General features: G+C 65.8%; 55 protein-coding genes and 1 pseudogene (1 of these 56 cut by a window edge). 27 read left to right on the top strand and 29 right to left on the bottom strand.

The annotated features are described in order from the left end of the window. The 3 genes and pseudogenes from QMG72_RS13720 to QMG72_RS13730 form a co-directional block, all read right to left on the bottom strand. Positions 1–444, bottom strand: a pseudogene (locus tag QMG72_RS13720) (cytochrome b/b6 domain-containing protein); the annotation flags it as partial. Then, positions 441–1,424, bottom strand: a complete 984-nt coding sequence (locus QMG72_RS13725) for an electron transfer flavoprotein subunit alpha/FixB family protein (protein ID WP_226775380.1) — start codon at positions 1,422–1,424, stop codon at positions 441–443. The gene QMG72_RS13725 and the pseudogene QMG72_RS13720, both read right to left, overlap by 4 nt. Positions 1,425–1,435: 11 nt before the next feature. Continuing rightward, positions 1,436–2,212, bottom strand: coding sequence for an electron transfer flavoprotein subunit beta/FixA family protein (locus QMG72_RS13730; RefSeq protein ID WP_226775381.1), 777 nt, complete (start codon positions 2,210–2,212; stop codon positions 1,436–1,438). Between the two features lie 274 nt (positions 2,213–2,486). Here QMG72_RS13730 and QMG72_RS13735 point away from each other — a divergent pair, with 274 nt between their 5' ends. From QMG72_RS13735 to QMG72_RS13755, 5 genes are all read left to right on the top strand, one after another. Beyond that, positions 2,487–3,101, top strand: coding sequence for a helix-turn-helix domain-containing protein (locus QMG72_RS13735; protein WP_283480817.1), 615 nt, complete (start codon positions 2,487–2,489; stop codon positions 3,099–3,101). A gap of 184 nt (positions 3,102–3,285) precedes the next feature. Next, positions 3,286–4,530: an acetylornithine deacetylase gene (argE, locus tag QMG72_RS13740; protein ID WP_283480818.1), complete on the top strand. Its 1,245-nt coding sequence runs from the start codon at positions 3,286–3,288 to the stop codon at positions 4,528–4,530. After that, positions 4,527–5,849, top strand: a complete 1,323-nt coding sequence (locus QMG72_RS13745) for an MFS transporter (RefSeq protein WP_283480819.1) — start codon at positions 4,527–4,529, stop codon at positions 5,847–5,849. The genes argE and QMG72_RS13745 overlap by 4 nt, the downstream gene beginning before the upstream one ends. Before the next feature lie 117 nt (positions 5,850–5,966). Beyond that, complete coding sequence (locus tag QMG72_RS13750; protein ID WP_226775385.1) at positions 5,967–7,421, top strand: MFS transporter; 1,455 nt, start codon at positions 5,967–5,969, stop codon at positions 7,419–7,421. 52 nt (positions 7,422–7,473) lie between these two features. After that, positions 7,474–7,962, top strand: coding sequence for a GNAT family N-acetyltransferase (locus QMG72_RS13755; protein WP_349359535.1), 489 nt, complete (start codon positions 7,474–7,476; stop codon positions 7,960–7,962). Positions 7,963–7,980: 18 nt separating this feature from the next. Here the strand turns inward: QMG72_RS13755 and QMG72_RS13760 are convergent, their stop codons facing one another. The 10 genes from QMG72_RS13760 to pxpA form a co-directional block, all read right to left on the bottom strand. Then, on the bottom strand, positions 7,981–8,874 hold the full coding sequence (locus QMG72_RS13760) for an alpha/beta fold hydrolase (protein WP_283480820.1): 894 nt from the start codon (positions 8,872–8,874) through the stop codon (positions 7,981–7,983). 118 nt (positions 8,875–8,992) lie between these two features. Next, positions 8,993–10,189 (bottom strand): NAD(P)/FAD-dependent oxidoreductase, encoded by a 1,197-nt coding sequence (locus QMG72_RS13765; protein WP_283480821.1) that lies wholly within the window; start codon positions 10,187–10,189, stop codon positions 8,993–8,995. A gap of 173 nt (positions 10,190–10,362) precedes the next feature. After that, positions 10,363–10,707, bottom strand: a complete 345-nt coding sequence (locus tag QMG72_RS13770; RefSeq protein ID WP_283480823.1) for a cupin domain-containing protein — start codon at positions 10,705–10,707, stop codon at positions 10,363–10,365. A gap of 233 nt (positions 10,708–10,940) precedes the next feature. Beyond that, the gene (locus QMG72_RS13775) at positions 10,941–12,656 is read right to left on the bottom strand and encodes a phospholipase C (RefSeq protein ID WP_283480825.1); all 1,716 of its coding nucleotides are present in this window, start codon (positions 12,654–12,656) and stop codon (positions 10,941–10,943) included. A 35-nt stretch (positions 12,657–12,691) separates the two neighbouring features. Continuing rightward, positions 12,692–13,714, bottom strand: coding sequence for a DUF6454 family protein (locus QMG72_RS13780; protein ID WP_283480826.1), 1,023 nt, complete (start codon positions 13,712–13,714; stop codon positions 12,692–12,694). A 185-nt stretch (positions 13,715–13,899) separates the two neighbouring features. Further along, positions 13,900–14,886: a 5-oxoprolinase subunit C family protein gene (locus QMG72_RS13785; protein ID WP_283480828.1), complete on the bottom strand. Its 987-nt coding sequence runs from the start codon at positions 14,884–14,886 to the stop codon at positions 13,900–13,902. Beyond that, positions 14,876–15,781 (bottom strand): 5-oxoprolinase subunit B family protein, encoded by a 906-nt coding sequence (locus QMG72_RS13790; RefSeq protein ID WP_226775392.1) that lies wholly within the window; start codon positions 15,779–15,781, stop codon positions 14,876–14,878. The genes QMG72_RS13785 and QMG72_RS13790 overlap by 11 nt, the downstream gene beginning before the upstream one ends. After that, on the bottom strand, positions 15,778–17,130 hold the full coding sequence (locus QMG72_RS13795) for an acetyl-CoA carboxylase biotin carboxylase subunit (protein ID WP_226775393.1): 1,353 nt from the start codon (positions 17,128–17,130) through the stop codon (positions 15,778–15,780). Before QMG72_RS13795 ends, QMG72_RS13790 begins: the two co-directional genes overlap by 4 nt. A 2-nt stretch (positions 17,131–17,132) precedes the next feature. Beyond that, complete coding sequence (locus tag QMG72_RS13800; protein WP_226775394.1) at positions 17,133–17,372, bottom strand: acetyl-CoA carboxylase; 240 nt, start codon at positions 17,370–17,372, stop codon at positions 17,133–17,135. A 35-nt stretch (positions 17,373–17,407) separates the two neighbouring features. Continuing rightward, positions 17,408–18,163, bottom strand: coding sequence for a 5-oxoprolinase subunit PxpA (gene pxpA / locus QMG72_RS13805; protein ID WP_226775395.1), 756 nt, complete (start codon positions 18,161–18,163; stop codon positions 17,408–17,410). Between the two features lie 120 nt (positions 18,164–18,283). Here pxpA and QMG72_RS13810 point away from each other — a divergent pair, with 120 nt between their 5' ends. Continuing rightward, positions 18,284–19,747 (top strand): PucR family transcriptional regulator, encoded by a 1,464-nt coding sequence (locus QMG72_RS13810; protein WP_226775396.1) that lies wholly within the window; start codon positions 18,284–18,286, stop codon positions 19,745–19,747. Positions 19,748–19,807: 60 nt separating this feature from the next. Here QMG72_RS13810 and QMG72_RS13815 read toward each other — a convergent pair whose 3' ends face one another. Further along, complete coding sequence (locus QMG72_RS13815; protein WP_226775397.1) at positions 19,808–20,833, bottom strand: LacI family DNA-binding transcriptional regulator; 1,026 nt, start codon at positions 20,831–20,833, stop codon at positions 19,808–19,810. 289 nt (positions 20,834–21,122) lie between these two features. Here QMG72_RS13815 and QMG72_RS13820 point away from each other — a divergent pair, with 289 nt between their 5' ends. The 6 genes from QMG72_RS13820 (at position 21,123) to QMG72_RS13845 (ending at position 26,387) form a co-directional block, all read left to right on the top strand. After that, positions 21,123–22,139 carry an asparaginase gene (locus QMG72_RS13820; protein WP_226775398.1) on the top strand — a complete coding sequence of 339 codons (1,017 nt, stop codon included), beginning with the start codon at positions 21,123–21,125 and terminating at the stop codon, positions 22,137–22,139. A gap of 68 nt (positions 22,140–22,207) precedes the next feature. Continuing rightward, positions 22,208–23,095: a polysaccharide deacetylase family protein gene (locus QMG72_RS13825; RefSeq protein ID WP_226775399.1), complete on the top strand. Its 888-nt coding sequence runs from the start codon at positions 22,208–22,210 to the stop codon at positions 23,093–23,095. After that, positions 23,095–24,489: an MFS transporter gene (locus QMG72_RS13830; protein WP_226775400.1), complete on the top strand. Its 1,395-nt coding sequence runs from the start codon at positions 23,095–23,097 to the stop codon at positions 24,487–24,489. The genes QMG72_RS13825 and QMG72_RS13830 overlap by 1 nt, the downstream gene beginning before the upstream one ends. Then, the gene (locus tag QMG72_RS13835; RefSeq protein WP_283480832.1) at positions 24,486–25,250 is read left to right on the top strand and encodes an SDR family NAD(P)-dependent oxidoreductase; all 765 of its coding nucleotides are present in this window, start codon (positions 24,486–24,488) and stop codon (positions 25,248–25,250) included. Before QMG72_RS13830 ends, QMG72_RS13835 begins: the two co-directional genes overlap by 4 nt. Positions 25,251–25,269: 19 nt before the next feature. Further along, on the top strand, positions 25,270–25,992 hold the full coding sequence (locus QMG72_RS13840; RefSeq protein ID WP_226775402.1) for an SDR family NAD(P)-dependent oxidoreductase: 723 nt from the start codon (positions 25,270–25,272) through the stop codon (positions 25,990–25,992). Between the two features lie 14 nt (positions 25,993–26,006). Then, the gene (locus QMG72_RS13845; protein WP_282358786.1) at positions 26,007–26,387 is read left to right on the top strand and encodes a hypothetical protein; all 381 of its coding nucleotides are present in this window, start codon (positions 26,007–26,009) and stop codon (positions 26,385–26,387) included. Between the two features lie 328 nt (positions 26,388–26,715). Here QMG72_RS13845 and QMG72_RS13850 read toward each other — a convergent pair whose 3' ends face one another. From QMG72_RS13850 to QMG72_RS13870, 5 genes are all read right to left on the bottom strand, one after another. Then, positions 26,716–26,919, bottom strand: coding sequence for a hypothetical protein (locus QMG72_RS13850; RefSeq protein ID WP_226775403.1), 204 nt, complete (start codon positions 26,917–26,919; stop codon positions 26,716–26,718). Between the two features lie 436 nt (positions 26,920–27,355). Beyond that, positions 27,356–28,270, bottom strand: coding sequence for an alpha/beta fold hydrolase (locus QMG72_RS13855; RefSeq protein ID WP_226775404.1), 915 nt, complete (start codon positions 28,268–28,270; stop codon positions 27,356–27,358). A gap of 88 nt (positions 28,271–28,358) precedes the next feature. Beyond that, a complete protein-coding gene (locus QMG72_RS13860) occupies positions 28,359–28,931 on the bottom strand; it encodes an MOSC domain-containing protein (protein ID WP_282468034.1) in 573 nt (190 codons plus the stop codon). A 98-nt stretch (positions 28,932–29,029) separates the two neighbouring features. Next, the gene (locus QMG72_RS13865; protein WP_226775406.1) at positions 29,030–29,374 is read right to left on the bottom strand and encodes a DUF202 domain-containing protein; all 345 of its coding nucleotides are present in this window, start codon (positions 29,372–29,374) and stop codon (positions 29,030–29,032) included. 2 nt (positions 29,375–29,376) lie between these two features. Beyond that, positions 29,377–29,874 (bottom strand): YidH family protein, encoded by a 498-nt coding sequence (locus QMG72_RS13870; protein WP_309485695.1) that lies wholly within the window; start codon positions 29,872–29,874, stop codon positions 29,377–29,379. A gap of 128 nt (positions 29,875–30,002) precedes the next feature. Here QMG72_RS13870 and QMG72_RS13875 point away from each other — a divergent pair, with 128 nt between their 5' ends. After that, positions 30,003–31,691 carry a long-chain-fatty-acid--CoA ligase gene (locus QMG72_RS13875; RefSeq protein ID WP_226775407.1) on the top strand — a complete coding sequence of 563 codons (1,689 nt, stop codon included), beginning with the start codon at positions 30,003–30,005 and terminating at the stop codon, positions 31,689–31,691. A gap of 30 nt (positions 31,692–31,721) precedes the next feature. Here the strand turns inward: QMG72_RS13875 and QMG72_RS13880 are convergent, their stop codons facing one another. From QMG72_RS13880 to QMG72_RS13890, 3 genes are read right to left on the bottom strand one after another with little or no spacing between them, the layout of a single operon-like run. After that, positions 31,722–32,423: an NADPH-dependent F420 reductase gene (locus tag QMG72_RS13880; protein WP_283480838.1), complete on the bottom strand. Its 702-nt coding sequence runs from the start codon at positions 32,421–32,423 to the stop codon at positions 31,722–31,724. After that, positions 32,401–34,272, bottom strand: coding sequence for a Na+/H+ antiporter (locus QMG72_RS13885; protein WP_283480839.1), 1,872 nt, complete (start codon positions 34,270–34,272; stop codon positions 32,401–32,403). The genes QMG72_RS13880 and QMG72_RS13885 overlap by 23 nt, the downstream gene beginning before the upstream one ends. 34 nt (positions 34,273–34,306) lie before the next feature. Next, complete coding sequence (locus tag QMG72_RS13890; protein ID WP_283480840.1) at positions 34,307–34,624, bottom strand: DUF6221 family protein; 318 nt, start codon at positions 34,622–34,624, stop codon at positions 34,307–34,309. Between the two features lie 523 nt (positions 34,625–35,147). Here QMG72_RS13890 and QMG72_RS13895 point away from each other — a divergent pair. Beyond that, positions 35,148–35,864, top strand: coding sequence for a GAF and ANTAR domain-containing protein (locus QMG72_RS13895; protein ID WP_226775411.1), 717 nt, complete (start codon positions 35,148–35,150; stop codon positions 35,862–35,864). A gap of 62 nt (positions 35,865–35,926) precedes the next feature. Here the strand turns inward: QMG72_RS13895 and QMG72_RS13900 are convergent, their stop codons facing one another. Further along, complete coding sequence (locus QMG72_RS13900) at positions 35,927–36,178, bottom strand: DUF2630 family protein (RefSeq protein WP_226775412.1); 252 nt, start codon at positions 36,176–36,178, stop codon at positions 35,927–35,929. Between the two features lie 251 nt (positions 36,179–36,429). Between QMG72_RS13900 and QMG72_RS13905 the strand changes: the two genes are divergently transcribed. The 6 genes from QMG72_RS13905 (at position 36,430) to QMG72_RS13935 (ending at position 42,034) form a co-directional block, all read left to right on the top strand. Next, on the top strand, positions 36,430–36,996 hold the full coding sequence (locus tag QMG72_RS13905) for a type 1 glutamine amidotransferase domain-containing protein (protein ID WP_226775413.1): 567 nt from the start codon (positions 36,430–36,432) through the stop codon (positions 36,994–36,996). A gap of 173 nt (positions 36,997–37,169) precedes the next feature. Then, complete coding sequence (locus tag QMG72_RS13910) at positions 37,170–37,601, top strand: VOC family protein (protein WP_226775414.1); 432 nt, start codon at positions 37,170–37,172, stop codon at positions 37,599–37,601. Between the two features lie 57 nt (positions 37,602–37,658). Next, complete coding sequence (locus QMG72_RS13915; RefSeq protein WP_226775415.1) at positions 37,659–38,015, top strand: cupin domain-containing protein; 357 nt, start codon at positions 37,659–37,661, stop codon at positions 38,013–38,015. Between the two features lie 126 nt (positions 38,016–38,141). Continuing rightward, positions 38,142–38,351 carry a hypothetical protein gene (locus tag QMG72_RS13920; protein ID WP_226775416.1) on the top strand — a complete coding sequence of 70 codons (210 nt, stop codon included), beginning with the start codon at positions 38,142–38,144 and terminating at the stop codon, positions 38,349–38,351. A 69-nt stretch (positions 38,352–38,420) separates the two neighbouring features. Then, complete coding sequence (locus QMG72_RS13925) at positions 38,421–39,230, top strand: alpha/beta fold hydrolase (protein ID WP_226775417.1); 810 nt, start codon at positions 38,421–38,423, stop codon at positions 39,228–39,230. Beyond that, complete coding sequence (locus QMG72_RS13935) at positions 39,227–42,034, top strand: EAL domain-containing protein (protein WP_349359549.1); 2,808 nt, start codon at positions 39,227–39,229, stop codon at positions 42,032–42,034. Before QMG72_RS13925 ends, QMG72_RS13935 begins: the two co-directional genes overlap by 4 nt. On the opposite strand, the gene QMG72_RS13940 is transcribed toward QMG72_RS13935, so the two are convergent. Further along, complete coding sequence (locus QMG72_RS13940) at positions 42,031–42,780, bottom strand: GAF and ANTAR domain-containing protein (protein WP_282358764.1); 750 nt, start codon at positions 42,778–42,780, stop codon at positions 42,031–42,033. The two genes, QMG72_RS13935 and QMG72_RS13940, sit on opposite strands and share 4 nt — an antisense overlap. 245 nt (positions 42,781–43,025) lie before the next feature. Here QMG72_RS13940 and mgtA point away from each other — a divergent pair, with 245 nt between their 5' ends. The 3 genes from mgtA (at position 43,026) to QMG72_RS13955 (ending at position 47,620) form a co-directional block, all read left to right on the top strand. Further along, a complete protein-coding gene (gene mgtA / locus QMG72_RS13945; protein WP_283480843.1) occupies positions 43,026–45,749 on the top strand; it encodes a magnesium-translocating P-type ATPase in 2,724 nt (907 codons plus the stop codon). A 99-nt stretch (positions 45,750–45,848) separates the two neighbouring features. Further along, positions 45,849–47,210 (top strand): phosphoribosyltransferase family protein, encoded by a 1,362-nt coding sequence (locus tag QMG72_RS13950; RefSeq protein ID WP_282358760.1) that lies wholly within the window; start codon positions 45,849–45,851, stop codon positions 47,208–47,210. Further along, on the top strand, positions 47,207–47,620 hold the full coding sequence (locus tag QMG72_RS13955; RefSeq protein ID WP_282358759.1) for a DUF302 domain-containing protein: 414 nt from the start codon (positions 47,207–47,209) through the stop codon (positions 47,618–47,620). The genes QMG72_RS13950 and QMG72_RS13955 overlap by 4 nt, the downstream gene beginning before the upstream one ends. A 5-nt stretch (positions 47,621–47,625) precedes the next feature. Here QMG72_RS13955 and QMG72_RS13960 read toward each other — a convergent pair whose 3' ends face one another. The 4 genes from QMG72_RS13960 to QMG72_RS13975 form a co-directional block, all read right to left on the bottom strand. Continuing rightward, on the bottom strand, positions 47,626–48,351 hold the full coding sequence (locus QMG72_RS13960; protein WP_283480844.1) for a hypothetical protein: 726 nt from the start codon (positions 48,349–48,351) through the stop codon (positions 47,626–47,628). A gap of 91 nt (positions 48,352–48,442) precedes the next feature. After that, positions 48,443–49,153, bottom strand: a complete 711-nt coding sequence (locus tag QMG72_RS13965; RefSeq protein ID WP_282358757.1) for an SRPBCC family protein — start codon at positions 49,151–49,153, stop codon at positions 48,443–48,445. 115 nt (positions 49,154–49,268) lie between these two features. After that, on the bottom strand, positions 49,269–50,141 hold the full coding sequence (locus tag QMG72_RS13970; protein ID WP_282358755.1) for a hypothetical protein: 873 nt from the start codon (positions 50,139–50,141) through the stop codon (positions 49,269–49,271). Next, positions 50,138–50,602 (bottom strand): universal stress protein, encoded by a 465-nt coding sequence (locus QMG72_RS13975; RefSeq protein WP_226775427.1) that lies wholly within the window; start codon positions 50,600–50,602, stop codon positions 50,138–50,140. Before QMG72_RS13975 ends, QMG72_RS13970 begins: the two co-directional genes overlap by 4 nt. Before the next feature lie 190 nt (positions 50,603–50,792). Between QMG72_RS13975 and QMG72_RS13980 the strand changes: the two genes are divergently transcribed. Together QMG72_RS13980 and QMG72_RS13985 are read left to right on the top strand one after the other, a co-directional pair. Further along, positions 50,793–51,665: an NAD-dependent epimerase/dehydratase family protein gene (locus QMG72_RS13980; protein WP_226775428.1), complete on the top strand. Its 873-nt coding sequence runs from the start codon at positions 50,793–50,795 to the stop codon at positions 51,663–51,665. A 37-nt stretch (positions 51,666–51,702) separates the two neighbouring features. Next, positions 51,703–52,734, top strand: a complete 1,032-nt coding sequence (locus QMG72_RS13985; RefSeq protein WP_283480846.1) for an aldo/keto reductase — start codon at positions 51,703–51,705, stop codon at positions 52,732–52,734. Positions 52,735–52,761: 27 nt separating this feature from the next. Here QMG72_RS13985 and QMG72_RS13990 read toward each other — a convergent pair whose 3' ends face one another. Beyond that, entirely contained in the window at positions 52,762–53,565 is an 804-nt protein-coding gene (locus tag QMG72_RS13990; RefSeq protein ID WP_283480848.1) for a FadR/GntR family transcriptional regulator, read from the bottom strand. Positions 53,566–53,706: 141 nt separating this feature from the next. Here QMG72_RS13990 and QMG72_RS13995 point away from each other — a divergent pair, with 141 nt between their 5' ends. Together QMG72_RS13995 and QMG72_RS14000 are read left to right on the top strand one after the other, a co-directional pair. Then, a complete protein-coding gene (locus tag QMG72_RS13995) occupies positions 53,707–55,002 on the top strand; it encodes an ABC transporter substrate-binding protein (RefSeq protein ID WP_282358749.1) in 1,296 nt (431 codons plus the stop codon). A gap of 114 nt (positions 55,003–55,116) precedes the next feature. After that, positions 55,117–55,507, top strand: partial view of a carbohydrate ABC transporter permease gene (locus QMG72_RS14000; RefSeq protein ID WP_226775432.1) — the 5' end (the start) only. 563 nt of this gene lie beyond the right edge of the window; 391 of the gene's 954 nt are visible here — the first part of the coding sequence; its start codon is at positions 55,117–55,119; its stop codon lies off the right edge, out of view.

The following is a 55,507-nucleotide window of genomic DNA, read 5'->3' on the forward strand; positions in this document are numbered from 1 at the left end:
CCAGGTAGCTGCGGGGAGGGTCGCCGCCGGCATTGCTTGCGCAGGGGTCGCTGCCGCCGTCGCAGGTGCCACCAGCGCAGCAGGCACAGCAGACTCAGAGTCCAGCGCTGGCGCTGCAGCGTCGCCCGCGGCGGGCGCCCCGGACATAGCCGACGCCGGCACCGGCACCGAGCCCAGGGCCGCGGGCGGCCAAGGCTCGCCGCCGGGCACCCGGGGCAGACCGCGGCGAAGCTGCCGCGTCCCGGCGTCGGCGTTCACTGCCGGATCCGGAGCGGCCGGATCCGGAGCGGCCGGCTCCGTTGGATGGGCAGCGGCGGGAGCGGTGGCCCCCTCCGCTCGTTCCATAACGATGGGTGCGGGTGCCTGGCCTGCTGCGGGCCAGGGGTCACCACCCGGCACGCGCGGCAGGCCCCGCCGCAGCGGCCGGGACTGGGTTGCCGTCACTTCTTCCGAGCCTCAAGGGCGCTGATCAGCTGGGGTACAACCTTAAAAATATCGCCCACCACACCAAAGTCGGCGATCTCGAAGATGGGTGCGTCTGCATCCTTGTTGATGGCGACGATCGTCTTAGCGGTCTGCATGCCGGCCCGGTGCTGGATCGCGCCGGAAATGCCAAGCGCGATATATAGCTGCGATGACACGGAAACCCCGGTCTGGCCCACCTGGTGCGATTGCGGGATGAAGCCTGCATCCACCGCGGCGCGCGACGCGCCAATGGCAGCGCCGAGTGTGTCGGCGAGCTGTCCGACGAGGGCGAACTGTTCCTCGGACCCGAGGCCGCGGCCGCCCGCAACAACCTTCGCGGCCCCGCGCAGCTCCGGCCGCGAGGTGGCCGCCACAACCTCTTCGAAGGAATCGATCCGCGCGGCCGGCTTCCCGGAGGGCGCCACTGCCAGGGTCTCCGCCGCTTCCGGCTGAGCCGTGGCGCGGGCCTCGATGGAGCCCTGGCGAACCGTGATCACCGGCGGCCCAAACGTGGACGTTGAGGTCACATTGTAGGCGCCGCCATAGACGGAATGGTGAGCCACGACGCCCTCCTCATCACGTGAGACGCCGATCGCATCGACGGAAACCGCCGCACGCGAACGCGCCGCGAACCGGCCGGCGAGATCGCGCCCGTTCAGTGAGTGCGAAATCAGGATCGCGTCCGGCTGCACCTGCTCCACAGCGGCCGCCAACGCGTCAACGCCCGGAACGCCGAGCGCGGAAGCATCCGGGGTCTCGGCGATCAGGATGCGTGCGGCGCCGAAGGCCGCAGCCTCCGCGGCGGCTGCGCTCCCGGCCCCGGGTGCGGCAAGAACCAGGGCAACGGGCGTGCCAGCTGCGGCGGCAGCGCCGAAGAGTCCGGCTGCAGCCTTCTCAAGTTCACCGGAAGCCCGGGTTTCCACAACGACGAGGATTGCGTCACGAGGGAATTCAGTCATGTCGTTACTCCTTACGCCAGTCGGTTTTCGATCAGGAAGTCAGCGAGCTTTTCGCCGGCATCACCCTCGTCGATGATTTTGACGCCGGCCGCGCGCGGGGGCTTCTCGGCGACGGTCAGCATAATCGAACGCGCCGCGTCCGGGCTGTCGGCGGTGATCCTGAGGTCTGCGAGGGTGAGCGTCTCGAAGGGCTTCTTCTTCGCAGCCATAATTCCCTTGAAATTGGGGAAGCGTGCCCCGGGAAGCGCCTCGGTAATGGAAATCACCGCGGGCAGGGTCGCTGATACCTGCTGCACGCCGGATTCAACGGCCCTGGAGCCGGACACCTCTCCGTCGCGGATCTGTACGGAGCTGAGCCCGGTGGCGTGGGGCACGTCCAGCAATTCCGCAAGCATCGCGGGAATCATGCCCCCGGATCCATCGGTGGAGACGTTCCCGGTGATCACCAGGTCAAACTCGATGCGGCGGAGCGCTGCGGCGAGGGTTTCGGCGGTCAGGCCAAGATCAGCACCCCGGAGCGCCTCGTCCGAGACATGGGTGGCGCTCCCCGCGCCCATCGCAAGCCCCTTGCGTATGGTTGCCGTCGCATTCCCGGGAGCGAGGGAGAGGACTGCGACGTTGGTGCCCGCGTTCGCGTCGGCGTACGCCAGCGCCAGCTCCAGCGCCCGCTCACCGATCTCATCGATGACCGCCTCGCTGGCTTCCCTGTCGGCGAGGCCTGTTTCATGGTTCAGTTTTCGGTCCCCGTACGTGTCGGGAACCTCCTTGACGAGGACGACAATCTTCATTGATGGCTCTTCCTGTGGCTGGCACGTCCCTAGCGGAAACATGTCGTATCTCCACTGAGTCTACGAAAGTGGCGCGCTGCTTGGTTGACTGGGCGCGTGTCGCGAAAATGGAGGACCCACTTTTGCCGCGCCTTTTGCCGCGCCTTTTGCCGCGCCTTTTGACCGCTGCCCTCGACGGCGAACCCGCCACCGTCCCGTTGCTGCTGCGTGTCCTCGGCTGGCGCAACCACTTCATTATCTTGACGATATCTTCACTATGGCGGACGATCGTGGGATGGAGAATCACGGCGTTGGCCCCGGGGCAGGACTGGAATATCCGCCGGTAGAGGATCAGGCCGAGCGCGCGATGACCGCCGTCGGCGCTTTGGTCCTGCAGTTACGGCGGGAGGCTGGGCACAGCATCGGCAGCCTTGCGGCGGCGGCCAGCCTCAGCCCCGGCCTGCTGAGCCAGATCGAGCGTGGCCAGGGAAACCCGTCGCTGACCACGCTGATCAAACTCTCCCAGGCCCTGAAAGTACCGGTGGGACGCTTCTTTGACAGCAAAGACCAAGGCGGGGCGCTGGTGCGGCGCGAGGACCGGCGGCGGCTCGAAGTTGCCGAGGACAACCTCATCTACGAACTCCTGACACCGCACATGAGCGGCCAGCTGGGGATGCTGCGGGCCCAGATCGCCCCGGGCTGGGACAACGAGGATGCTCCTTTTAAGCACGCCGGCGAAGAATGCGTGACCATGGTGCAGGGCCGGCTCCACGTCTGCGTCAACGGCGTGGGGTATGACCTGGAGGAAGGCGATTCGCTGACCTACGACTCCGCGCTGCCGCACTGGTACCGCAACTCCACCTCGGAAGACGCGGCGCTGATCGGCGCCATGACGCCGCCCTCCTTTTAACGGCCGACTGCGGACCTGCGGGAGATACGCTGCGTTCAATTTAATGAACAAATCGTGTTCAAAGTGTTGACATGAGTGGTGAGTCGGTCAAATACTGGGGGAAGAGAGCGGAATAGGCCGGCGGGCACAACCAGCTGCTGCCGCCCACCGCACCCAGCCGTCAAACACTGCGAGGAACCAGCCCATGACGTCCGCCACCACACCGGCAACAGCAGTACCCAGCACCGACGATCCAACTGCCGCCGCCCCCAGCGCCGCGGGTCTGGCCTGGGCGGCGAAGCTGGTCTCCTTCGACACCACCAGCCGCAATTCCAACCTTGCCTTGATCCACTGCATAGCGGACGAGCTCACCGCCCACGGGATCACCCCGGTCATCGTTCCCAGCCCCGACGGCACCAAAGCAAACCTCTTCGCCACGATCCCGGCCCGGGACGGCGCCGTCACCGGCGGTGTTATGCTCGCCGGCCACACCGACGTCGTACCCGTGGACGGCCAGGACTGGCACAGCGATCCTTTCACCCCCGAGATTCGCGAGGACCGGCTCTACGGCCGCGGCACCACCGACATGAAGGCCTTCAGCGGCGCCATCCTGGGTTTGCTTCCCGAGTTCCTGTCCCGCGAACTGTCCGAACCGCTGCACTTCGCCTGGACCTACGACGAAGAGGTCGGCTGCCACGGCGCAGTCATCCTGCTGACCGAGCTCGCTGCACGCGGGATCCATCCCCGGATTGCCTTCGTCGGCGAGCCGACCAGCATGCGTCCCGTCTCGGCGCACAAGAGCAGCCAGCTCTTCCGCGTCAGCGTCAGGGGCATCGCCGCCCATTCCTCCATGACTCCCACCGGTGTCAACGCCATCGAATACGCGGCCAGGTCCATTGCCTTTATCAGGTCGCTCGCCGACGAACACCGGCTGTCCGGCCCGTTTGATGACACCTTTGTGGTCCCCTACACCACCGCCAACGTGGGCCTGGTCAGCGGCGGTGCGGCAGTGAACACCGTTGCTGAACACTGCAACTTCGACTTTGAGTTCCGGACCATTCCGGGTGAGGACCCGGCGACGGTGATCTCCCGTATCGAGGAGCACCTGGCGCAGCTGCGGGCCGAAATCCAACAGGAGGACCCGGCCGCAGACATCCGGATGGAGCCACGGGGTACGGTCCCGGGGCTCAGCCCGGAAGGCCCGCGCGCCGCCCTGGAACTGGCCCAGCAGCTTAGCGGACACGCCGTCGAAGAGACCGTGGTCTACGCCACCGAGGCGGGACTTTTCCAGCGGGCCGGCATCGACACAGTGGTCTGTGGTCCCGGCAACATGGACCAAGGCCACACGGCCAACGAATACATCGAGCTTTCCCAGATCGCCGCGTGCGAGAGCTTTCTGCAGGCACTCTTCGCCCACCTCTCCCCAACCGAACGGACTGCCCAGCCATGAGCCATCAAACTGCCCCCAGCCTCGGTTCCGGTGACCAGGCTACCGGCCAGCGCCCGCCGGCCACCCAGGCGCTGGAACAAAAAAATGCCCGAAAAGCCGTCGTCGCCGCCTCGATCGGCAACGGACTGGAGTGGTTTGACCTGATTGTGTACGGCACGTTCGCCGTCACCATCTCCAAGTTGTTCTTCCCCACCAGCAATGAAGCCGCATCACTGCTGTTGACCTTCGCCTCGTTCGGGGTGTCCTTCATCATGCGCCCGCTGGGCGGCATCATCATCGGCCGTTACGCCGACAAGGCCGGACGCAAGGCCGGCATGCTGGTGTCCATCCTGGTGATGTTTGTTGGCACCTTACTGATTGTGGTGGCACCCACAGCCGCCGCCATCGGGGTCACCGCCAGCATCCTGGTGCTGGTCGCCCGGCTGCTCCAGGGCTTCGCCACCGGCGGGGAATTCGGCACGGCCACGGCCTACCTCATCGAGTACGCGCCGAACCGGAAGGCGTTCTACGGCAGCTGGCAGGTGGCCACCCAAGGCGCCGGCATCCTGCTGGCCGGAATCTTCGGTTTTGTACTCAACTCCTACCTCAGCACCCAATCGCTCGAGTCCTGGGGCTGGCGGCTGCCGTTCATCTTCGCGCTGGCCATCGGACCCGTGGGCTGGTACATCCGGTCCAAGATGGAGGAAACCCCGGAGTTTCTCGCCACCGAAAAGTCCACTTCGCCGCTGCGGGAGACGTTCATCGGCAACGGCGGCCGGCTCTGGGCGATCGTGGGCGTTGTATCGCTGGGATCCGTGGGCGTCTACATTGCCCTCTTTATGCCCACCTACGCGATCGTGAACCTGGGGATGCCGAAATCCGTGGCCTTCCTCTCCACCCTGATCTTCGGTGTGGTGATGAGCCTGGGTTCGCCGTTCATCGGCATGCTTGCGGACAAAGTGGGGCCGGCCCGGGTGATGACCTGGGCTGCTGCCGGCACAATCGTCGTCGGCATCCCGGCGTTTATGCTCCTCATCGCCGCGCCGGCCCTGCCCACCATGGTCGTGGTGGAACTGGTGCTCTCGGTATTGGCCACCAGCTACTTTGCACCGCTGCCGGCCATTATGTCTTCGATGTTCCCGGCCCGCATCCGCTCCACAGGGCTTTCCCTCGGCTACAATATCGGCGTCACAGTCTTCGGCGGATTCGCGCCCTTTATCCTGACCTGGCTGATCGGCACCACCGGTTCCCTGCTGGTGCCCGGGTTCTACCTCGTGAGCATTGCGGTCCTCGCCGCCGTGAGCCTGACCATTGCGCGGAGGGTCTACCGCCAGGCCTGAGCACTACCTGCCCGGGCCTGGCCGGGACTATTTCGCGCCAAGGTGCAGTTATGGAATCGGAGCCGGAACCGGTTTCGGCTGCTACGCGGTTCGGCGCGGACGGGAAGAGACGATCACGTGAAAACAACACTTGCCGAGGGAGTCGGCTTCCGCTCCAAACGCGGGCCCATCCTGATAGCCCTGATGCTTTCGACCGGCCTGGTGGCGATCGACTCGACGATCGTCGCGACCGCCGTGCCCTCGATTGTGCATGACGTTGGCGGATTCACGTCCTTTCCGTGGCTCTTTTCCGCCTACCTGTTGGCCCAAGCCGTCTCGGTGCCCGTCTATGCAAAGCTCTCCGACATCGTGGGCCGCAAACCGATCATCCTGATCGGGATCGGGTTGTTCCTGCTCGGTTCGATCCTGTGCGGGCTCGCCTGGAGCATGCCGGCCCTCATTGCGTTCCGTGTGCTGCAGGGACTGGGCGCCGGGGCGGTCCAGCCGATGGCCATCACCATCGCCGGCGATATCTACACACTGACCGAACGGGCCAAGGTGCAGGGCTACCTGGCCAGCGTCTGGGCTGTCTCCTCAGTCGTGGGTCCAACGCTCGGGGGCGTGTTTTCCTCGCTGGGCATCTGGCGGGGGATCTTCCTGGTGAACATCCCGCTGTGCCTCCTGGCCGGGTGGATGCTGATCCGGTCCTTCCACGAGGACATCGAGCGGGTGAAGCACCGCGTTGACTACTTGGGGGCGGGGTTGCTGACAGTCTCGCTCAGCCTGATCATCCTCGGCGCCCTCGAGGGCGGCCAGGCGTGGGCTTGGAACTCCGCGATCAGCATCGCCGTTTTTGCCGCCGGCGCAGTCTTGTTCGCAGCGTTTATCCTCGTTGAGCGGCGGGCAGCGGAACCGGTCCTGCCGCCGTGGGTGGTATCGCGGCGGCTGCTGGCGACGACGGCGATGATCTCCTTTGGCGTCGGAGCCATTATGCTGGGCCTCACCTCCTACGTGCCGACGTTCCTCGAAGGTGCCCTCTCCACCTCCCCGATCCTGGCCGGCTTGGCGCTGGCGGCGCTCACGATTGGCTGGCCGATCAGTGCCTCCCAGTCGGGCCGGGTCTATCTTCGGATCGGGTTCCGGCGGACCGCCATGATCGGCGTCGCGGTCACGGTCATCGGCGCAGCGGTGCTTGCCCTGACCGCCTCCACACCCAGCATTCTTTTGGTCGCCATAAGTTGTTTTATCGTCGGGCTCGGTCTTGGGCTGGTCGCGACCCCAAGCCTCATTGCCGCCCAGTCAAGCGTCGAATGGAACGAGCGCGGGGTAGTCACCGGCACCAATCTCTTCGCCCGCTCGATCGGCAGCGCCATCGGCGTGGCAGTCTTCGGGGCGGTTGCCAACGCGATCTACTCCGGCACCCCGGGCGGCAGCACGGATCCGCACACCATCGTCTCGGCCTCCGGGGCAGTGTTCCTCTCGGTGCTGGTCGGGGCCGTGCTCACGGTGATCGCCGTCATCGCCATGCCGGCCACCAGCCACAACGCAGGTTCAGCCGGGCAGCACCGCCGCGCCGAGGCAATCGAAAACTAGCCGGCGGCGTCGGTTGTCCCAGCTGGTCACAGGGGGCTGAAATACTGGGCCCATGATGCTCGCCGCACTGGACCTGCCCGGTGGACCCTTTACGATCCGGAAAGCCGAACCCTCCGACGTCGGCCCGATTTTGCGGCTCCTGGCGGACGACCAGCTCAGGGCCTCCACCGACTCGGTAGCGGCCGAGGACCGGGGGCCGTACGATCGCGCCTTTCAAGCCATTGACGCCGATCCTGCGCAACTGCTGGTCGCCGTCGTGACGACTGATCGGGAGGTAGTTGGGACGATGCAGCTGACATTCATCCCCGGACTCGCCCGTGGTGGGGCGACTCGACTGCAGATTGAGGCGGTGCGGGTCCGGGCGGACCTGCGGAGCAACGGACTCGGGGGCGCCATGATCAGCTGGGCGGTCAACGAGGGCCGCCGGCGAGGCGCAAGACTGGTCCAACTCACGTCCGACGGCTCCCGGGTCGCGGCGCACCGGTTCTATCAGCGGCTTGGCTTCGAAGCGTCGCACCTCGGTTTCAAACTTATGCTCTGAGGGCCCGCTTCGAGTCTCTTAGCCGACCAGGCTCAGTACCGCCTGCGCGAACGCGTCCGGGTCCTCCTGCGGCACGTTGTGCCCAATGCCCGGCAGGACCCGGTGGCGGTAGGGGCCGGTGAAGTGCCCCCTGCCGGCTGCCGCCGCGGGGCCGCCGACGCCGTCGTCCCGGCTTTCGAGTATTACCGTTGGAACGCTGATCTGCGGCTCCCGGGCGATCAGCTCCTCGAGCCCTTGGTACCGGGGGTCGCCGTCGACCAGCCCGTAGCGGTGGCGGTAGGAGTGGATGACAACGTCGACGAAGTCGGGGTTGTGCAGGCTCGGGGCGCTCGCGGTGAAGGCCTGCCGTGCACCATCCCAGCCGGGCGACCAGGTACGCCACAACAGCCCGCACAATTCCTCGCGGTTTAGTTCCAGCCCGCGGCGCCCCCGCTCCGAGTGGAAATAGTACTGATACCAGTAGCTTCGCTCCCATTCCGGGAGGGCAGGCTCGCCGGACCGGGCTAGGTTGTGCATGTTGTAGCCGCCCACGGAGACGAGGCCGGCAACCCGTCCGGGCTCCAGGGCCGCCACGACGCAGGCCGCCCGGCCGCCCCAGTCGTAGCCTGCCACGACGGCCTTGCCGATGCTGAGGGCATCCATAAAGTCGATGAGGTCCTGGCCGAGGGCGGCCTGTTGGCCCGAGCGGATGGTCGCGGGGTCGAGGAACCGGGTTGGACCGAACCCGCGGAGGTAGGGCGCGAGCACATACGCGCCCTGGCCGGCGAGGATCGGGGCGACGTCGTCGAAGGCCCTAACGTCATACGGGAATCCGTGCAGAAGGATGACCGGGGGCCCGCCCGGGTCGCCCGCGGACTCGTATCCGATGTCCAGGACGGGGGTCTGAACGCGGCCGGAGGATAAAAAGCTCATGGTGCCATTCTGGGCCCGGCGGGGCGTCGCCCCCGGAACCTGCCGTGGGCGCGCCTGCCCGCCGATGGGATCGGGGCGGAGCCCCTGCCCCGTCGGAGTTCTCCTGCTGCCCGTGGAGTTATATGCGCCCCTTGAGGATCAGGTTCCAGTACATAAACGGAAGCCCGTAGCGCTTCAGCAGCCACATGTCGCTGCGTTCCTTCGGGGTGTCGATGAACGGAATGCTGGGGGCGGGCTGCAAAGTGTAATCAAACTCCGCCAGCAGCATTTTCCCCCGCGCCGTGGTCAGCGGGCAGGAGGAGTACCCGCCGTACTGGGCGGCCGCGGCCTCCCCTTCAATGGCGGCCAGCAGGTTCTTCACCAGCACCGGGGCCTGCTTGCGGATCGCAGCGCCGGTCTTCGAGTTCGGTGTAGACCCCGCGTCGCCCAGGGCAAAAACTTCCGGGTACCGCTTGTGCTGCATGGTGTGCTTGTCAACGTCCACGTAGCCGGCGGGGTTGGCCGGGTCCGCCAGCGGGGTGCGCTTGAGCCAGTCCGGCGCAGACTGCGGCGGCACAACGTGGAGCAGGTCGTAGTGCAAGGATTCCTGGGAGCCTGCCGCATTGTCAGTAATCACTGCCACGCCAGCGGCCGGGTCCACCGAGGTCATCTCGCTGTTGAAGCGGACTTCGATGCCGTACTTGGCCACCACCCGCTCAAGCTCATCGGCGAACACCTTGACCCCGAACATACCCGGCGTCGGCAGAACCATCACGACCCGGATCTTGTCCAGCACCCCCTGCTTTTGCCAGTAATCGGCGGCCAGGTACGCAATTTTCTGCGGCGCGCCGGCACATTTGATCGGCCCTGAGGGCTGGGTGAAAACGGCCGTTCCGGACTTCAGGTTCCTGATCATGTCCCAGGTCTTTGGTGCCAAGTCGAAGCGGTAGTTGCTGGAGACGGTCGGCGACTCCAGGGCCTGGGCCATGCCCGGGATCTTGTCCCAGTCCAACTGGATGCCGGGGCAGACCACCAGATAGTCATAGGTGACGGATCCGCCGGATGCCAGTGCGACGCTTCGCCGCTCAGGATCGATATCCGTCGCGGCGTCCTTGATCCACGCAACTCCCTGCGGCATTACGGTTGCCTGTGGACGGACCGACTCCGTCTGGCTGGCCGAACCGCCTCCCACCAGGGTCCATAACGGCTGATAGTAGTGGTGCTCGCTCGGCTCAATCAGGCCGATATCAGTCCGGCCAGCATGGCGGAGCCGGGCGGCGACACTCAGTCCCGCATTGCCGCCTCCGACGATCAGGATCTCGTGGTGCATAGTCATGGATAAGACGCCTCTCTCGAACCGGGCGTCGCTTCAGCGCGGACGCCGTTCTCTTCGTGTTGTTACACACTGTGATGCCAATCACTCTATACCCTGGGGGGTATTTTGCATAGCTTCACCGGAGGCGTGAACCGGAAGATCCTCCCGTCCTGATCCGGGGCCGCTGCGGGCGCCTACGCCTGCCTGACGATATCGACCGAGATCTCCACCGCCGGAGCGGCCCCCCTGTTCTCCAGCCAGTGAAAGGTGTTCCCGTCCTCGGGCCAACCCATTCCCGGGCCATAGTCCGTGGCCGCTCCATTGCGATGGTCGGTGATGGTTCCTTGCAGGATGTAGACCATGCCGGGCCGGTCTTTATGGTCATGCACAGGGCCGAAGACGCCTCCCGGCTCGATGGTCACCATCCGCATCCGGAGCAGGCGTCCTGCCATGCCTTCGATCTCGGGCCCCAGGTCAACCGTTCCCAGCAGCTGCGCCGCAACACCTTTTGTCTTCGGTGCCGCCTGCTCTTCGCTCATGGTGCTCTCCTCTGTCCTTGCTGTTCCGCCCGCCGGCACCCGGAGTCTGCACGGCTACGGCAAGGACCTCTCGGCCCGGGCGACGGACTGTTGGCTGTATTAGCTGGTCTACTCCGAAAACGGTTCCTGCATCAAGACCGCCTGCCAAGGAAAAGGAACCGCCTCCGGCGCGTGGCCGGAGGCGGTTCCTGGGGGTGCTGTGTTGAGGACGCGCAGGGACTCCGCGAGGGTGCCTACCTCTCGTCGTCCCTGCCGTGCTTTTCGTCATCGTCGTTCCTGTTTGTGATGGAGGCGACGGCGCCGGTGTTTTCGTCGAGCAGGACCTTGCCGGTGCGCTGCTTGTGGAAGTTGAATATCTCGTTCAGCGAGCCGGCCGCGGAGTCGGCGGAAGCGTCACCGATCCGTCCGGTGTGCCAGTTGTCCTCGATGAAGCGCAGGATCGAGGTTTGATCGGTCTCGGTGTGGTCTACGAAGTTCTTCTTTGCGTAGGGGGAGATGATCACGAGCGGCTGGCGTGGGCCGGGTCCGCAGCGGTCGGCGTAGCCGCCCGCCAGCGGAACTCCGCTGGCGGCGGCGTCCGTGCACCAGGCGGCGTCGTCTTCAGTGTTGGAGGAGTTCTTCACCTTGGCGGCGACATGGTCGTACCAGCCGTCCGAGTCGTCGTAGGCGAGCACCACGGCCGTATCCTCCCAGTTCTTGGAATTCTGGATCTGGTTAACGGTGCTGGTAATGAAGTTCTGCTCGTCGATGGGGTCGGAGTAGGCGGCGTGGCCGTCCTGGTACATGCCCGCCTTTAGGAAGGACACGGCGGGCATGTTGTCGGTGTTGACCACCGTGTTGAACGCCGTGAGGTCGTACTGGTGGTTGGCCTGGCCGTTGTGGCCAATTTCCGCGTCCGACGCCGGGGCGACGTGGTGCGGGTTGGCGGTGGAAGCGTAGTACTGGAACGGCTGGTGGTGCGGGGAGTAGTCCACGACGTCGGCGCCCGCGGCGTTGGTGTGGCTGGACAGGCACGATGCGGGTGTGCTCCCGGACGCCGGGGTGGTGGGCGCGAAGCCGCCCTGGAACCAGCCCCAGGACGTGCCGTTGGAGTTAAGTAGGTCGCCGATGTTCTTGCCGTCTAGGCCGGCCAGGTTGTTGGTTTTGGCGTGGCTGTTGTTGGAGCAGTCGTCGTAGACCGGGTCCGGGTCGTTGATGATGGTGCCGACGCCCTTCGCGTCCGGCCGGCGGACGGTGTAGTCGCTGGCCGCCGGTTTAGCGGGCTGGCCGGCCGCCGTGTATTCGGTGGCTCCGTGGGTCTGGCCGGAGACCAGGTTCAGCGCACCCGGAGTGGACGGTCCGAAGACGGTGCTGAAGTGGTTGTCGCTCATGGCGTAGTTCTGGGCGTAGTTCCAGATGCCGGTGACGGTGTTTCCGTCGTAGTAGTCCATTGTCAGCCCGCTGCGGCCGTACTGGTTGGTGCCGCAGGCGTCCCGGCTGGTGAACTCAACAAACTTGTCCATCAAGCCGCCGTTGTATGCCTTCTGCTCGGCGCCATAGTTGTGGTCCTGGTCGCAGGTGACGGCCTGCATGGGCGAGAGGCGGGCCGGCTGGGCAGTATTGGGGTTGTTCGGGGCTAGCAGGCCCGCGGTGGCCAGGGTGTCGATTTTCTTGGGCGTGCTCTTGGCGGCAGTGAAGGTGGCCGCCGGGGTGCCGGTGCCCTGTTGGGTTTCGCCGGGAATGTTCGCGGCCTCCGGGTAGGTGGCGAAATAGTGGTCGAAGGAGACGTTTTCCTGAAAAATCACCACCACATGTTTGATCGGGGTCGCGGTTTCGGCGTGCTTATCTCCGGCCGAGGCCGGGACGGCGCCGACGCCGATCAGGCCGGCTGCCAGCGTCGACGCGGCCAGAGCCGCGGCGCCGGTGACGGCGGCGAGGCGTTTTCGGGTGGAGCGTGCTGGATGAGGCATAGGGTGTCCATTCATTTATAGGAGGTGCAAGGGGCTTACTCGGTTGCGGTAACGGTGGCCTCGTAGCTGAGGATTTCGGTGCCGTTGCCCTCATCGCCGTTGTCGGGAGCCACCCTCATGGTGAGGTGGTCGCCGTCGGCGGTCATTTTGAACGGGTTGCGCGTCGCCGCGTGACCGGCGGTGGACCACTGCTGGAAGGGGACGTCGCGGAGTACGCTGCGGGATTTGAGGTCGATCATCGCCATTCCGCCGAGTTCGTAGCTTGCGCCGGCTCCGCCGGACTGCGTGGCCTGGGGGAGGTTGGTGATCCCGCCGCAGAGCATTTTTGAGTTCGTCACGTACTGGCAGTCCTGGTAGTCGATGAAGTAGTTCGGGTTCTGCCAGCTAGCGAGCTGCCGGCCGTGCAGGTCCCATTCGGCGAAGCGTCGCGACCCCCAGGTGTTGCCGACGAGGCGGCCCGTCTGCTTGTCCATAACGATGCCGCCAAAGTGGTCCTTGACCTCGAATTGCTTGTGCACCTCGAGGCTTCTCGCGTCCACCCGGTACACGATGGCGCTGCTGTTGGGCCGGTACTGGGCAACCGGCACCCAGACGTTGGTGCCGTCGAAGTCGATGCCGCCGGGGTGGTACATGTCGCCCTCGCCAAGGATGATGTCCTTCTGGAGGTTCCCGGCGTTGTCCATCACAAACAGGTGGCCGACGCCCTTGCCGGGCGTACGGTCAAAACCGTCCTGTGTGGCGGGCAGCTTTGTGGTCGGTTCCAGGATCTGGACAGCCGAGAGGAAAATGTGGTCCTCACTGAAGGCGATTCCTTCGGTGTGGTACGTGGGAAAGTTCAACTTCAGCTTGCCGGTCTGCTGCCAGGCTGTGGCACGGTCGACGCCGCTGAACGCCTCGGACAGTGCCGTGCCAGTTACGTGGTGGCTGCCGGCGTCGCCCCCGCCCTGCTGATCGTTGTTGCCGGCGGCCTGGGCGGCCGCAGTGCCGCCGATTGCGGCCGCTGTCAGGACGATGGCTGCGGCGGCCGTGAGGATGCCTCGGGTGCGAGTCGTGCTCATGGGGGAGCCTCTCAAAGGGTGGATCTCAACAGGACCCCGCCAACGTACTCAGTGGCAATGAACCCATTGTGGAGTGGCGGTGAACGGCAGGGATCGACGATTGGCCAGTATCCGGGCCGCACAGCAGCCGGAAACACAAAAGCAGGAACCGGCAGTCCTCCCGGTTCCTGCTTTTGTGCCGTGCATCAGAGGCTGGAGCCGAGGGCTGCCCGCGCCTCCTGTTTGCGTTCAGCGAGTTCCTTGCGCGCCACCAGCGCCTCATCCTGGCTGACGGCAACGAATCGGGTGGAGGTCCCGGGAGCGGCACGGGCAACCAGATCCATGTCGGCGCTGATGACGGTTCCCACCATGGCGTAGCCGCCGCCGGAGACAGCATCGCGATGCAGGATGATCGGCTGGGTACCGCCGGGAATCTGGATGGAGCCGACGGCGTAGCCGGCGTCCACAATGTTGGACGGATCGGAACCGGCCCCAAAAGGCTGCTCGCGCTCTATCCATTTCACGCCGGGGCCGGAGTACCGCAAGCCCATCCGGTCAGCCACCGGGGTCACTTTCCACTCGCCGTTCAGGAGGTTGTCCAGCCCTTCGGCGGTGAGGCGGTGGTCGTACAGGCCAAGGACTATCCTGACTTCCTGTTCTTTTGCGAACCCTGGACGGAATTCTTCCGGAATCGTGTCGCCGTTGGGTACAACACCGCCGTTCAGCGGAATTCCGACCGGAACCTGGTCGCCGGCCTCCAGCTTGCGGCCATGGAAGCCGCCGATCGCGCCCAGGCTGTAGGTGGACCGGCTGCCGAGCACCTCGGGAACGTCGACGCCGCCCTGGACAGCGATGTAGTAGCGCGTCCCGCCGCGGATAACCCCAAAGCTCAGCTCATCTCCGGCGCCCAGCCGCAGCCGCGTCCACTGGGGGCGGGCTTCGCCGTTGACTTTCACCTCCACTGGAGCCCCGGTGATGGCGACGACGGCGTCCTCGCCGGTGGTCAGCACCGGGCCGAGATACGTGCATTCCAGGACTGCTTCCCGGGCGGTGTTGCCTACCAGGGCATTGCCAAGTTCGGCAGAGTACTGGTCCATGGATCCGCTCTGCGGGATGCCCACGTTGTAGTGGCCGGTGCGGCCCTGGTCCTGGACCGTGGTGGCAAGCCCGGGGTTCTTGATATCAAATGCCATTGAGGGCCCCCATAAGTTCCTGGTTGTACGCTTCGGGATGGGCCAGCGCCTTGGACACATCGAATGTCACGGGCGCCTGCCGGTAGCGGAAGGTCCCCGCCGAGATCTCGGCCTGGATGGTGTTGTATTCGGCTTCGGTGACCGGCTTGAACTTCACGATGTCGCCCGGCCGGAAGAAGACCATAAAGTCCTTGAAGTCAGCCAGTGCCTGGGCCGGATCGAAAATCGGCGCGGCGGCTACCCCGAACATCTGGTAGCCCCCGGCACCCCGCACGGAGTAGATGCAGCCGAAGCAGCCGCCGTGGCCCACCGTCAGCTTGGGCGTATCGGTGCGGGGACTCAGATACTTGGGCACTTCCAGCTGCTTGTCCTGCTCAACTAGCTGGAACAGGAACGGCAAGCCGGCGACGAATCCAACCATGGTGACAAGCCACGGCTGCTCATGATGGCGCTGGATGAATTCGGCGGCGTCCTTGAGGTTGTTGACCTTTGCTGCGTAGTCGATGTCCGTGCCGTCCGGCTCCTGATGGAATCCTTCGCGGAACCGCCCGGCCACCTCTGCGGTGAAGGGATCGTCGTACCAGACTGGGACTTCGACGATCCGGGTTTCCAGGGCCCGATCCTCCTGATGGGACAGGTCCCCTTCAATAGTCCGGACGGTCTTTTCCAAGGTCGACGGCGGCAGGACGTCAGGATCGAACCGCACCAGCAGCGAAGCGTTGGCAGGACAGACATCCACGATGCCCGGCAATTCCATGGCTGAAAGCTTCGCGGCAATGGACATCACCTTGAAATTGGCGGCCAGGCTCATGGACTCCGAAACTTCAACGAACAGGAATTCGTCCCCGCCCCAGGTGTAGCGAGCCTCCGGTACTGCAGGTGCGGGGCTATTCATGGCGCCTCCATTAGATCGGCAACGGTTTCTATGAACTTCGAGTGGTGGCTGACCGCGGCGAATTCGGGCCTGGCCAGCAACAGCTTGTGCACCGGGATCGTGGTTTTGACCCCTTCGATCACGGTCTGGTCCAGCGCAGCCAGCATGGCCTCAATGGCGGAGTCGCGGCTTTCCGCATGGACTATCAGCTTGGCAAGCATCGAGTCGTAGTAAGGGCTGACCGTGGATCCGGCCTCGACGCCGGTGTCCACCCTGATGCCGCCGCCTGCGGCCCAGTCCAAGGCGGTGATGAGGCCGGGGCTGGGGAAGAAGTTGTTCTCCGGGTCCTCGGCGTTAATGCGGCACTCGATGGCGTGGCCGGCAAACGTGATGTCCTCCTGCCGCAAGGACATCTCACCGGTGAATGCGATCAGCAGTTGTTCGCGGATCAGATCGACGCCCGTGATTTGCTCGGTGATCGGGTGCTCAACCTGAATTCTGGTGTTCATTTCGATGAACGCAGCTTCATGATTGACCGGGTCGTAGAGGAACTCGACTGTTCCGGCGCCGCTGTAGCGGCAATCGCGGGCGAGCTCCACGGAGGATTCCCGGATTCTTTCCCGGACAGTGTCCGGGAGGTCCGGCGCCGGAGCCTCTTCAATGACCTTCTGCGAACGCCGCTGCATGGAGCAGTCCCGGTCCCCGAGATGGATGAAACGCATTCCGTCGCCGAGGATCTGTACTTCTACGTGCCGGGCGTGCTGCACAAAACGTTCCAGATAGACTGTCGGGTCGCCGAATACGGAGGCCGCTTCGCCGCGCGCGATCTCGATGGTGTCCAGGAGCTCATCTTCGCTGTGCACAAAGCGGATGCCCCGGCCGCCGCCGCCGGCGGAGGCTTTGACGACGAGCGGATAGCCGACCCTGCGGGCGACCTCCACGGCGTCGGCATTCGGCTCCAGGGGTCCGTCCGACCCCTGGAGGACCGGGACGCCGGCTTTGCGGGCGGATTCCCTCGCCAAGGACTTGTTGCCCATCATCTCGATCGCGTCGGCATCCGGCCCCACCCAGATCAGGCCAGCAGCTGCGACCTTCCGGGCGAATACCGCGTTCTCGGAGAGGAACCCGTAGCCAGGGTGGACAGCATGGCAGCCGGTCTCCAGCGCCGCAGCGATGATGGCATCCTGGTTCAGGTAGCTGGCGGGGGCAGGAGCCGGACCCACCACAATCACGTGGTCGGCGGTCCGGGCAGCCAGGGACTCGACGTCGGCTTCGCTGGCAGCCAGGACCGTCTCGATTTCCATTGCACGGGCGGTTCGGGCAATCCGCACCGCGATCTCGCCGCGGTTGGCGATCAGCAGTTTCCTCATGGCTATCCCTCCCGGATGATAACGACGGCGTCGCCCGGGTTGACCATGTCGCCTTCCTTGACTTCAAAGGATTCCAGTGTTCCGGCGACATCGGACTGGATTTCGGTGAACTGCTTCATGATCTCGATAATGCCCAGGGTTTGTCCTACCTCGATGGTGTCGCCCTCATTGGCGAAGGGCGGCTTGCCCGGACCGGGCTTGCGGTAGAAGATGCCGGGAAGCGGGGAAATGATGGTTGCCACGGGGTGCTCTCTTTCGGGAAGTTGGATACTGCGGTTCAGGCCAGGACCGCACGAACGGCGCCGGCCACTGCAACGGAGTTGGGCGCGTCGGAGTGGACGCAGACGCTGCGGAAGGTGATGTCCAGTTCGGTTCCGTCAACGGCCAGGACGGGCCGTCCGGCCAGCGCCCCGCGCACCCGCTCGGCGGCGGCGTCGGGGTCGGTCGGAGCCGGGCGGCGTTGGATCAGCAGCTCCCCGGACGGACCGTAATTGAGGTCAACGTAGAGTTCGGGCACGAACTCGACGCCCATGGCCCGGCACACGGTTTCGTGGGCCGTCCCTGCAAGTCCGAAAAAGGGGACGCCGAACTGCGAAGCGGTTCCGGCGGCGGCCTGCATCAGTTCCTCGTCGCCGGCCAGCATTCCGTACAGGGCGCCATGGGGCTTGATGTGGTTTAGTTCCAGCCCGTGCTTTGCGAGGAACGCAGCCAGGGCACCGGTCTGGTAGAGGATGATCGACTCGACTTCACCGGGGCTCATGGTCATACGGCGGCGTCCGAATCCGACCAGGTCAGGGAGGCCAGGGTGCGCACCGACGGCCACGCCGTGCTCTGCGGCCAGCGCAACGGTCCGGTTCATCACGTCCGGATCGCCCGCGTGGTAGCCGCAGGCCACATTGGCGACGTCGATGATCCGCATAAGTTCTTCGTCGTTGCCGAACTCGTGGAGGCCCACGCCTTCGCCCATGTCGGAGTTCAGCAGCACCCGGCCTGGCGGGTAAGCGGGGGTGTCGGGAGTCACATTGCTTTGCATGGGTGCAACGCTACTCAGCATCGGGGCTCACGGATATTGTGCAGCTCGCTGAATTTGATTCCCTCACTTATGCTTACCGCACTAGCCAAAGATCTTGAGCCTGCCGTTCCTGGAGGATCCTTGCGAATTTCAGACCTGGTCGGAGATCCCGACCTCAACATCCGCCTGCGTGTTCCGGGCGGCGCCGGACGGCTGGCCAGGCCCATCACCTGGTGCGCCCCTACCGAGCACATGGACCCCACGCCGTTCCTCAGCGTGAATGCCCTGGTGCTGACCAACGGGATGGGCCTGAACGTTACAGACTTCAGGATCTGGGACGCCTACGTGGAACGGCTGGTCGCCGTCCCGGTCTCCGGACTGGCGTTTGGGCTGGGCGCCGCGCACCGCGAGCTGCCGGTCGGCCTGGTCCGGGCCTGCGAGACCCATGGCTTGCCACTGCTGGAACTCCCGCCGGAAGTGCCGTTTGTGCTGATCATGCGCCACGTGGACCGGGTGATCGCCGCCGAGCGCTACGAGGAGTTGCGCAAGGGCTGGGAGCTGGCGGATGAATGCACCCGGTTGGCCGCCGACGGGCATTCCCTGGCCGAGGTTTTGGAGCGGGTGGCGGACGCCGTCGACGCCAGGGTAGCGGTGATCGATCAAAATGCCTTCGAGCTCGTTGCCGCGGGCACGGCTCATGGCGGGACCACCCGGACCGCGCTTCGGCTGCCCAGCGGTGAATCCGCTCAATTCCGGCTGGCCATTGAGGGTATCGGGAGCAATATCGTCCTGCAGCCGATCCTGGGTCCGGTGGCTGCCGTCATTGGAATGCAGCTGAGTTATACACTCGGGTCGCATTCGCCACTGCATTCCGTCGAAGCCGCGCGGTTTATGGAGGCCCTCTACGAGGATCGCGGTGATCCTTCTACCCCGCTGCGACGCTATGCCCTCGAATCCGGCTGCGATCCCGACGGCGGCTGGGACACTGTGCTGGTCGGAAGTTCCGGCGAGGTGGCGCCCGCCAGGCTTCGTGCCATCGCCTGGCGGGCCCGGGTGGGCTTGCAGGGCGCCTATGGCACGGTCAGGTTTATGGAGGAGTCCGGGCTCACCACATTGCTGCTGCAGCATCGGCACGGACCTGCTGATCTGCTCGCTGCCGTCAGTGAGTTCTTTGTGGATGCCCCGGAATTGTCCGTCATCGTCGCGGAGTCCGCGAGCCTTGGCGAACTGCCGCTGACTCTGCAGCTGGCCCGGCGTCAGATGGGGCGGCCCGGGGTCCATCACGCGCCGCCGGCCGATCTCGCCGGCATAGTGCAGGGGCTGCCCAGCCCTGGTCTGGTGGCAATGTGCCAGCGGCTTCTGGCACCCTTGGCCGCCGATGGTGGTGGCGCCCTGCACGAGACCTTCGACGCCTACCTCCGCCACAGCGGAAATTCCGCCAGGATCTGCGATGAGCTTTTTATCCACCGAAACACCCTCAGCTACAGGCTGCGGAAGATCGAGGCGCTCCTGCAGCTGGATTTGTCCGACGGAGAGGTCCGGGCCACCTGCATGCTCGCCCTCAGCATCGTTGCCTCTTTGCAGCTCGACGCAAAGCTCGTCTAGTCCGGCGACGACGGCCGCGCGGACGACCCCGCACCGTTGGCGAGTCGTTTCTGCGCTGGTTTAGGCGCTGCTTTCCCGGACGCACAAGGTCGGCACCAGCTTCACGGACTCGACGTGTGCGCCGTCGAGCACCCCCTTTAGCAGCTGCACCGCCGTACGTCCGATATCCAGCATTGGCGAGCGGACGGAGGACAGCGGAATGGGCAGCTCCGCGGCCAGTGACGTGTCATTAAAGCCGACCACTGCCACATCGGTACCGACGGTGAGGCCATGGGACCGCAGCGCTCCCATGGCCCCGATCGCGGCGAAGTCATTCACGGCGAAAAGCGCCGTCGGGCGGGGACGGCAGTGCGTCAGGATGGTCTCGGCCGCTTCACGGCCCCCGGCAGTATCGAACCGGGACCACACCACGGCGTTCCCGGGCAGCTTTCCCCCCAGCGAACGCCAGCGGTCGACGAAACCGGCCGTCCGGTCGACAGCCGTGCTGGCGTACGGCTCGCCGGCGATCACCGCGACATTCCGGTGCCCGGTCTTCCACAGGTGCTCGGCCACAAGCTCCCCGCCCAGGACGTCGTCGCAGGTAGCCGCCGGGTAGCCCGGGACGCGGCGGTTCATCAGCACAAACGGCACCTTCCGGTCGGTCAGTTCCACCAGCAGCCCAGTGTCCAAATGGGCGTCACCGATGATCAGCCCGTCCACCCGCCGGGCGAGCATGGTGTCCGTCTTGCGTCGCTGTTCCTCAGGGTCATCGCGCGAGTTCATCACAAATGTCGAATAGCCCAGTTCCGCCGCGGCCTCGTCGATGCCCTCGTACATGATTGCCAGGACAAGGTCCGAAAGCCGGGGAACGATTACGCCCATGAGCCGGGTCCGCCGTGTCCGGAGGCCAGCCGCCTGGGGGTCGGGGGAGTAGCCGCGCTTCCGCGCCAGATCACGCACCCGCTCGGCCGTCGCCACGGAGGCGGCCCCCCGCGCAACGTCAGTGCCCGAGTGCAGGATCCGGGACACCGTCGACGGGTGGATCCCGAGCTCGTTGGCAAGATCCTTCAGCGTGACGGCCCGGCCATCGCCTGCGGCTTCGTTCATTCTTTCCCCCTGGCTCGGCTCATAAAGACGTCATCACCAAGACTGCCCGAAAACGTGCGGATCCCTGCTTCGTGAGCTCTTGACGTGCCGCACATCACATTCTATAGTCATCTCACCGGCTAACCCAATCGATTGGGTACCGAGCAGGCCGGAATCAGGCTGCGCAGTGTTTACACCCTCGAAACACCCGGAAGCATTTAGCCGAAACATCGCGGCGATAACTTTTTAGCCAACTACCCAATCGATTGGGTGCGCTTCAGGCATCAGGCGCTTAACTAACGGAGTGGAAATGACTGTCACAGATCTGCAGGGCCCCCACGTGGTGCTGTTGGCCACAGGAGGAACAATTTCTTCCCGCGCGGCCGAGGCCGGGGGTGCCGCTGTGGCGTCGGACACGGGCGAGCAGGTGTTCGCCGGCATGGGGATTCCGGCCCGGCATCCGGTCCGTGTGGTGGATGTTTTCCGGAAAGGTTCGTACCTGCTGACGGTTGAGGACATGATCGCCATCTGCGCCAAGGTCCGGCAGGCCCTTGCTCACCCGCAGGTTCTGGGAATTGTGGTCACCCACGGGACGGACACCATGGAGGAGACCGCCTACCTGATGGACCTCACCCACGATGATCCCCGGCCCGTCGTCTTTACCGGAGCGCAGCACCCCGCCGACTCCCAGGCACCGGACGGTCCCGACAATCTCGCCCGCGCGATTGCAGTCGCCGGCTCCCCGCAGGCGCGTGGAAAAGGCGTACTGCTCGCCTTCGCGGGGACCATCTACCCCGCGGCGGGAGTCCGGAAGAGCCACACAACGAGGCTCGATGCCTTCGCCAACCCGGACTTCGGCACGGCAGGATCGGTATCCGGTTCAGGTGACGTCAGCCTCGACCGTGCCCGGCCCGCATACGACCCGTTTCCCTTGCCGGGAGCGGCGGCCGGTTCACCCCGCGTGGACCTCATCGCCGCTTACCCCGGGTCCGACTCGACCCTGTTGCGGGCCAGCCTCCAGGCCGGGGCGGCGGGCATAGTGCTCCAGGGGACGGGTACTGGCAATGCCAACCGCACGATGTGCCGGGCAGTAGCGGACGCCAGCGCGGCCGGCGTCGTGGTGGTGACGAGCACGAGGGTGGAGGCCGGCGCCGTTGTGCCCAGGTACGGCGACGGCGGCGGTGAAGATCTGCGTGCCGCAGGCGCCATTTCCTCCGGCCTGCTCAGGCCATCCCAGTCCCTGGTCCTGCTCAGCCTGCTGCTCAGGCTCGGTACTCCCCAGCACCGCATTGCGGACACCTTCGCCCTCCGGGGCAAGGTCCCTTGACAGTTACCGCACCGAACCAAACCCCAATAACCAAAACCCAAGAAAAAGCGCAGTGAAAGGTTGATCTCATGACTAAGGACATCCAAGTCGCGTTCGGCGTCGACGTGGACGCCGTTGCCGGAATGCTCGGTTCCTACGGCGGCGAAGACTCCCCGTGTGATATCTCCCGGGGCCTGTTCAGCGGGGAAGTCGGCGGCCCGCGCCTCATCCGTCTTTTTGAGAAGTACGGACTTCCCGCCACCTGGTTCGTGCCCGGTCACTCGATCGAGACATTCCCGGAGCTGACCCGGATGATCGTGGACGCAGGCCACGAAATCGGCGTGCACGGGTACTCGCACGAGAACCCCATCGCCATGACCCGCGAGCAGGAGACGGCCATCCTGGACCGGTCCATCGAACTCATCGAAAAGGTCTCCGGCCGCCGTCCCACAGGCTATGTCGCACCCTGGTGGGAATTCTCCGGGGTTACCAATGAGATCCTCCTGGAACGCGGGATCAAATACGACCACTCCCTGATGCACCGCGACTTTGAGCCCTATTACGTCAGGGTCGGCGACAGCTGGAAGAAGATCGACTACACCAAAGACGCCGAAACCTGGATGGAACCGCTGGTCCGGGGGCGCGAAACCGACCTCGTGGAGATCCCGGCCAACTGGTACCTCGATGACCTGCCTCCCATGATGTTCATCAAGGCATCGCCAAACTCGCACGGCTTCGTCAGCCCCCGGGACATCGAACAGATGTGGAAGGACCAGTTTGATTGGGTCTACCGCGAAATGGACCAGGCGGTCTTCACCATGACCATCCATCCGGACGTCTCCGGCCGGCCCCAGGTCCTGCTGATGCTCGAACGCCTCATCGAACACATCAACTCCCACGAGGGCGTCAGCTGGCACACATTCGACCAGATCGCGGACTCCTTCCTCACCCGCAGCCCCCGAAAGGAAAACCAGTAATGACCATCCAGCAGCCTGCCGTCGATCTGACGCAACCCGCACCCGATGAGAAGCGCCGTTTCCCGGTCTTCTCCAAGCGCCACACCACCACAGCCACCGTTCTTGCCCTGCTCGCCTGGACCGTGGCCGTCTTCGACTACGGGCTCTTCGGCACCCTCTTGCCGGCCATGCAGGAGGAGTTCGGCTGGACGGCACCCGAAGCCTACGCGATCAACACCTGGATCGCTGTCGGCACCGCAGTCGTTGCTTTCGGGATCGGACCTGTTATTGACCGGCTCGGCCGTCGCAAAGGCATGATGGTCACCGTCGGCGGCACCGCCGTCGTCTCCGGCCTGACGGCTCTGATTCCGACTGGCATCCCGTTTCTGAGCAACGGGCTGCTGGTCCTGGTCCGTTCCTTCGGTGGGCTCGGATTCTCGGAACAGGCCGTCAACGCGACGTACATGAACGAGGTCTACCAGGTGACCGAGGTCGCCGATAAGCGCAAGCGCCCCGGCTTCCACTACTCCTTCATCCAGGGCGGCTGGCCGCTGGGCTTCCTGCTCGCCAGTGCCCTCGCCCTGGCCTTCCTGCCGACCCTCGGCTGGCGTGCCCTCTACCTGATGGCCACCGTTCCGGCAGCCATCATTGTGTGGGTCATCGCCCGGAAGCTCAAGGAGACCCCCCAGTTTGAACTGCACCACAAACTGACCGAACTGGAGAAGAGCGGCAAGTCCGCCGACGCCCACTCCTTGGCCCACGCCTACGGCGTCGAACACTCTTCCGCGGCACCGCTCAAGCGGATCTGGGAGCCGCAGCTGCGCCGGAACACCATCGTGTTCTCCCTGGCCTGGATCGTAAACTTTTTCGGCATCACCATCTTCAGTGTCCTCGGCACTTCCGTCCTGAAAAACGCGAAGGGCGTGGAACTCTCCGACGCTTTCTGGATGCTCATCGTGATCAACCTGCTGGCGTACTTCGGCTACGTCTTCCACGGCTGGCTCGGGGACAAGATTGGGCGCAAGCGGACCATCATCGGCGGCTGGATCCTCTCCGGCATTTCCTTCACGATCATGCTCAGCCCCATCGCCACGAGCCCGTTCATGATCATCCTCACCTACGGCGCCGGCCTGTTCTTCCTTGTCGGCCCGTACGCTGCGATCCAGTACTTTATGGCTGAGTGCTACCCCGTCAGTTGCCGAGCCACCGGCACCGCTTTCATCGGCGCCATGAGCCAGCCGGGCACCATCATCGGCGGGGCCATCTTCACCGCAATTGCCGCCGGAAGCGGGACCGGCACCGCAGCCGTCTGGGTGGGTGCGCTGGGAACGCTGGTTTCCGGCCTCCTGATGATCGCCGCTAAGCCGCCAACGGAGGCCTTGATGGAGGACCACCCGCACGAGGTCGGAGCATGAGCGCGGGAAAGGTCGCGATAATCACCGGGGCGGCCAGCGGAATCGGACGCGCGCTTGCCGTCTACTACGCCGGACACGGGGTGCGGTCGGTTATCGGAACCTTTCCCGGCGACCCGCACGACCCGCAGGAAACCCTCCGCTTGGTGCATGCGGCAGGGGGTGCGGGCGTCATCCACGAAGTGGATGTCCGCAGCACCCCTTCCGTCGATGCGTTCGCCGAACGCGCGGTCCAGGAGTATGGCCGGCTGGACTACGCGGTGGCCAACGCGGGAGTCCTGCGCAACTCGCCCCTGGGCCAAATGACCGACGAGCGCTGGCACGACATGCTCGACGTCGACCTCACCGGCGTGCTGCGAACCCTGCGGGCCGGGTCCGCAAGAATGACCGACGGCGGAGCAATGGTTGCGGTGTCCTCGATTGCCGGCGGCGTCTACGGGTGGGAAGAACATGCCCACTACGCGGCCGCCAAGGCCGGTGTGCTCGGGTTGATCCGCAGCGTGGCCGCGGAGCTGGGGCCGCGCGGCATCCGCGCCAACGCCGTCATCCCCGGGCTGATTGAGACGCCCCAGTCCCTGGACCCGGTGAATTCGCTGGGACCCGACGGCCTGCAGCGCGCCGGGCGGGAGATCCCCTGGGGCCGGGTCGGCCGGCCGCAGGAGGTTGCCAGCGTGATCGGCTTCCTGACCTCCGATGACTCTGTTTACGTTACCGGCCAGTCGCTGATCGTCGACGGCGGCCTCACCATCAAGATGCGCGCCTGAGAGGCATTGGAGGGAAAGCATGAACAACACTGACACCTCCCCTAGGGCGTCGGGCCGGGCTGTGGTGGTTACGGGCGGAGCCAGCGGCATCGGCAAGGCCATCGCCGAAGCCTTTGCCGCCAATGGAGACAGAGTGGCTGTCCTGGACCGGTCCGGCGCGGCGGGAACCATCGCCGTCGACGTCTCAGATGAAGCAAGCGTAAAAGCCGCTTTTGCGGCGGCGCGCTCGCAGCTCGGCAGCATCGACATTCTCGTCAACAGCGCGGGCCTGCTGACCGAATCACGGCTGGAAGACATGACCCTGGCCATGTGGAACGAAACGGTTTCCGTTGACCTGACCGGGGTCTTCCTCTGCTGCCGCGAAGTCGTGGGGGAGATGCGGCAACAGAAGTGGGGCCGCATCATCAACATCGCCTCCCAGCTGGCCATCAAGGGCGGAACCGGGCTCAGCCACTACAGTGCAGCCAAGGCTGGGGTGGTGGGGCTGACCAAGGCCCTGGCCCTGGAAACCGCCGGCGACAATGTGCTGGTCAACAGCATCGCCCCGGGGCCCATCGAAACGCCGTTGGTGGAAGGAATTTCAGCGGAGTGGAAAGCCGCCAAGCGTGCCGAACTCCCGTTGCTGCGCTTCGGGCTCCCGGCCGAGGTAGCTCCCACTGCGTTGCTTCTCGCGAGCGATCCGGGCGGCAACCTGTATGTCGGCCAGACGTTGGGACCAAATTCCGGCGACGTTATGCCCTAGAAAGGGAAGATTCTATGTGTGGTGCATGCGGACAAACTGTCGTAGCAGATCCCGTACTGGGCCCGGAGAGAACGATCCGGCAACACCTGATCGTCGCCCAAACGGTCAACGATGCCTGCCGGTCCTGGGCCGGGGCCTCCAAGGTGGCTGCCACCAGCGGGGGGTGGCTGGTGTCGGGGCCGACAGGTGCCATCGAAACCGTCTCGACGGTGGAAATGCTCTGGAGAGCTGTCCTGCGGGGCGCCACCGGCGCGCGGTCCCTGGAACTGCCTGACCTCTCAACCGGTCTCCCGGGACGGGATGCGGCGGACATTTCCGTACGCGTCCTGGCCCTTGGGCACCGACTATCGCAGGAACGTGCCACTGCGTCGGTCAACGGAGCCGGCCCGGGTTAAGTGCCCTAGGTGTTCTGGGCCGGGAGTTGCCGGTCTGCCTGGACTCAAGCGGGGGGAACGGAAATCCTGGGTATCCCGGACCTTGGAGGATGAAGTTCACGGCTGTCCGGGAGACCGGCTGCCCGGCCGCGACGCAGTCGACCTTGACTGAATGGTTCCGTAATTGCAGCGCCCGCTGGGACGTCTTGGGCCAGCTGTCGGGCCACCGAGGCGGGCCCGCCGGTGAGTACCTCGTCCTCTTTCGAGCTCCAGGAAGCGGCCTAAGGGATGAGAGCTTAACTGACGACGGCGGGAGGTTGAGGCCTCCCGCCGTCGTCAGTTGTTGCTGCTACAGATTGACCGTTTCGGTGTTGGCTGCGCCGTGGTTCAGGCTGAGCGTAAAGGTGTTGGGCCCGCTGGCGTGCACCGCGATGCTGCTTTTGGGCGTATTGTGGCGGACCGAGAGATCGTGCACCAGGGCGTCCAGTTCGCTGTGCATGTTGGAGCGGTCCCAGAGCTTGTGGGTGACAGAGTTGGCAGTTTCAAACGTCATTGTTCAGTGCTTCCATTCATGTTCCGGATGTCCGGCTGACGCAACGTTGCGGAGCCGCCGTGCGGCCACACCAGGAACGCCGTAGACCGTCGGGCGGCTCTGCGAGCTCACCGGTTTGGCTTCATTGCGTCCACCAGGATGGGTAAAACCGTCGCCCCTGATTCACTTCGGCGCCGGAGTCGGCGCGGTCAGCGGGCTGGCCCGGCGGGACGTTGGAGGCCCCTGCCGTGCCCTTTTATGATGCACAGTGCCGGGCTGGAGTCTCAAGCCGGATGGCCAATATTGCAGGGTGAGACTGATCACAGTGCGATCCGGCAGGGGCCGGCCAATCATCGGGAAAAAACGTGAAGCTACCAGGATTCAGCGGTGCCCTGATCATGCCCCTTCCCGGCGAGTCGGTTCGGCGGCAGCCGCGTCGTCGTCGGTGGCGGCCGGCTTAGGGGCGGCGCAGGTCATCGAGCAGGGCTTGCACGTACTCCGGACGCTCGATGTTGGCGAAGTGGCCGCAGTCCGGGACCGTGGCAGGCTGGATATGCGGGATAACGGCGGCCAGCCGGATCAGGTCCGATGCCGGCGTAAAGACATCCCGGTCGCCCCGGAGGGCCAGCACCGGGCAACTGATGCCGCGCCACTGGGAAAAATCGTAGCGGGCCGCGGCCCGGGCAGCCGCCAGGAAGCTGGCCGGTCGGGCGTCCAGGCCCAATCCGCGAATGACCTGCGGGGAGATGGCTGCGGGGTCTGCGAAGAAGGGTGCCAACAGCGGCCGCATGACCGGTGTGGTGCCGACGGCGCGGATCAGTGCGGATCCGGCCGGGCCGAGGGCCGCCATGGCCCGCATCACCGTGAGCATGCCAACAAATGCCGGGAACCGGAACAGGGACCGCAGTGGCCGCCGGGCCGCGCCGGCCACACCGAAGGTGGTGGCCGAGATGGTGGCAACGCTGGCTGTCCGCTCCGGCGACGTCGCGGCAACGTGCAAGGCCAGGAAGCCTCCCATCGAGTGTCCCACCAGGTTCCACCGCTGGTAGCCGAGCGAGTCCAGAACCTCGGTGACGGCGCGTGCCATCGCCTCGATGCTGAATCGCTCCGGCCGGCAGCCGCTCGTGGAATCTCCCCAGCCCGGCAAATCAATGAGCACCCGGTCATGGGCCGGCGCCCGGGAAAGCAGCGGCAGGAACGTCGTCCATGATCCCGCGGCCCCGTGGAGGTAGACATCCGGGGTGCCGGTTGCCGGGCGGAGACCATCGGTGCCGTGCTGGACCCTTACCGTGCAGGGGCCCAGCTCGGTCCCAAGGATGCTCCGCCGCAGCGTCGCGGCCCCCGAGGGAGCGGTTTCCTGCTGAACACTCATCGTCACCTTCTGTTTGTGGTTTCAGAAAGTGATTCGTAGCCGCAGCGGTCCCGGACCGGCGTCACGGCTGCGCCGGCCGCCACCCCGGCTAGGGCAGCCGCGACGGTCGGAGCGCACTCGGGGTGCCCGCCTGCCCGGGATCCAGGGGCACGGGGCTGATCAGCACGGCGGGTCCGCGGTGCAGCAGGCCGTCCGAAAGAGGCTGGCATCTCACCCCGCCGCGCCCGCGCATCGCCGCGTGGGCTCCCGGCGCGAGCATCTGGTCCATCCAGGCGCAGGGGTGGGCAGGCCGCCCGGCCCGGAGCCGCACCAGGTGTCCCCGCGATTCGATGGCGAATTCCCCGCCCAGCAGCGGAGCCAGCTGGGCGCCGCGGAGGACCACATTGCGCCGGGTCAGGAGCGGGTCGAAGGCGCCGGTGCCCAGCTCCGTGGCCATCGCTTCGAGAGCCTCGACCGCCATAAGGGTGACCGCGGCATCCATATGCGCGGCCTTGCCAAAGAACCGGTCGCCGACAATTCCCTTGCCGGTCACCAGCTCGGCACGGTCCGCATCGGTCGTCGGGACGTCCGCTGCGCCCTCGCGGGCCCGGCCGAAGTAGGCGTGCGCGGGGGACACGAGGAGGTGGAGGACCTCGATGTTGTACCTGTAACTTTCCATCATGGCCTCAAACTATCCTCCCGGGCAGCGGCAGGGCCCCAGTGCCGGCGGCCGGGTCGGCTGCCGCTTTGCGCGGCCCATTGTGGGAGGCGGTGCCGCGTTCACGGCAGCGGCAGGAACAGCACTGTGTAGATTCCCAGGACGGAGAGGACCACAACGCTGCCGGCGATGGCCGCCGCGCCCCTGAAATTCGGTACCATCACGGCTCCTGCGATGCCGCTGGCGTGGTGGTGGTAGCGGCGACGCTGCGTTATGGCGATGCCCAGGGCGACGATCAGGGACGCTGCCACAAGTGTGCCGGCAAACCAGCCATGGTGCGGCACCCAGCGCAGGAAGATGCACGCCGCCGTAATCAGCGTGAACGAGGTCCGCCGCCAGGCAAGGTCCGTACGCTCGGGCTGGAGCCCGGGATCGTTATGCACCGCGGCGGGCCTGGATGTCGCCATGGTTAGGCCGGCCGAACGATCACAAAGACGATCAGCACTGCAGCGACGATGGCGCCGCCGACCGCCAGGAGCGGGGTGAGCAGCGGCGCCGGGAGCGGTTCCTGCAGGCGCATGGCACGTTCGACGTTGAGCCAGCGGAAGAAGGAGCCGCCGCCGGTCAACAGTCCCAGCAGGAGCAGCAGCACGGCCACGGACTTTCGAAGTTCCGGTCCGAACAGCGCCGACGTGAACGCTTCGACGGCGATGCCGCCGGCTACCAGCGCCAGCGACGTGCGGATCCAAGCCAGGAACGTGCGCTCGTTAGCCAGCGTGAAACGGGGGTCCGGGTCGGTCCCTCCGCCCAGGGCCCGGGCCAGCAACCCGCGCCGGCTGCGGTCCGTGCCCGAACCAGCCCCGGCGGCCTCAGCCCCGGCGGCCTCAGCGCCGGTCGCGGCTGGGGCGGCGCCGGGAGCCTTGCCGGTGAGGGGAGACGGGCTGGGTGCCTCTTCGTGTGCGGTCATAGTGCCCTCAGGATGTCACCCGGACGGAAAAAGTCCCACTCGGCCGCTCCTGCGGACCCGAAGGGTGGTTGGCGGGAGGTGCCGGGCCGAGATTTCCCGGGGACGGCGGTTAACGGCAAGATGTGAGCATGGAGCACACTGACCAGCAGCCCTGGGTGAAGAACTACCAGCCGGGTGTCCCTGCGGAGATTGAATTGCCCACCGAGTCCCTCTCCGCGATGCTGGAGCGGTCCGTGGCTGAGGCAGGGACAGCACCCGCGATGGAGTTTTTCGGCCGCCGCACCAGCTACACCGAACTCGGTGAACAGGTCGACCGGGCCGCCGAGGGGCTGCGGCGGCTTGGTGTCCGCGCCGGCGACCGGGTAGCCCTGATCCTGCCGAACTGCCCGCAGCACGTGGTCGCGTTCTACGCGGTGCTGCGCCTCGGGGCTGTCGTCGTCGAGCACAACCCGCTCTACACCTCGCGGGAACTCCGGCACCAGTTTGAAGACCACCAGGCGCGCGTTGTGATCACCTGGGACAAAGCCGCTGCGGCCATCCGTGACTTCCCGTCCGACATCGAGATCGACCACGTCGTCTCCGTCAACATCCTCGCGGCGTTCCCCGCCGTCAAGCGCTTTGCCCTGCACCTGCCCGTGAAAAAGCTGCGCGAGTCCCGCGACGCGCTGACCGCACCGGCCCCGGGAACGACGCCGTGGAAGGATCTGCTGAGCCACGGCAGGCTGGATCCGGGACATCCCCGCCCCGCTGTGGATGACCTCGCCGCGATCCAGTACACCTCGGGAACCACCGGCCGCCCAAAAGGCGCGATGCTGACGCACTTCAACCTCTACTCCAACGCCTTGCAGGGCGAAGCGTGGATGCATGGGGCGCAGTACCGCAAGGAAGTGTTCTACGCGATCCTGCCCATGTTCCACGCCTTTGGCATGACGCTCTACCTGACCTACGGGATCCGCAAGCAAGGCCTGCTGGTGCTGTTCCCCAAATTCGAGCCGGAGCTGGTCCTGGCTGCGATGAAGAAGTCGCCTGCGACGGTCTACTGTGCGGTGCCGCCGATCTACGAGCGCACAGCGATGGCCGCTAAGGAGAAGGGCATCTCGCTCCGGTCCTGCAAATACTGCATCTCCGGTGCCATGAACCTGCCCGACCATGTGGTGGAACTGTGGGAGTCGGTCTCCGGCGGGCTGCTGGTTGAAGGCTACGGCATGACCGAGTCCTCACCGGTCGCGCTGGGCAACCCCTTCCACCCCACACGCCGCAACGGCACGATTGGCGTGCCGTTCCCATCGACCCTGATGAAGGTCGTCAGCCTGGATGATCCTGCCGTGGAAGTAACGCCGGGCCAGCCGGGGGAGCTGATGCTGAAAGGCCCGCAGGTGTTCCAGGGCTACTGGAACAACCCGGAAGAAACAGCGAAAACACTCACCGCCGATGGGTGGCTGCGAACCGGCGACGTCGTGACCGTGGACGAGGACGGTTTCACCACAGTCGTTGACCGGGCCAAGGAGCTCATCATCACTGGCGGATTCAACGTCTCGCCCACCGAAGCCGAGGCAGTGCTGCGCCTTCATCCGGACGTCAAGGACGCCGCCGTCGTTGGGAAGCCGCTCGAGCGGGGAGGCGAGATGGTGGTTGCCGCCGTCGAACTGGAGCCGGGGGCCACGCTCGACGAGGACGCCCTCCGCGGGCACTGCCGTGAGCACCTGGCGAGCTACAAGGTGCCCAAACGGATCGTTGCCATCCCGGACATGCCGCGGTCGATGCTCGGAAAGATCCTGCGCAAGCAGGTGCGGGAGGAGGTCTTACCGATGCTCTGACCTGCCCCCGCACCGAAGGCTTCCGCGGTCTTAGACGGTGCGCGGAGCCCGGGCCAGGTTCTCTTCCAGCTCGGCGGCATTCTGCCGCTGGCCGTAGGCAGGCCGGTCCCGCTCCACCCGCCAACTCTCGGACAACGGGCCGATATTGACCGTGTCGAAGCCGAATTCGTCATAAAGCCGGGTGACCAGATCCGCAGCCTCGGGAAAATCGCTGGCCGTGGCCAATGCGCGGCGGTTGGGCGTGCCGGCGGGCTCCCCGTCGGTGGTGATCTGCGAGAACATAATGTGGTTGAAGGCCTTGGCCACCTTGGAGGCGGGCAGGTGTTCCTGCAGGAGCCCGGACGTGGTGGCTTCCCCGTTGTCCAGTGCCGGGAAATGGCCGTCCCGTTCCCAGTAGTAGTTGTTTGTGTCGACCACGACCTTGCCCGCCAGCGGCTCCACGGGAACGGACCCAAGGTTTTTGAGCGGTACGGTTACGACGGCGAAGTCGCCCGCCGCTGCTGCCTCGGCCGGGGTCGCGGCCCGGGCGTGCGGGCCGAGTTCCGCGACGAGGTCCGTGAGGGTTTCCGGTCCGCGGGAGTTGCTGATGACGATGTCGTAGCCGAGCTGCACCGCTTTGCGCGCAATCTGGCTGCCAATGTGTCCTGCACCGATGATTCCGATTGTTGTCATGTCAGAGCCAACACCGCGCGGGGGCAGGATATTTCGCTCAGCCCAGAAGGTCGTCCTCATAGCACCAGCGCCAGTCCTCACCCGGTTCGATGCTCCGCATGACGGGATGGCCGGTCGCGGTGTAATGCCGGGAGGCGTGGGTTCCGGGCGACGAATCGCAGCACCCCACGGCGCCGCAGCTCAGGCACATTCTGAGGTGGACCGGCGTTGTGCCTTCCCGGACGCACTCCGCGCAAAACGGGTTGCGCGGCGCGCCGGCGTCCGGCGCGGATGCCAGGTGATCGCACACCCCGCCGGGCTGGGCAACTCCCTCGCCACCGCCGCTGGAGAGGTCCAAGTCCTCCGCCGCAGCGTCCAGCATCGATTCCTCAACATCCAACCGGTCCAGGACCGAACTGAGGACCTCATGCGGATACGCGCCGCCGCGCCGCAGTTCCAGTACTTTCGTCCGTTCAGCGTCCAGCATGGCCAGGCGCAGATGCGCATAGCGCTGGCTCGGTGTCGCCGTCTCCGCCGACGGCCGGCCGAGCCGTTCCCAGGCGGCCAGCCCGCGCTCCTGGGTGCGGCGCTTAAGCATTGCCATGACTTCCGGAGGATCGTTCTCGGTGCCGATTTCCGCCAGCCGTTCCACCCCGGCTGCCGTGGCCAGCTGCATCAGGGACGCCTGATTCAGGGCATCTTCGCGCTGGTCCGGACCTTGGACCCCCAGCAGCCGGACCAGCGCGGGAAGGGTAAAGCCCTGCAACGCCAGGGTTCCGCCGACCACCACCATGGCCGCAAGCACCAGGACTGACCGGTGTTCCAGGTCCGCCGGCAGCACCAGCACGGCGGCGAGCGTAACAACACCGCGCATACCTGCCCAGGAGACGATGGCTGCATGTTGCCACGGCGGGGACGGATCCTTCCGGCGGATGGCAGGAATCAGCCGGGGCAGGTAGGTTACCGGGAACACCCAGACCGGACGGAGCAGCAGCACTGCCAGCAGAATCACGGCACAGCCTGCCCAGATCCGGGATGCCCCCAGTGAATCGCCCTGGACTCCGTCAATGATGGTCCGAACCTGGAGGCCGATCAGCAAGAACACGGAATTCTCGAGCAGGAACTGGGCCGTGTGCCAGTTGCTGCGCTGGCTCAGCCGCGCGGCGCCGTTGGGCATGGACGGCGACTTTGTGCCCATCACCAGGCCGGCGACGACGACGGAGAGGACGCCGGAGGCGTGGATCGCCTCCGCCGGGAGGTACGCGACAAACGGTGCCATCAGCGAAATGGAGGTGTTGATTGCGACGTTTCGGGTCCGTTTGCGCACTTGCGTCAGGACGTAAGCCGCTGCCAGCCCGGCCACCAGTCCGCCGCCGGCCGCGAGCAGAAACCCGCCGGCCACCTGCGCGGCGGAGACGGTTCCCGCAATGGCGGCGATAGCCGCCCGGAGACAGACCAAGGCGGTCGCGTCATTGACCAGCGACTCGCCTTCCAGGATCGTAACGATCCGGCGGGGCATGCCCACCTTGCGCGCGATCGCAGTGGCGGCGACGGCGTCCGGTGGCGCGACGACGGCGCCCAGGGCAATCGCTGCAGCGAGCGGAATCTCGGGGAACAGCCACCAGACAACGAAGCCCACGGCGAGCGTGCCAAAGATGACATAGCCGACCGAAAGCAGGCCGATGGCCCGCCGGTTGGAGCCAAAATCGAACAGCGAGGTCTGCAGGGCCGCGGCGTACAGCAGGGGCGGCAGCAACCCCACCAGGACAAGTTCGGGGTTCAGTTCGATGTCCGGTACGAACGGCAGGAAAGATCCGATCACTCCCGCCAGCACCAGTAACAGCGGAACGGAAATGTTGATTTTCCGGCCCAGTGCGCTGCCCGCGCAAACCACCGACACAAGCGCAATCAGTCCAAGAGCAACTTCCATGTAGCCATTCTGTCAGGCGCCGTCGGAGGAGAGTCTAGGTTTGGTGCCAGTCCTGCTCGAAGTCAGGGTGGTCGATGTACGGCAGGGCGAGGGCGTTCAGTGAGCGCTCCATCCATTCGAGGGACTGCGGGATCCAGCCGGCGTCCTGAGTCGGGGCGCTGACCAGGGCTGCAAGTGCCGCCTGGCGGGCTGATTCCACGATTCGGATCAGGCGTTTTTTCGCCTCGCATTCGAGCAAGAGGCGCTGTTCGTACCAGGCGCCGGATTGCGAGACGGTCCGGTCGCCGAGGAGGGTCCGCGCCACGGCCTCGTCCTCGCTGATCCGCTCAGACAAAAATTCGACAATGTCCACATCGTGAGCGTACGCGCCGTCCTTGGCCGGCAACCAGCCCCGCCCGCCGAGGCAGCTAGTTACCTGCCGGGTGGCCGGTGTCCCCGGGGCTGACGAAGCGGCACGAACCCTGATGCCGTTCGGGCAGGACGCACGTCCGGCCCGAGGGCAGGTGCACGTTGCCGCAACGGCCGGTCATGGCTACGTCCTCGCGAATGTGCGAGCTGCTGGCGTCTGGCCGGTCCTGGCTGGGGTTCCCATTCGGGGGGCCACTGGGTGGATTGCCTTCTGGACTGTTCATATCTGCAGCTCCTTGGAGAGTATGCCGTGCCGGATGGGTCCGTCTCTCGAAAGGGGCGGCAAGACCAGCCTCGCACCCCCGGATTAACTCCGGGTTACCATTCGGGAAGGTGCGGGTCTCCTGGCGGGCGACGGGACCAGGTCCGGCAAAGGCGTATATTTCACAGTGAAGAGACATTGGATTTACCCGGCCAAGATAAGGTACGCCACGATGGTGCTAGGTGTAGCGCAAAACGGTGATCGGATGGACGGTACACGCGGAATTTCTCCGATCAGCGCGGCGGCACTTGCCGTCCGGCTCGGTGACATCGCCCGCGCGCTCCAGCACGAGGACGACCCCGAGTCCATGCTGGCCGGCGTGGTGCACGCGGCCCTGGAACTGGTGCCGCACGCGGCCGAGGCTTCGGTCAGTCTCGTCTCGCCCGGCCGGAAGATTGACTCGCGTGCCGCTTCCAGCGATCTTCCGCGCCGGGTGGATGCGCTCCAGAGCGAGACCGGGCAGGGGCCGTGCCTGGACGCCTCCTATGACAAACGGGTTGTCAGCGTTCCAGACCTCAGCACGGACCAGCGCTGGCCGGATTTCTCCGCGGCGGCCTTCAAGCTCGGGGCGAGAAGTATGCTCTCCTTCCAGCTATTTGTGAACGGAAACCACCTCGGAGCCCTAAACCTCTTTGGTCGGGAGGCTGGCGCCTTCGACGCCGAATCGGAGCGGATCGGGGCAATGGTGGCAGCCCATGCGGCAGTGGCGCTGGCCGGTAGCCAGCAGGTCAGCCAGCTCACCCAGGCCCTTGACACCCGGGACCTGATTGGACAGGCCAAGGGAATCCTGATGGAGCGCTATAAGATCACTGCCCAGCAGGCCTTCCTGCTCCTTTCGCGGGCCAGTTCGGAGTTGAACATCAAGCTGCGCGACGTCGCCGAGAATTTAACCGTCAGCGGGGAAATGGCAAGCAAGGGCTGAGACCGGCCGGGCCGCAATCACCCCGCAGGACGCTCACCGCGCCGGGGCTGTGTGCCGTGGAGCTAGGAGTCGTAGTTTTCCACTTGATTGGTGGGGCGGGGCTGCGCCTCATCCGGATCTTCGCCATACTGCCGCTTGGCCCGGCGCTGGCGCAGCAGGTCCCAACACTGGTCAAGGTCCTCTTCGATGCCCTTGAGGCGGGCATGCTCCGGGCCGTGTTCGTAATCCGCCGAAGATGAGGGCGCCTTCTCGCGGAGAGTCTGCTCTTCTTCCACCAGGGCTGAGATTCGCTTCAGGATGTGTTGTTCGTCCATAACGGCCTTCTTTCGGGTAGCTGTCCTTGTGCCAGAGTAGCGAGGTGTTGGTGGGCTGGCCAGAGGACCGTCGTGTGGTGGTGGTTCATCCGGAAGCCCGCCGCCGCCCGGCATCCGCCGGCAGCATAATCAGCTTGCTTATGAGTTTGGGCCTTCTTAGAGTGGATGCCGTAAGGCATTAATCTCTCCGAGTGGAGGACCCGGCCCGTCCGATGGCTGCGTGGACCTCCCCGGATACCAAAGGAGGACCCATGTCAGAACACAACATTTCCGGTAAAAAGGTTGCCTTCCTGCTGACCGACGGCGTGGAGCAGGTGGAACTGACCAGTCCCTGGAACGCCGTCAAGGAGGCCGGTGGCGAGCCCACTCTCGTGGCGCCCGGCCGGGGCAAGCTTCAGGGCTATGACGGCACCGAGAAGGGTCAGGTGTTCGACGTCGACCTCACTGTTGCCGACGCAAACGCTTCCGATTTCCACGCCTTGGTGATCCCCGGCGGCGTCGTTAACGCGGACAACCTTCGGGTCGACAAGGACGCCCAGGCCTTCACTCGGGCATTCTTTGAGCAGCATAAGCCGGTGGCCTCGATTTGCCACGGGCCGTGGTTGTTGATCGACGCCGGCGTCGTGCGCGGCCGCAATGTCACGTCCTTCCACACACTCCAGAGCGACCTGAAAAACGCCGGCGCCAATTGGAGCGACCAGGAAGTGGTGGTGGACCAGGGCCTCGTGACCAGCCGGAACCCGGACGACCTCCCGGCTTTTAACGACAAGCTGCTCGAAGAGATCGCAGAGGGCGAGCACGCCGGACAGACCGCGTAGCCGGCGCCGCTCCACCAGGACAGCGTAGGGGGTTCGCTCGCTCTGCAAACGGCGGTGTTCACCCCTACCCGTAGGGACCGATTTGCGGGATGATATGGCTGCACGGTGCACCGGCCTCCGCCGCCCCAACCCTCCCTGTACCGGCCGGATCCAAGCCGCTAGGAGTCCTGGACATGACCACGTTGAACCCCTACCTGAGCTTTCGCGACAACGCGAAGGAAGCCATGACGTTTTACCAGTCCGTGTTTGGCGGTGAACTGACCATAAGCACTTTCGGCGACTACCAGATGAGTGAGAACGCCGGCGAGCAGGACAAAATCATGCACGCCAGGCTGACCGCGGGAAACGGCATGGTGCTAATGGGGGCTGACACGCCGGAAGCGATGGGCTACAAACCGGGCAGCAGCATTTCGGTCTCACTCAGCGGTTCCGACGAGACCGAATTGCGCGGCTACTTCGACCGTCTTGCCGACGGCGGAGCGGTGACGGTGCCGATGGAGAAGTCTCCGTGGGGAGACGTCTTTGGAATGTGCACGGATAAGTACGGGACCGACTGGCTCGTCAACGTCGGCTCCGAGCCGGGACAGGCGCCGGCCGAATCTTAGGCCACCTGCCGCCCCGCCCCTCTGGCGGGGGCGTCGGGACGGGCGTATGCTCGCGCCATGGGACAGGATCCGGTGGTAGCAAACCCCTCGCTGTACCGGGTCATTTTCGAAAACGACCGGGTCCGAGTCCTCGAGTACCGCGACGTGCCCGGCGATAAGACAGTGCCCCACGGGCACCCGGACAGCGTGATGGTCACACTGAGTTCCTTCCGCCGGAGGCTCTCCGGCCAAGGTGGCGACGTCGACGTCGAAATCCCCGCCGGGGCGGCCCGCTGGCTCGCCGCTCAGGACCATTCCGGCGAGAACACCGGTGACACGGAAACCCACACCGTCTTCATTGAACTCAAAGAACCACCGCCCGGGAAGAATCCGGATGACGGGGTACCGCCGCCGCTCGGCCCATCAGGGAGCTAGCCGGCACCCGGGCCGCTGACCGCCGCAGGCTGATGCCCCGGCTACCGTCTCCGCGCGGCCGAGGGTATCCTGTATACGGCCGTTACTCCCCGTTCGAGACCCCTTTCCGGCCGAGAGAGGCATGCCATGACTGAGAAGTTACACCTCACCCCGGAGGATGAATTCCCCGAGGACCTCAGCGCAGTGGCGGACAAGGACTTGCAGGTCCTTGACAGCCAAGTTCAGCGGCAGCTGGACTACGAATACGTGGCTGAGGGCGAACCGAATCCGGAGACCGAATTCAGGCACTACGACCTCGATGAGGAGTTCAGCGAACGGGACAAGCGGCAAGGCTGAGGCGTGCTGCCTGGACGCTTACCCGACGCTGGCACGGGGCAAAAAACTAAGACGGCGTGGAAACGAAAAATGCAAAGCGGAGGCTGGCCCGCACCCGTTCAGGTTGAGGCCGCAGGCCATCTGGGCCACGTGTTCGCCTCCAGTACCCCGGCCCGGGCGGGTGCGCCGCGCACCGCCGTTGTGCTGATCCACGGTATCGGCGTCTCGCACCGCTATTTCACCCGGCTCCAGGGTCTGCTGGCGGAATCCGTTGACACCTACGCGATAGACCTTCCCGGTTTCGGAGCGACACCGCGTCCGGAGCGCACCCTCTCCGTTGAGGACCAGGCCACCTACATCCTGGGTGCCCTCGAACAGCTCGGCGTCCTGGAGTTTGTGCTCGTCGGGCACTCGATGGGCGCGCAGTTCGCCACGGCTGCGGCCCTGCAGCAGCCCCACCGGATCGCCCAGCTGGTCCTGATGGGGCCGGTAGTTGATTCGAAAAGGCGGACCGTGCTGCAGCAGGCCCTGGCGCTCAGCCGGGACAGCCTGTTTTACGAAAGCCCGTCCTCGAACGCCCTTGTCCTCACGGACTATTTCCGGTGCGGCGCCAGCTGGTACCTGAAAACGCTGCGCGTCATGATGGACTATCCGACGGAAAGGCGCATCCCCGGGGTCACTGCGCCGGTCCTTGTGATCCGCGGTGCCGACGACCCCGTGGCCTCCGTGGACTGGTGCCGCCGGTTGGCCGGACGCGCAGCGAACGGGCAGCTGCTGGAAATCGAAGGCGCCGGGCATGTGGTGCAGCACAACCGATCCGAGGACGTGGCGGCAGCCATCCTGGACTTCGCCGGGATCCGCCGTCCGGCAGAGGAAGTTCACCCGGGGCGCCCCGGATGAGCGGGGTCCTGCAGCGGGTCCAATGGTGGATCCAGGACTACCTTTACGCCGCCGGCCGGCAAGTCCGGAGCGCAGCTTCCCGGACCGGGCCGGAGGATTTCCTCAGCGGGACGGCCCGGCCCGTCGTTGTGATTCCCGGAATCTACGAGGACTGGCGCTTTATGCTGCCGCTGGTCCGGCGGCTTCACAAGGCAGGACATCCGGTGCATGTGCTGGCCCTGCTGCACCGGAACCGGCTTCCCGTGCCCAGGGCCGCGGATGCGATTGCCGGCTACATCCGGGATCGTGACCTCTCCGACGCTATGATCGTCGCCCACAGCAAAGGCGGACTGATCGGTAAATTCGTGATGATGCAGCTGGACCCCGACCGCAGGATCACGGGTATGGTGGCGGTCTGCTCGCCGTTCTCCGGCTCGCGCTACGCCTCGTTTATGCTGCTGCCGAGCCTGCGCGCCTTTTCGCCCCGGAATGCCGTGACCCTGCAGCTGTCCAGGGAGGAACGCGTGAACGAGCGCATCACCTCGGTCTACGGGCTGTTTGATCCGCATATCCCAGAAGGCAGTGTGCTTCCCGGCGCCCGGAACATCCGGCTGGACACCGCCGGCCACTTCAGGATCCTGGCTCACGAGGACACAATCCGCACTGTCCTGGACATAACAGCCGCGCCGGGGCCGGCACTAGCGGTCCGCCCCCGGGAGGGGGTTAGTCTGTCAATGGACTTATCAAATTCCGGACCCCGGACTGACCTTTCAGGGGCTTTCAGCATGCCACTTCCCAGGGCATCTCCCGAGCCGGCGGGATCGCCGCACGTTGCCGACGGCGTTCCCCCGGAGCTCTTGGTGCGGGCGCTCTCAGCCACCTCCGAGATCTCCCTGATCACGGACTCGGCTCAGAGAATCATGCATGCCAGCCGCTCCTTCAGTGCTATTACCGGCTACGCGGAGGCCGAGGTGCTGGGAAACAACTGCCGGATCCTCCAAGGTCCGGGCACCGCACCCGAGACCGCCAAGGCCATCCGCGACGCCTTGTTCCGCGGTGAGCAGTTCCGGGGCGACATCCTCAACTACCGCAAGGACGGCTCGCCGTTCTGGAACGCCCTGACCGTCACCCCGCTCTTGGATGAGGACGGCCAGGTTACCCACTTCGTCAGCGTGCAGCGCGATATCAACGCCCGGATGGCAATGCACGAACAGCTCCGGTTCCAGGCCACCCACGACCAGCTGACCGGCCTGCCTAACCGCACCGCCTTGGACGCCCACCTTGCCAAAGTGCTGGACCCCGACGATGGCGTCAGGCCGGCCGTCGCCCTCGGGCTGATCGACCTGGACCGGTTCAAGGACGTAAACAACGCCGTCGGTCACAGTGCCGGTGACGCGATCCTGGCAGCTTGGGGCGCCCGGATGCAGGCTCTCCTCCAGCCCTCGGAGTTCCTGGCGCGGATGGGAGGCGACGAATTTGTCCTCGTAGTGGAGTACGCGGCCGGCGATGACACCGCCGTGGCGCTCGACGGGGTGCTCAAACGCCTCGGCCGCAGCGTTGAAGAAAGTTTTGCGGCGGCCGGCGAAAGGATTTCCCTGACCATGAGCGCGGGACTGGCGTCATCGCCCCGCAACGGCACGGAAACGCGCACCTTGCTGCGCGGCGCCTACGCCGCCCTTAACGTTGCCAAAACCCGTGCCGGCGGACCGGAGAGCTGGTGGGAACTGGCCGCGGACGCAGCCGACGGCCGCGGGGCTCCCGGAACCCTGCCGGGCACGCGAGCCCCCGGCGGCATGCCGGTGCAACCGGGCGCCGGCAGCAGCCCCGTGAACCTCTTGAAGGAACGGCTGTTCGGCGGCGGGTTGGAAATGTTTATGCAGCCGGCCGTGGACCTCGGCGCCGGCAGCGTCTACCTCTTCGAGGCCCTCGCCCGGCTGAGGCTGGCGGATGGCAGCGTATTGCCGCCGGCAGCGTTCCTCCAGTACCTGAGCGAGGCGGAGACCGACAGGCTGTTCCTGCTTGGACTGGACCAGGCGTTGGCCTGCCTCCCGGCCTGGGACGGGGAGGGACTTTCCGCGAAGGTCTCCGTTAATATTGCGCCATCGACCCTGTTGGATCCGGACTGCCCGACGTTTGTTGAAGAGTCGCTTCAGCGGCACGGGATCGCGCCGCAGCGGCTTGTCCTGGAACTGCTCGAAACCGGAACGACGGACTGGGACGCGGTGCACGCTCCGCTGAGCAGGCTGGTCCAGCTGGGTGTAGGCCTTGCAATGGACGATTTGGGAGCTGGCTACAGCAGCCTGAAGCGGCTGTCCATGCTGCCGTTCACGGCGGTCAAGATTGACCGGGACATGCTCAGCGGACTGCGTACCAGTCCGCTGGAATCACTCAGCCTAATCGCCACGCTGGTGCAAATCGGACGGGATTTTGGCATGACGGTCGTAGCCGAAGGCCTTGAGGATCTTGGGATGACCGAGGCGGCGGCCGTGATGGGCGCGGGGTACGGCCAGGGCTACCACCTTGCCCGCCCGATGCCTGCTTCCGAGGTACCCGAATGGACCGCGGAGTTCGAATCGCGGGAATACCCCCACCAGGTCCGGACGGCTCTGGGGGCGCTGGCATACCACTGGAAATTCCTGCGCCTCGGTTCCCCGCACCCGCACAAGATTGAGGACTGTCCCTTCACGGGATACCTTGCCGCCCGCAGCGGGCGCCCGGACGACGTCGACCGCTGGCATGCCCAGCAGCACAGGGCCGGCAGCAGCTCCGGTGCCAGCCGGATGATCGTGGATTGGCTGGTCCGGGAGATCCGGCGCGGAGCCTAAACCTCGAAATGCGTCCTGGCCGGACCCTTGCCGAGCGACTCCACGACTCTAGCCGCCACAGCATGCAGCTTAACGTTGCGCGCACTGGAAGCAGCCTTGAGCAGTTCGAAGGCCTCAGCTTGGCTGCAGCGGTTCTGGGCCATGATGATACCGACCGCGACGTCGATCCCGGTCCGTGTTTCCAGGGTCGCCTTGAGGTTCGCGGCAGTGTCGCTGAAGTGCGCAAAACGTACCGCCAGCCGCAACGCCAGGGAAGTCTGGCTGACGAAGTCCTGGGCCAGGTCCATCGCCCTGCCATCGAACCTTCCGGACCTGTGTGAATACAGGTTGAGCGCGGCCCGCGTGTCGCCGTCGAGCAGGAAGGGCAACGCCAGGATGGACCGGACCCCGTGGCCGCGCATGGTCATGGCGTACCGGGGCCAGCGCCCGCACTCCTCGAGATCCCTGATATGCACGGTTTCCTGTTCCCGCGAGGCGGTCACGCACGGGCCGTCACCGAAGGCGTACTGGATTTCGTCCATGGACTGGGCGGCCGGACTGCTGCTGGCGACCGTCGCTGCCTTCCGCTGCCGGAAAAGGGTAATTCCGCAGAGAATCTCGTCTCCGGGCTCCGAAAGGCTGCGCGCGGAGATCCGCGCCAATTCGCGCAGGAACTCCTCCACGTCGGAGCTGTGAAGCACCAATTCATGCAGGTGCTGGTGGGTTGAAGTTTCGTCAATTGAAGCTGCGGTCGATTCGCTGGCCACTGCCGTGCCGTTTCACTCAGGTCAACACGATCCGGACGGTCTGCGCCCCACGTGCAGCGGAGCGGCTGTGGCGGATGCAGGCGGCGGGATCGCAGAACAATCCAACGGCTTGCTGCAAAACCGTACCGGGAAATTATATACAGCAGGTGCCCGCATCCCTGACCGCGCCCGCCACCGTCGGGGCCCGCAACGGCAAGCTCCCGGACGTACCCTTGGACATAACCCGACGTTGGAACGGAAGCTCCATGCCAGATCTCGATATCCGGGAACCGCGTTCCCTGCCACTCACCATTGCAGACGCCGCCCACCGGCCGGTGGAAGAGGTCCTGGCGCAGCTGGGAGCAGGCGTGAACGGCCTGAGCAGCACCGAGGCCGCCCGGCGGCTCGAGTCGCTGGGACCGAACGCGTTACGCACCCACCAGGCCAGCGGATGGTCAGTTCTGGCCCGTCAACTGCGCAGCCCCATCCTGATCCTGCTGCTTGTCACCGCCGGGCTCTCCCTGTTCCTTGGCGACGCCACGAACTCGATCGTGATCGGTGTCATCCTGCTGGTCAGCGTCGGTCTCGGGTTCAGCAATGAATTCCGGGCCGAACGCGCCGCGGAGGCCCTGCACTCCCGTGTCACCCACCGTGCCGTTGTAGTCCGCGACGCAACCGTGCAGGAAGTGAACGTCACCGCCCTGGTGCCGGGCGACATTGTGCACCTGGCTTTGGGCGCGATCATCCCCGCCGATATCCGGCTGCTGAGCGCCAAGGACCTGCTGTGCGATGAAAGCATCCTGACCGGGGAATCGATGCCTGTCGCCAAAGACCCTGCCCCGGTCCCCGGCGCGGCGGCGCTGGGGGACCTGACCTCATGCCTGTTTATGGGGACCGTGATCCAGGCCGGTAACTGTACCGGTGCGGTGGTCGCCACCGGCGGGCGGGCCGAATTTGGCCGGATCGCCCTGGGCCTCGGCGAAAGGCAGCCCCAGACCGAATTCCAGCTGGGCCTCCAGCGCTTTTCCTACCTGTTGCTCCAGGTCGCGATCGGCCTCACATCCCTGATCTTCATCGCAAACCTGCTCCTGCAACGGCCGTTAATCGAGTCGCTGCTGTTCTCACTAGCGATCGCCGTCGGGATCACGCCGCAGCTGCTGCCAGCCATTGTGAGCACGAGCCTTGCCACCGGAACCCAGCAGCTGGCCAAACGCAAGGTGCTTGTCAAACGCCTGGTCTGCATCGAGGACCTTGGCGACATGGACGTTTTGGTCACGGACAAGACCGGAACCCTGACGGAGGGCCGGATCAGCTTCACCGCCGCCCTGCCCGCCGGCACCGGCATCACCGCCGGTGAGCTGCTGACCCTGGGGCTGCTTGCCACCGAAGCCGACTACACCGAAGCCCAGGCCTCACCGGTGGGCCTGAATCCGTTGGACGCCGCGCTGTGGGCATCCGCAGGGGGCGCTGACTTCGCGCCCGCCCGGTACAAGCGCCTCGACGTTATCGACTTCGACCATCTGCGGCGCCGGACCAGCATACTGGTCAGCGAAGCCGGCGCCGCGCCCCGCATCGTCACCAAGGGATCCCCCGAAGACGTCCTGGCGCTCTGCGGGGATATCCCGGCCAGTGTCCAGGCGATGCTGGACGAACAGTTCAACGCCGGCTCACGGGTGGTTGCTGTCGCCACCCGAGCGGCTGTCGGACTGACGGCTATCGGTCCCGCCGACGAAAAGGACTTGGTTCTCGCCGGTTTCCTCATCTTCCTGGACCGGCCCAAGGCCGCCGCGCGCGCCTCCCTGGACAGGCTCGCGGAACTCGGCATTACTGTCAAAATCGCCACGGGCGACAACGCCAAGGTGGCGGAGAAAGTCTGCGACGAACTCGGGGTCCCCTCCGGCGGAACACTCACCGGCGCCGAAGTCGAGGCCATGTCCGATCCGGAACTGGCCTCTGCCGCGCGTGAGGCCAGCATCTTCGCCCGCGTCTCGCCCGAACAGAAGGCCCGGATCATCAGGCTGCTGCGGCGCAGCGGCGGGTCGGTCGGATTTATGGGCGACGGCGTCAACGACGCGCTGGCGCTGCACGCGGCGGACATCGGCATCTCTGTCGACAGCGCCACCGACGTAGCGAAGGATGCCGCCGACGTTGTGCTGCTGGACAAGGACCTGGGCGTCCTGGCCGAAGGAGTGATGGAAGGCCGGCGGATCTTCGCCAACACCATCAAATACGTCCTGATGGGCACCTCCAGCAACTTCGGCAACATGTTCAGCGCCGCAACGGCCTCGGTGGTGCTGAGCTTCCTGCCGATGCTGCCGGGGCAGATCCTGCTGAACAACCTGCTCTACGACGCCGGCCAGCTCGCCATCCCGGGGGACCGGGTGGACAAGGACCAACTCGTGGCGCCGTCGCGCTGGGATATCGGCTTTATCCGGCGCTTTATGTTCGTCTTCGGCCCGATCAGTTCGCTGTTCGACTTTGCCACATTCGCCCTGATGCTGTTCGTCTTTGATGCCGTTCCCGGCGAATTCCGCGCCGGCTGGTTTATCGAATCCATCGTCACGCAGACACTGATCATCTTTGTCATCCGCACCCGGCGGGTGCCTTTCTTCCGCAGCCGGCCGTCGCTGGGCCTGGTCGGCGCCTCCCTGGGCGTGGTGGCAGTCGGCGTTTACCTGCCGCTCTCGCCGCTGGCCGGCGTGCTTGGGTTCGACCCGCTGCCCGTCCCCTTTTTTCTCGCCTTGCTGGGCATGGGGGCCGTGTACCTGGTACTGGTTGAAATGGCCAAACTCTGGTTTTATGCCCGCGCCGCCCTGCAGCGACCGCCCACGCCTGTTGGGGTGCGGCGCCGCGGCCGGACCCACCGCATCGCCCGCCGGGCTGCACGCTTCAGCATCGCAACTGCGGGCCCCTTGCTCCACAACCGGGGACCGGGGCGCCGGCGCGGCCGAATCCGGGCCCAAAGGCCCTCACACCCAGAGCGCTCCTGACAGATAGTGGGAGGAACGGCCAACCGGCTAGTTTCCCAGCCCGCGGAGTGCACACCGTGATGAGGCGCCGGTGGACGTCCCGATTGGAAAGCCGCACTGATGAGCATCTTCGAAGACAGGGTCGACGCCGGCCGGCAGCTGGGAAGGCGGCTCGCGGATCTGCGGGGCCAGGACATCGTGGTCCTGGGCCTGCCCCGCGGCGGAGTCCCGGTGGCCGCGGAAGTCGCCGCCGCCCTCGATGCACCCCTTGACGTGATTGTGGTTCGGAAGCTGGGCCTTCCCTACCAGCCGGAGCTTGCCATGGGAGCGGTCGGGGAGGGCGGCGCCCGGGTGCTCGAAGACCACGTGCTGGCCCACGCCCGGGTCAGTGACGCGGAACTGCGGGCCGTTGAAGACCACGAGCGGGCGGTGCTCGAGAGCAGGGTGGCCCGGTTCCGGAAGGGCAGGACCCGGCAGGACCTTACCGGGCGTATCGCGGTGATCGTCGACGACGGCATCGCTACCGGGTCCACCGCCAGGGTCGCCTGCATGATCGCCCGGAAGCTTGGGGCCGCGAGGGTGGTCCTGGCCGTCCCGGTCGCCCCCGCCGACACCCTCCGGACCCTGACCGAGCCCGACGAGCTGATCTGCCTCGCCACACCGCAGCAGTTCTCCGCGGTGGGATACCACTACCGCGATTTCTCCCCCACCGAAGACGATGAGGTGGTGCAACTGCTCGACGCCGCAGCCAAGCGACTGCACAATTCCCCGCCGGCGTCCCGCACGCCGGAGGGGACCAGCATGGCAGCCGCCACGGAGTTCGATGCGGAAGTCGAAATCCCGTCGCGCGGGGTTCGACTCCAGGGCCACCTGCACCTGCCGGTCCCGTCCCGTGCCGTGGTGCTGTTCGCGCACGGCAGCGGCAGCAGCCGGCACAGCCCGCGGAACCGGTTCGTGGCCGGGGTGCTCCAGCAGGCGGGACTCGGCACCTTGCTGCTTGACCTGCTGACCCCGGTGGAGGAACGAAACCGCGCCAACGTCTTTGACATCGAGCTGCTGGCCCGCCGGCTGTCCTCGGCCACGGACTGGCTCGCCGGCCGGCAGGACACGGCGTCCTGCCCGCTTGGCTATTTCGGGGCCAGCACGGGTGCAGGGGCTGCGCTTTGGGCCGCCTCCGAACCAACCGCCAGGATCGGCGCCGTCGTATCCCGCGGGGGCCGGCCCGATCTGGCCGGGCCCCGGCTCTCCGCGGTCCGGGCGCCCACCCTCCTGATTGTCGGAAGCTACGACTCCGGAGTGCTGGCGCTCAACCGCAAAGCGAAGTCCATGATGCGCTGTCCGAACCAGTTGGCCGTCGTGCAGGGCGCCACCCACCTTTTTGAAGAACCCGGTACGCTGGCCGCGGCTGCCATCCTCGCCAGGGACTGGTTCGTCGAGTACCTGCTGCCAACCGAAACCAAAACCCCGGGAGCCACCGAATGAGCTACACCTACACTGCCGTCGTGCCGCTGAACTGGGAAGACACTGTGGCAAAGACACGTGCCGTGCTCGCCACCCAGGGCTTTGGGATACTTTCGGAAATCGATGTGCGTGCCACCTTCGCCGCTAAACTCGGCGCGGACGCAGCGGAAGCCCTGGGGGACTACGTCATCCTCGGAGCCTGCAATCCGGTGCTCGCGAGCAAGGCGCTGGCCGCGGAGCCGGAAATGGGGGCATTGCTGCCCTGCAACGTGGTGGTGCGCCGCGGGACCGGGGCCACCGCGACGACTGTCGATGCCATCGACCCGCAAACCATGGTCCAGCTCAGCGCTACCCCGGCAGTCCGCGACGTTGCGGACGACGCCGGCACCCGCCTGCGTGCGGCCATAGCCGAACTGGCAGGAGAACGCTGATACGGTCAGGCCCCACGCACCCCATGGCGGCCGCCGGAGCGGTGCCGGAAGGCGTAGACCAGCAGCGCCACACCGGCGAGCACTAAGAACACCGGGACAAAGAACTCGCTCGCTGTAAGCAGCGCCGTAGCCTGCACGGCGAAGACGACACCCAGCACGGCCAGGACCGCGGCCGGTATCAGCGGCCACTTCATCCTCGCTGATTCTGCCGACCCGACCCGGCTGGCTGCCGGCCAGGCCAGGCCGGGCCCGGCTTGGACGGGAACCAGGGAAAGTCCCGCGAATGTAGCGGCGAGGCCCAGCAAGAGCACCGCGGCCACCGGCATGCCTTGCCAGGATTGCGGGAGTGTCACCACGAGGGCAAGCGTCAGCATCACGCCGGCGGGGATGAGGGCCCACCAGTTGGCGCGCTCGCGCAGGTAAACAGCGCCGAATCCTGCGCCCATAAACAGGAAAAGGAAAGCCCCGGCCCAAGTTCCGGCCCGCCCCGGCCAAAGCTGGGTGACCAGGATAACCGACGCAAGGCCCAGGAAGACCGAACCGGGAATGGCAGCCCACCAGTTACCCCGGCTGCGGAAGAACACAACGACAAAAACGACGCCGGCCGCCGCAAAGAAGAGCGGCCACACCAGAGCAGCGCTGTCGAGGTAGCCGAGCAGGTCCAACAAAAGCAGGAATCCGGACACCATCAGCGCGATTCCCACGATGATGCTTGTTCGTGCTGATTTCACCGTTTGCCTCCCCGGAACACGGCGGGCGGCTGAAGGCTGCCCGGCAAGTTCGAGGCTATGCCGGCACTGCCCGACAGGGTAGGGCACAAGGTCACGGGCGCCGCACGCGGCTGGGCTGGCGGCCGCGGCCCTCGGCCCGGGACTTGATGCCCAGGAGCATACGCCGCTCCATGAGGAACTGCAGGGGTTCCAGCAGTGGCCGGAGAATCAGCCCAACAGGAAGCGGGGAATAGTCGTACCGCGTCCGGGACAGCAGCCGTGTGGTGCGCGCATCGACGGGATGCAGCACAAATGTCCAGCCGAGCTCCAGCCGCAGGCCCGCAGCTGCCCCGGCGGAGGAGATGATTTTTCCGGTGCGCGGGTCCATGGTGCCGCCGAGGCCCAGCACGGATCCGGGCTCCACCCTCCGGACCGGAATCCCCGTGCCCGGGCCCAGCGGGATAACGTCGCCGACGGCGAGCTGCTGGTATTCGGGAAGGATCCGGTCCGCACTGTGCATACCAAGGCCTGCCGCGTTTTCGAGCAGGTCGTAGCTATACATGCCACCGCGTCCCGCACCCAGCTGGACGAGCCAGGGCCAGAGGTCCGCAGCAGGAGCGTGGACGGTGACGGCACGCGTACTCTGCATCCGCGGCACCGGGACGATCTCGTCGCCGGGAAGCGCGGCAGCTGATTCCTGAGCCGTCGCCCCCCAATGCAGCAGCCGGGGCCGGACGGCGAGGACAAAGCCGGCAGCGGCGGCGGCTGCGGCCAGGGCGGCCACTGGACCGCGGAACCGGAAGGAACAGGCGAGCCGGCTCATGGGACGCGGCCTTCCAAACGCTTTGCCGGCGGCGCCACTGCGCGATTGCGGACGTAACGAAGAGCCCCAGCACAGGGACGCTTCACCGCCGGGATCTCCAGCCGGGCCACCGGTGCTACCCAGCAGGGCCGGAAACGGTACCGGCGCCGGTATGCTGCCCGACGGGGCGGCTGCCCCGGTTGCGCCTGCCGACGCCGCCGGGATTCAGCTCGAGTTTCCACAGGTGCAGCACTCCCAGTACCAGGAACAGGGCAGACAACAGCACCGAGGACCAGAGGGACGCCGCCGACACTGGGAGCTTAAACAGCGGTTTGAACAGCTCCCCCAGGGCCAGGGAGAAAATGAGCGTAAAGCCGAGCAGGAACAGCGCGGGCATAAAGACCAGACCCGGCCAGCGGCCGCGGAACGTCAGGACGGCGAGGATCAGGAACGCGGGCATGATGAAGCACAGGTCAAGGACGAACACGGAATAGAGTGAATCGATCTGCTCGCGGGTGCGCATCAGCGGCAGCAGCATGGCAATCCACAGCGGGTAAAAGATCAGCGGCTGCAGGAGCGCGCCCGTGGCGGAAAGCCTGCGGATGCCCGCAGGAACACGCACCCTCCTTGGCCCCTCCGCCCTGACCTCCATTGCGGTGTAGAGCACCCCCCAGAAAGACAACGCAAAGATGGCGAGATACACGAGGTAAAAGCCGTTGTAGGTCCGCTCGATGGAGTAGATGCCGTAGGCGTAGAACAGGTAGCCCAAGATTCCCAGCGCCACGAGCCGCGCCTTGGTCTGCTCCCGACGCACCGTCAGCGCCAGGACGATCAGGGCGATGCCCGCAACACCTGACATCAGGTCCTGCGATACGGCGCCGGGAAGCAGGTCCGCTGCCACGACGCCCCGGTAGATGTCCGGGAAGACCAGCCCGGCCACCGCGGCAGTGACGGTCAGCAAGCCAATGACCATCCAGAGTGCCCGGACCGGCCACTGGCTGTGGTTCATCTTCCCGCCTGGTCTTTGTCCGGGTCCTGACCGACCACCAGCACCGGGCAATGGGCATGGGCCGCGCAGGCGCCGCTGACTGATCCCATCACCTGTGCAAGGAAGCCACCGCGGCCGCGGCGGCCGACCACCAGGAGCTGGGCGTTCCGGCTCTCCGCCACGAGGACCTTGGCCGGGGCGCCGAACTTCACGGTCCGGCTCAGGCCTTCCGGCAGGTCGGTGCCAAAGGCACGCTCCAGGGCTTCGTCGACGAGCCGCTTGGCCGTCTCTTCGAGTTGGGTGGTCGTAGGGGAGCTCTCTTCGGGCAGGTGGGATGCCAGAAAGAGATCCGAGGTGCCCAGGCAGGTCACGACCGCCAGGGGCGCATCCAGGCCCCTGGCCATACGGCCGGCGAGCCGGAGCGCCGCCGTCGAGAAATCCGAACCGTCCACGCCCACGACTACGCGCTGATCACCGTTCATGGCCCCAGCCTGCTCCCGGTCTGGCGGAGTGCCTAGGGCCGAAAGTCACGGCGGCCCTGCTGGCGGTCCGTGGCCGGGCAGGTGAGGGGGACTGGATCTTCCTAGGACGCACAGGGCCTGCCACGGGGGCTGGGCAGCACTCTTTACCGCCTTTAGGGTGGAGTGACGAAGACCACCAGAGGAGATCTTGATGCGAGTTGCTGTTACCGGAGGAAGCGGAAAACTGGGACGGAGCGTAGTCCGGAGACTGAGCGAGGACGGTCATGAGGTGACCAGCCTGGACCGGGTCGGTGCCCGCGGCCGGGACTTCACCGAGGTGGACCTGCGCAACTATGGTCAGGTCGTGGATGTTTTCCTGGGCCTGGAGGACCGTCACGCCGGCTTCGACGCGGTGGTGCACCTGGCCGCCATCCCGGCTCCCGGCCTCGCCCCCGACGCGGCGACGTTCGAGAACAACATGCAGTCCAGCTACAACGTGTTCCAGGCAGCCCGCCGGGCCGGGATCAAGAAAATTGTCTACGCCTCCAGCGAGACGGTATTGGGTTTGCCGTTCGACGTCGACCCTCCCTATATTCCGGTTGACGAGGAATACCCGGCGCGGCCCGAGAGTACTTACTCCTTGGTCAAGCACCTCGAAGAGCAGATGGCCATCCAGCTGACCCGCTGGGACCCGGAGCTGAGCATCACGGGCCTGCGGTTCTCCAACGTGATGGACCCGGAGGACTACGAGGAGTTTCCTTCGTTCGACCACGATGCGTCCCTGCGCAAGTGGAATCTCTGGGGCTACATTGACGGCCGGGACGGTGCGCAGGCCGTCGCACGCGCCCTGGAGCACGGCAAGCCCGGGTTCGAGGCGTTTATCATCGCCAACGAGGACACCGTGATGGGCCGCTCCAGTGCCAGCCTCGCCGCAGAAGTGTTCCCGGACGTCACCGTGGTCAAGGAACTGGGCGAACACGAAACCATGCTCTCGATCGAGAAGGCCAAGCGGCTCCTGGGTTACGCCCCTGAGCACAGCTGGCGCGATTACCACCCGGAGCGGACCACCCCCACCGAAGACTGAATCAGCTGCATTCATTCACTTTCCACTAAGGAGTTCCATGAAATACCGCACCCTGGGCGGCAGCGGCGCCGTCGTCTCCACCTACGCGCTGGGCACCATGACCTTTGGCGCCGAGGCCACAGAGGAGCAGTCACGCACGATCCTTGACGACTACTTCGCGGCCGGCGGAAACTTCATTGACACCGCGGACGTCTACAGCTCCGGGGTCTCTGAGGAGATTGTGGGACGGCGGCTCGCGGACCGGACCGAGGTCCGGGACCGGGCCGTCGTGGCCACCAAGGGCCGGTTTCCGATGGGGGCCGCCCCCAACGACGTCGGGACCTCCCGGCGCCACCTCACCCAGGCACTCGATGCTTCGCTGCGCCGGCTCGGCGTGGAGCAGATCGACCTATACCAGCTGCATGCCTGGGATCCGATCACTCCGTTGGAGGAGACCCTAAGGTTCCTGCACGACGCCGTCAGCAGCGGCAAGATAGCCTACTACGGGTTCTCGAACTTCCTTGGCTGGCAGCTGACGAAGGCAGTGCATCTGGCGAAGGCCCTTGGCTTCAGCGCCCCGGTGACGCTGCAGCCGCAGTACAGCCTGCTGGTCCGTGAGATCGAGTCCGAGATCGTTCCTGCTTCGCTCGACGCCGGGATCGGCCTGCTGCCGTGGTCCCCGCTGGGCGGCGGCTGGCTCTCGGGCAAATACAAGAAGGACCAGCCGCCCGCGGGTGCCACCCGGCTGGGCGAAAATCCGGAACGGGGCATGGAGGCCTGGAAGGCCAGGAACGAGGACCCTCGCACCTGGGAAATCGTGGAGGCAGTGCAGGAGATCGCCGGCCGGCACGAGGCCAGTGCCGCCCAGGTGGCGTTGGCCTGGCTGGCGGACCAGCCGGCCGTGACGTCGGTGATCCTGGGCGCCCGCAGCACCAAACAGCTTGCCGACAACCTCGCGGCGGCCGACCTGCGGCTGACTGAGGGCGAACTGATGCGCCTCAGCGAGGTGAGCCGCCCGCGCGTCGGAGTCTACCCGTACGGGCCGATGGCCCAGGAACAGCGGAGCCGGAAGATCGAGGGCGGCCGCTAGCGTCAACGACGCGGGGTCACCGCGGGCCTATCCCACCACCGGGGATGAGCCCTCGGTGGCCCCGCGTTGTGCTGCGGGGGCCGGTGCCGGGCCGGCGGGCGGTGCAGGCTGCTGGTGGCTGGACCAGATGTAACTCATTTCCTCGGAGGACTGCTCCACGATCCGGCTCATGGCCGCGTGAGCGACGTCCGCCTCGCCGCGCTGAATGGCGCTGGCTACGTCCACATGCAGCTGCAGGGCCTCGTGCTGCGGCAGATGTGGCATCAGCCCATGCTGGGTGCGGCCGGTCAAAACCTCCGTGACAAGGTTGTGCAGCTGGGAAAACATCGGATTCCCGGAGGCGCGAAGTACTGCCGCGTGAAATTCGATGTCCAGGCGCAGGAATTCATCCTGGTCTCCCTGCTGGCCCGCGGCCCAGAGCCGGGCCGCTTCGGAGACCAGGTCGCTGCCGGTATCCCAGGAGGCGCGTTCGGCGGCCAGCCGGGCAGCATGTGGTTCGATGGCGCCGCGCAGTTCGTTCAGCGCCTGCAACTGCTCCAGCCGCTTGGAGGAGGCCAGCCGCCACCGGATCACCTGCGGATCGTAAGCGTTCCAGGACTCTTCCGGCTGGACTACAGTCCCCAGCCGCCGCCGCGATTCCAGCATCCCCTTGGAGGAAAGCACCCGCGTGGCTTCCCGGACCACCGAGCGGGACACCCCGTACTGGGCCTCAAGTTCGTCCAGGCGCAGGATCGAGTGCGGCACCAGGGTCCCCTCGGCAATGGCAAGTCCCAGATTCTGGACCAGCACGGAATGCAGGTCGGCCGGGAACTCCGCCTTTGGGGTTTTCATAAATAAATCATACCGATAAGGCGCAAGGGGTTGTTTAAGTCTGCTTTATTTCCCTAAGATCGCTTCCAGAGCAGATGTAAAGATGCATTTGCGGCCGGCTGGACAGTGACGCCCAGCCCTAAATGAACCAAGGGAGTCGTAATGAAGCGACGTTCAATCATGCAGTACGCGGCTGTCGCAGCTGCGCTGTCTCTGGGCCTCACTGCCTGTGGCGGAGCCAGCGGCAGCAGCGATGCCAAAGCCGCCGGCACCGTCCGGGTGACCCTCGCGAACCACGTCTGGACCGAAGGCATCAAAGCGGCGATTCCGGAATTCGAGAAGTCCAGCGGCCTCAAAGTTGAGTTGACCCAGCTCGGCGAGGACCAGCTTTCAGACCAGTACAACGTCAAGCTCAACGCCGGCAGCGACGAGATCGACGTTATGATGTACCGCCCCCTGCAGGAGGGCAAGGCGTTCGCGAAGAACGGTTACCTCGCCGACCTGACGTCCAAGGTCTCCGCGGACGCCAGCTGGGACTGGAAGGACTACCAGGAGGGCCCGGTCAAGGCCACTACAGCCGACGGCAAGGTCGTCGGCGTCCCGATTATCACCGAACGCGAAGTGCTCTACTACCGCAAGGACCTGCTGCAGGCCGCCGGCCTTGAGGTGCCCAAGACCATGGAAGAGCTCGAAGCGGCCGCCAAGGCCATCAAGGCCGCCACACCGGACACGGCAGGTTTTGTGGCCCGGACCGGCAAGTCCGCGGCCGTCACCCAGTTCTCCAGCTTCCTGTACAGCTTCGGCGGCGACTTCACTGATGCCAGCGGCAAATCCGCCATCAACTCCGACGCTGCCAAAAAGGCCTATGAGTACTACGGCGGCCTGATCAAGAACTACGGCCCGGCCAACGTCAGCACCGACATGAGCTGGCCCGAAGCGATGGCCATCTTCACCCAGGGCAAGGCCGCGTTCTATACCGAGGCCGACTCCCTGTACAAGAACGCCACCGACCCGGCCAAATCCAAGGTTTCCGACACTGTCGGTTTTGCCGCGCTGCCGGCAGGCCCTGCCGGTTCCAAGCCGTACAACATCCCGTCGTGGGGCCTAGCCGTGAACCAGGCTTCAAGCAATCAGGACAACGCCTGGAAGTTCATCCAGTGGGCCACGAGCAAGGAACGCACCCTGGCCGCGCAGAAGGCCGGCGTTCCCGGACCCCGCAGTTCGGTCTGGGCCGACCCGGCCGGAACGTCCACGTACCCGAAGGATCTGGCCGAGGCTATCTCCGCGAGCGCCAAGAACGGCGTCGGCCACGACCGGCCCGAGGTCATCACGGTAGGCAAGGCCCGCGAAATTGTCGGCGGGCCGATTGTCTCCTCCATCACCGGAGCCGACGTCCCCGCTGCGGCCGATGCCGCCAACGGCGACTTCCAGAAATTCCTGGATACCGAAAAGAAGTAGCACACCGCGGCGCACCTCGTACTGGTCGCCCTGCACAGCACCGGCGGAACGGCGGCCCGCTGCCGTTCCGCCGGTGCCAGCTTCTCACTTCACCCCCAACTCCTTAGGTGAACCATGTCTGTACTGAACCCTCCCCGCAGCGCACCAGCCCGCAGCGCCGGCCGCCCGCCGGGTCCGCGCGCGAACTTTTCCGCCTGGGCCAACCGGCACCGCAAGTGGCTCTTCGCGGCCCCCGCCATGATCTTCGTCGGCGTCCTGATCGTTTTCCCCCTGGCCTGGACGCTGTTCCTGAGCCTGACCGACTCCCAGGGATCCGTCCGCGCGGCCTCTGAGTTCATTGGCCTGCAGAACTACATCACTGTCCTCTCCGACGTCGACCGGTTCTGGCCCGCCGTCGGCCGCACCATGTCCTTCACCGGCGTGGCCCTGGCCTGCGAAGTGGTTCTGGGCATGTGCATCGCGCTGCTGCTGTGGCGGCCGTTCCGCGGCGAAAAGTGGGTCCGGG

The organism is Pseudarthrobacter sp. PH31-O2, assembly GCF_030063265.1.
Taxonomy (GTDB): Bacteria; Actinomycetota; Actinomycetes; order Actinomycetales; family Micrococcaceae; genus Arthrobacter.

Excerpts from the sequence above, each read along its gene's own strand:
- QMG72_RS13725 (WP_226775380.1), bottom strand. The coding sequence starts at position 1,424 with ATGACTGAATTCCCTCGTGACGCAATCCTCGTCGTTGTGGAAACCCGG.
- QMG72_RS13730 (WP_226775381.1), bottom strand. The coding sequence starts at position 2,212 with ATGAAGATTGTCGTCCTCGTCAAGGAGGTTCCCGACACGTACGGGGAC.
- QMG72_RS13735 (WP_283480817.1), top strand. The coding sequence starts at position 2,487 with ATGGAGAATCACGGCGTTGGCCCCGGGGCAGGACTGGAATATCCGCCG.
- argE (WP_283480818.1), top strand. The coding sequence starts at position 3,286 with ATGACGTCCGCCACCACACCGGCAACAGCAGTACCCAGCACCGACGAT.
- QMG72_RS13745 (WP_283480819.1), top strand. The coding sequence starts at position 4,527 with ATGAGCCATCAAACTGCCCCCAGCCTCGGTTCCGGTGACCAGGCTACC.
- QMG72_RS13755 (WP_349359535.1), top strand. The coding sequence starts at position 7,474 with ATGATGCTCGCCGCACTGGACCTGCCCGGTGGACCCTTTACGATCCGG.
- QMG72_RS13760 (WP_283480820.1), bottom strand. The coding sequence starts at position 8,874 with ATGAGCTTTTTATCCTCCGGCCGCGTTCAGACCCCCGTCCTGGACATC.
- QMG72_RS13765 (WP_283480821.1), bottom strand. The coding sequence starts at position 10,189 with ATGACTATGCACCACGAGATCCTGATCGTCGGAGGCGGCAATGCGGGA.
- QMG72_RS13770 (WP_283480823.1), bottom strand. The coding sequence starts at position 10,707 with ATGAGCGAAGAGCAGGCGGCACCGAAGACAAAAGGTGTTGCGGCGCAG.
- QMG72_RS13775 (WP_283480825.1), bottom strand. The coding sequence starts at position 12,656 with ATGCCTCATCCAGCACGCTCCACCCGAAAACGCCTCGCCGCCGTCACC.
- QMG72_RS13780 (WP_283480826.1), bottom strand. The coding sequence starts at position 13,714 with ATGAGCACGACTCGCACCCGAGGCATCCTCACGGCCGCCGCAGCCATC.
- QMG72_RS13785 (WP_283480828.1), bottom strand. The coding sequence starts at position 14,886 with ATGGCATTTGATATCAAGAACCCCGGGCTTGCCACCACGGTCCAGGAC.
- QMG72_RS13790 (WP_226775392.1), bottom strand. The coding sequence starts at position 15,781 with ATGAATAGCCCCGCACCTGCAGTACCGGAGGCTCGCTACACCTGGGGC.
- QMG72_RS13795 (WP_226775393.1), bottom strand. The coding sequence starts at position 17,130 with ATGAGGAAACTGCTGATCGCCAACCGCGGCGAGATCGCGGTGCGGATT.
- pxpA (WP_226775395.1), bottom strand. The coding sequence starts at position 18,163 with ATGCAAAGCAATGTGACTCCCGACACCCCCGCTTACCCGCCAGGCCGG.
- QMG72_RS13815 (WP_226775397.1), bottom strand. The coding sequence starts at position 20,833 with ATGAACGAAGCCGCAGGCGATGGCCGGGCCGTCACGCTGAAGGATCTT.
- QMG72_RS13820 (WP_226775398.1), top strand. The coding sequence starts at position 21,123 with ATGACTGTCACAGATCTGCAGGGCCCCCACGTGGTGCTGTTGGCCACA.
- QMG72_RS13825 (WP_226775399.1), top strand. The coding sequence starts at position 22,208 with ATGACTAAGGACATCCAAGTCGCGTTCGGCGTCGACGTGGACGCCGTT.
- QMG72_RS13830 (WP_226775400.1), top strand. The coding sequence starts at position 23,095 with ATGACCATCCAGCAGCCTGCCGTCGATCTGACGCAACCCGCACCCGAT.
- QMG72_RS13835 (WP_283480832.1), top strand. The coding sequence starts at position 24,486 with ATGAGCGCGGGAAAGGTCGCGATAATCACCGGGGCGGCCAGCGGAATC.
- QMG72_RS13840 (WP_226775402.1), top strand. The coding sequence starts at position 25,270 with ATGAACAACACTGACACCTCCCCTAGGGCGTCGGGCCGGGCTGTGGTG.
- QMG72_RS13845 (WP_282358786.1), top strand. The coding sequence starts at position 26,007 with ATGTGTGGTGCATGCGGACAAACTGTCGTAGCAGATCCCGTACTGGGC.
- QMG72_RS13850 (WP_226775403.1), bottom strand. The coding sequence starts at position 26,919 with ATGACGTTTGAAACTGCCAACTCTGTCACCCACAAGCTCTGGGACCGC.
- QMG72_RS13855 (WP_226775404.1), bottom strand. The coding sequence starts at position 28,270 with ATGAGTGTTCAGCAGGAAACCGCTCCCTCGGGGGCCGCGACGCTGCGG.
- QMG72_RS13860 (WP_282468034.1), bottom strand. The coding sequence starts at position 28,931 with ATGATGGAAAGTTACAGGTACAACATCGAGGTCCTCCACCTCCTCGTG.
- QMG72_RS13865 (WP_226775406.1), bottom strand. The coding sequence starts at position 29,374 with ATGGCGACATCCAGGCCCGCCGCGGTGCATAACGATCCCGGGCTCCAG.
- QMG72_RS13870 (WP_309485695.1), bottom strand. The coding sequence starts at position 29,874 with ATGACCGCACACGAAGAGGCACCCAGCCCGTCTCCCCTCACCGGCAAG.
- QMG72_RS13875 (WP_226775407.1), top strand. The coding sequence starts at position 30,003 with ATGGAGCACACTGACCAGCAGCCCTGGGTGAAGAACTACCAGCCGGGT.
- QMG72_RS13880 (WP_283480838.1), bottom strand. The coding sequence starts at position 32,423 with ATGAGGACGACCTTCTGGGCTGAGCGAAATATCCTGCCCCCGCGCGGT.
- QMG72_RS13885 (WP_283480839.1), bottom strand. The coding sequence starts at position 34,272 with ATGGAAGTTGCTCTTGGACTGATTGCGCTTGTGTCGGTGGTTTGCGCG.
- QMG72_RS13895 (WP_226775411.1), top strand. The coding sequence starts at position 35,148 with ATGGACGGTACACGCGGAATTTCTCCGATCAGCGCGGCGGCACTTGCC.
- QMG72_RS13900 (WP_226775412.1), bottom strand. The coding sequence starts at position 36,178 with ATGGACGAACAACACATCCTGAAGCGAATCTCAGCCCTGGTGGAAGAA.
- QMG72_RS13905 (WP_226775413.1), top strand. The coding sequence starts at position 36,430 with ATGTCAGAACACAACATTTCCGGTAAAAAGGTTGCCTTCCTGCTGACC.
- QMG72_RS13910 (WP_226775414.1), top strand. The coding sequence starts at position 37,170 with ATGACCACGTTGAACCCCTACCTGAGCTTTCGCGACAACGCGAAGGAA.
- QMG72_RS13915 (WP_226775415.1), top strand. The coding sequence starts at position 37,659 with ATGGGACAGGATCCGGTGGTAGCAAACCCCTCGCTGTACCGGGTCATT.
- QMG72_RS13920 (WP_226775416.1), top strand. The coding sequence starts at position 38,142 with ATGACTGAGAAGTTACACCTCACCCCGGAGGATGAATTCCCCGAGGAC.
- QMG72_RS13925 (WP_226775417.1), top strand. The coding sequence starts at position 38,421 with ATGCAAAGCGGAGGCTGGCCCGCACCCGTTCAGGTTGAGGCCGCAGGC.
- QMG72_RS13935 (WP_349359549.1), top strand. The coding sequence starts at position 39,227 with ATGAGCGGGGTCCTGCAGCGGGTCCAATGGTGGATCCAGGACTACCTT.
- mgtA (WP_283480843.1), top strand. The coding sequence starts at position 43,026 with ATGCCAGATCTCGATATCCGGGAACCGCGTTCCCTGCCACTCACCATT.
- QMG72_RS13950 (WP_282358760.1), top strand. The coding sequence starts at position 45,849 with ATGAGCATCTTCGAAGACAGGGTCGACGCCGGCCGGCAGCTGGGAAGG.
- QMG72_RS13955 (WP_282358759.1), top strand. The coding sequence starts at position 47,207 with ATGAGCTACACCTACACTGCCGTCGTGCCGCTGAACTGGGAAGACACT.
- QMG72_RS13965 (WP_282358757.1), bottom strand. The coding sequence starts at position 49,153 with ATGAGCCGGCTCGCCTGTTCCTTCCGGTTCCGCGGTCCAGTGGCCGCC.
- QMG72_RS13970 (WP_282358755.1), bottom strand. The coding sequence starts at position 50,141 with ATGAACCACAGCCAGTGGCCGGTCCGGGCACTCTGGATGGTCATTGGC.
- QMG72_RS13975 (WP_226775427.1), bottom strand. The coding sequence starts at position 50,602 with ATGAACGGTGATCAGCGCGTAGTCGTGGGCGTGGACGGTTCGGATTTC.
- QMG72_RS13980 (WP_226775428.1), top strand. The coding sequence starts at position 50,793 with ATGCGAGTTGCTGTTACCGGAGGAAGCGGAAAACTGGGACGGAGCGTA.
- QMG72_RS13985 (WP_283480846.1), top strand. The coding sequence starts at position 51,703 with ATGAAATACCGCACCCTGGGCGGCAGCGGCGCCGTCGTCTCCACCTAC.
- QMG72_RS13990 (WP_283480848.1), bottom strand. The coding sequence starts at position 53,565 with ATGAAAACCCCAAAGGCGGAGTTCCCGGCCGACCTGCATTCCGTGCTG.
- QMG72_RS13995 (WP_282358749.1), top strand. The coding sequence starts at position 53,707 with ATGAAGCGACGTTCAATCATGCAGTACGCGGCTGTCGCAGCTGCGCTG.